Origin of the sequence: Streptomyces sp. NPDC047841, assembly GCF_040704085.1 — a bacterium.
In the GTDB taxonomy this organism is placed as follows: Bacteria; Actinomycetota; Actinomycetes; order Streptomycetales; family Streptomycetaceae; genus Streptomyces; species Streptomyces argyrophylli.
The window spans coordinates 232,811-289,575 of record NZ_JBEYRP010000006.1 but is presented as its reverse complement, the minus strand read 5'-3'; the positions used below and the strand labels follow the sequence as shown (position 1 = coordinate 289,575).

Here is a 56,765-nt window from a genome sequence, read left to right as displayed (position 1 = left end):
CGCGGCGACCCGCACATTGCTGCGTACGGCGAGCCACATGCCGATATAGCCGGTGGCTGCCGAGAACGCCGCTCCGATCAGGAAGAACACCGAGCGACCGGCCCGCTGATTCCAGTCGTCCGCGGGCAGCAGCATGAGCAGGAAGAAGACGACGACGGCGAATACGCCGAGCGTGCGCAACTGCCGGGCGAGATACGCCTTGGCGCCTTCCTGGACCGCCTCGGCGATCTTCTGCATGCTGTCGGTGCCCTCGCCGGCCGCCAGCACCTGGCGGACCAGGATTCCCGCGACCACCAGCGCAGCCAGGGCGACCGCCGCGATGACGGCCACGATGATCCGGTTGTCGTCGGTCAGGACCGCGGCCGCGAGGGACGTGGGGTGACCCGACTGAGGAATGGAAAGCCCCGCCATTCGTCCTCCTTGACGCTTGGGCTGAGCTCAAGATGTGGACGGATTGTAGGTACCGCCGTGTGATCTAAACAGGTGACGGTGACGGTAAACGGAATTGGCCTGCGTGTACATACAGCGGACCAGAACGATGTAATGCCCCAAAGCCATTGTCGGCCACCCGAGCACTTGATCAAATTACCACGGTTTTGATCGTGAATTCGTTCACGAATTCCATAGTGCCAGGAAAACGCGGCAGGGGCCCTGCTCGGCAGGGCCCCTGTGCGCTTGTCGGGTGGTTGTGGCGGCTACGGCCAGTCGGGTGAGACGGGTCAGGTGTGACCGGTCGGCCGACCAGGCGGGTGCAATCCGGCGCCCGACATCAGGCCGGCGGGATCAGGCGAGCGGGTCGGGCGGGCGGAGGTTCAGGCGAGCGCGGCGGCCGGCGGCGCGGTCGGCCAGGTCATGCGGATCAGGCCCCCGTTCTGCCCGGTGCTGACCTCCACGTCGTCGACGAGACCGCTGATGACCGCGAGGCCCATCTCGTCCTCTTCGACCTCCGCCTCGGCCTCCTGCCCGGCGCCGGGCGTGTCGCCGCCCGGGGCGGCATGCGGCGCCTCGTCGCCGACCTCGATGGAGAACTGTTTCTCCTCTTCGATCAGCGCCACCTTCACCGGTGCCGTGACGCCGCTGTTCTGGTGGAGTCCGACAGCGCGGGAGCAGGCCTCGCCCACGGCGAGCCGCACCTCGTCCAGGACGGCCTCGTCCACTCCGGCCCTGCGCGCCACCGCTGCCGCCACCAGCCGGGCGGTCCTGACGTGCTCGGGCAGCGCGCTGAAGCGGAGTTCGACGGTGGCCATGCATCCCCCTCGCGACTACGGGCGTGCGGTCGGGGGCGGGGCCGCCGAGCGCCCACACCCCCCGGTGTACATACATCTGTGTCCCGGGCCGCCGCGTCGGCAGCTGCCCAGGACGGGACCGGCCGGCGACCGGGCCCCGGCAGGAGCCCGGTGCCGGCGAGCGGTCCGGGATCGGTCAGTCGCCGATCAGTCGGTGGCCGCCACCGCTTCCTCGACCGTGGTGTGAATCGGGAACACCTTGGTGAGGCCGGTGATGCGGAAGATCTTCAGAATGCGCTCCTGGTTGCAGACCAGACGCAGCGAGCCCTCGTGGGCACGAACCCTCTTCAGGCCGCCGACCAGCACGCCGAGCCCGGTGGAGTCGAGGAAGTCCACGCCTTCCATGTCGACGACGAGGTGGAAATTCCCGTCGTTCACCAACTCGACCAGCTGCTCGCGCAGCTTGGGCGCGGTATATACGTCGATTTCGCCACCGACCTCGACGACCGTACGATCGCCGACGGTACGGGTCGACAGGGACAGGTCCACGGATCCTCCAGCACCTTGCTATCGAGCGGTCGCCCCTTGGGCACCTCGCTTGCGGCCCCCGGGACGTTTCGCCAGCCGCGATGGCATTCGATCACTTACCGGCAGGCGTGCACGACGCCTTGGCTCCATTGTCCGTCACGCCAGTGACACACTCGGTGCCGATGGCCAAGAATCACCGATCCGATCGAACCCAGGCCCGCCCGGCCTCCCGCCCGTCTCCGGGCGCGGTCCTGGACCGGCTCGCCTCCGGGCCGAGCCGGGCTGCGCGCATCACTCATACGGAGCACTTGCCCCCGCGTGCGGGCCGCCATGCCGTCTGGCCTGACCGGATTCGGCCCGAGGTGATCGCGGCCGTCCAGGAGTGCGGCATCGAGCACCCCTGGGCGCACCAGGCGCTGGCCGCCGAGCACGCCCTGGACGGCGACTCGGTGGTCGTCGCCACCGGCACCGCCTCCGGCAAGTCCCTCGCCTACCTCGTGCCCGTCCTGTCCACCCTCCTGGACGGCGCGGAGGCCCCGAACGGCCGTGGTGCCACCGCTCTGTACCTGTCCCCCACCAAGGCGCTCGCGGCGGACCAGTGCCGGTCGGTGAAGGAACTTTCACAACCCCTCGGCACCGCGGTACGGCCGGCCGTGTACGACGGCGACACCCCGTTCGAGGAACGGGAGTGGATCCGCCAGTACGCCAACTACGTCCTCACCAACCCGGACATGCTGCACCGCGGGATACTCCCCTCCCACCCGCGCTGGTCCTCCTTCCTGAAGTCGCTCAGGTACGTCGTCATCGACGAGTGCCACACCTACCGGGGTGTCTTCGGCTCGCACGTCGCCCAGGTGCTGCGCCGGCTGCGCCGCCTGTGCGCCCGCTACGGCTCCTCCCCCGTGTTCCTGCTGGCCTCGGCGACCGCCGCCGAACCCGCGGTCGCCGCCCGGCGGCTGACCGGCCTGCCGGTCGTCGAGGTCGCCGACGACGCCTCCCCGCGCGGAGAGCTGGTGTTCGCCCTCTGGGAGCCGCCGCTCACCGAACTGAGGGGCGAGAGAGGCGCACCCGTTCGGCGCACCGCCACCGCCGAGACCGCCGACCTGCTCACCGACCTCACCGTGCAGGGCGTGCGCTCGGTCGCCTTCGTGCGCTCCCGGCGCGGCGCCGAGCTGATCTCGGTGATCGCCCAGGAGAGGCTCGCCGAGGTCGACCGCTCCCTGGCCCGGCGTGTCGCGGCCTACCGCGGCGGCTACCTCCCCGAGGAGCGCCGCGCCCTGGAACGCGCCCTGCACTCCGGGGAACTCCTCGGCCTCGCCGCCACGACCGCCCTGGAGCTGGGCGTGGACGTCTCCGGTCTGGACGCCGTGGTGATCTCCGGCTACCCGGGCACCCGTGCCTCCCTGTGGCAGCAGGCCGGCCGCGCGGGCCGCTCCGGCCAGGGCGCCCTCGCGGTCCTCGTCGCCCGCGACGACCCGCTGGACACCTTCCTCGTCCATCACCCCGAGGCCCTGTTCGACCAGCCGGTGGAATCGACGGTCCTCGATCCCGACAACCCCTACGTCCTCGCCCCGCACCTGTGCGCCGCCGCCGCGGAGCTGCCGCTGACCGAGGAGGACCTGGACCTCTTCGGCCCGGCCTGCGCGGACGTGCTGCCGCAGCTGGAGGCCGCCAAGCTGCTGCGCCGGCGCACCAAGGCCTGGCACTGGACCCGCCGGGAGCGGGCCGCCGACCTCACCGACATCCGCGGTGCCGGCGGCCGTCCGGTGCAGGTCGTCGAGGCCACCACGGGCCGTCTGCTCGGCACGGTCGACGCGAGCGCCGCGCACTCCACGGTCCACGAAGGCGCCGTCCACCTGCACCAGGGCCGCACCTACCTGGTGCGCTCCCTGGACCTGGAGGACTCCGTCGCCCTGGTCGAGCAGGCGGACCCGCCGTACTCGACGGTCGCCCGCGACACCACGTCCATCTCCATCCTGGAGACGGACACCGAGATCCCGTGGGGCGCCGGCCGCCTGTGCTACGGCTCGGTGGAGGTCACCAACCAGGTGGTCTCCTACCTGCGCCGGCGCCTCATCACCGGCGAAGTGCTGGGCGAGACGAAACTCGACCTCCCTCCTCGTACGCTGCGCACACGCGCGGTGTGGTGGACGGTCACCGAGGACCAGCTGGACGAGGCCCGGATCACCCCGGAGATCCTCGGCGGCTCCCTGCACGCCGCCGAGCACGCCTCCATCGGCATGCTGCCCCTCTTCGCGACCTGCGACCGCTGGGACATCGGCGGCGTGTCCGTGCCCCTGCACCCCGACACCCTCCTGCCCACGGTCTTCGTCTACGACGGCCACCCCGGCGGCGCCGGATTCGCCGAGCGCGCCTTCCACACCGCCCGTGCCTGGCTCACCGCCACCCGCGAGGCCATCGCCTCCTGCGAGTGCGAGGCCGGCTGCCCGTCCTGCATCCAGTCCCCCAAGTGCGGCAACGGCAACGACCCCCTGCACAAGAGGGGCGCGGTACGCCTGCTCACGGCGCTGCTGCGGGGGGCGCCGGAGGAGGCGGGTGCGGGTGCGGCGGAACCGCGGGGAGAGTAGGCGAAGGGGCCGGCTGGACGCCGGAAACCGAGGACCCGTCCGGCACCCCGGGCGGTACCGGGCCCGCCGGTCCCGCTCTCGCCCCGACCTCCGCCGTGAACGGCCCCCTTCCCGCGGCCGCCGTCACCTCGGACGTGTCGCCCACGATCGCGCACCGCACCAGCCGTACTCCCTGCGCCGCCGCCAGCCGCCCGGCCCGCGCGCAGGCCGTCGGGCCGCCCTCCGCCCAGTGGTTCGCCGCCGCGAGCGCGGCCAGGTCGGCGCCACCGGCCGCCCGGTGCCGTACGACGACGGCCTGCCCGAGAGCCAGCACGGCGCCGAACACCACGCACAGCACGGCGATCGCCCCCAGGCTCCAGACGGTGGCCGATCCGCGGTCGGAACCGGACAGCCGATCCGGCTGAGCGGGCCCACCGCACCGCGCCTCCCGCCGTCCGTAGGACCGCGCCTCCCGTCGTCCGTCGGTGCGCTCGGTACGCGCTCGTCCGTCGGTCGGCCCACGCCGGCGCCTCATGGCCCCGCCTCCCTCGGTCCCACCGTGTCCTCGGCGAGGGCCACGGCCTCCTCCCGGACCTCGAACGGCAGACCGCTCAGCACCGGCGGCTTGGCCGCCACCGTCACCCGGACATGGTCGCCCTCCCGGGCGACGGTCACCCGCGCTCCCCTCGGCGCCGCGTCCCTGGTCACCGTCACCACCGCCTCGGCCGGATCCTGCCGGGCGGCGGCCCGGGCGCCCGCGCGGGCCGCGTCCACGCACTCGATCTGCGCCGCCACCACGAGCAGCCCCCAGACCAGCGCCATCGTGAACGCCACCAGCACGGACAGCACCACGGCCGCCTCCGCGGTCACGAACCCACGGTCCCCACCTCGCTCACATCCGCGCACTGAGGGCCTTCTTCACGATGGCCTGCAGCTCCGCCTGGACCTGGCCGCTGGTGACGACCTTGTAGAGCAGCAACGCGAAACCGACGGCCGCGATGATCCCCATGGCGTACTCGGACGTCACCATTCCGCCGTCCTGACGGCAGGCCCCGCGCACCCGGACCGCCGCTTTCCTGATCTTCTCGAACATTTCAACCCCCGTGAGATTCCTGGTCTTGTGGCTCGTGGTCGTCTGTCGTCGTGCGTGTCTGTCGTCGTGCGTGTCTGTCGCCGCTCGTCCTCTGTCGCCGCTCGTCCTCTGTCACCGTGCCTCGCGCTCACCCGACGTCTGCGTGCAGGTCCGCTCTCATTGCGCTCGTCGCCTCACCTCCCTCCCATCACCCCGCCCGCCAGCCCGATCACGACCGGCAGCACACCGACCGCGATGAACGCGGGCAGGAAGCACAGGCCGACCGGCGCGGAGATCAGTACGCCCGCCCGGCGTGCCCGGGCCGTCGCCGCCCGCGCCCACTCCGCACGCGCGTCCGACGCGAGCCGGGCGACCGGGCCGGCCGCGGGCAACCCGGACTCGTCGGCCCGCTCCAGCAGCCGCGCCAGCGCACCGGCACCGGGCAGCGCCGCCAAGCTCCGCCAGGCGTCCGCCGGTCCGCCACCGAGCCGGACCTCCGCCGCGCCCCGCGCCAGGGCCTGCCCGACGGGTCCGCCAAGGGCCTCCCCCACCGCCTGGGCGGCGATCACCGGGCCGGCACCGGCCGCGATACAGGCGGCCAGCAGATCGGCGGCGAGCGGAAGCTGGCGCGCGGCCCCGGCCGTATCGACCGCCTCCTGCCGCACCGCCGCCGTCTGACGACCCCGCCACCGCCACAGCACCGCGCCCACACCCAGCCCCAGTGCCACACCGGTGATCCCGCCGACCAGCACCCACACACCGCACGCCGCACCGGCCGTCGACACCCACCGCCGCCGAACGATGTCCGAAATCGTCAGCCGACCTGTCCGCTCGGGGACATCGAAGCCCAGCAGTTCGGCCACCCGGCGCCGCGCCCGGTGCCGCCGCCGCGCCAGTTCCAGCCACCGGACACCCCAGCCGAGGACCAGCGCAACGACCACCGCCGTCCCCAGCCTGTGGATGGTTTCCCCACTCACCCCGCACGCCCCTTCCCCGCCACTCGGCCACTCGGCCATTCGGCAATCACTCACTCGGTCACCCGATCACTCGGCCACTCGGCCACTCGGCCACCGGTCCCCCGGCCACCCGCACGGTTCGCCAAACACGCACGGCGCACCTCACACGGCCTCCGCCCCCCGCACGATCCGCATCGCCCACCACAGCCCGGCCGTCTCGAACACCGCGCCTGCCGTCAGGCAGCCGAGGCCCGCGCCGCTGTGCAGCAGCACCCGCAGGGGATCGGCGCCCATGGCCGTGCCGAGGAGCAGCCCGAGGGCGGGCAGTGCGGCGAGCAACACCGCGGTGGCCCGGGCGCCCGCCAACTGGGCGTTCACGTCGGATCGCTGGTCCCGCTCCGCGCGCAGGGCCGCGTCCAGCCGGTCCAGGCCGGTGGCGAGCCCGGCGCCCTGGTCCACGGCCACCCGCCAGCACGCGGCGAGCCCGAGCAGGCCCTCCGCCCCCGGCTGCCGAGCCGCCACGGCGAGCGCGCCGGGCACATCCCCGCCGAACCGTGCCGCGGCCACCACGGCGGCCTGTGCCTCGCCCAGCCCTCCGGAGTCCCGCGCGGCCCGCAAGAGCGCCTCCCCCGGCTGCCGTCCCGCCCGTACCTCCCCGGCGAGCCCACCGCACAGGTCGATCACCGCGTCGGCCCGCCGCTCCCGGGTACGCCGGGCCTGCCGGGCCTGCCTCGTCCGGCGCACCACGGGGACACCGGCGGCCCCCGCGACCACCGGGATCACCGAGGCACCCAGCAGGGCGATCCCCAGACCGGCGACCAGCACCCACCACTCGGCGCCCCATCGGCCGCGCCGCCGCCGCAGTTCCGCGCGGAACTCCTCCCAGACCGGCGGTCCCGTCGTCACCACCCCGGCGTCGGCCAGCAGCAGCCGCGCCCGCCGCGTCCCGTAGTGCCGCCCGCCCAGCAGCCACACCAACGCGCCGAGACAGACCAGAGCGGCCACCATGGAGGTCTCACCCATCACTTCCGTCACCCCTCTCCTCACCCCTCTCCTCACCGTCGGCCTGGGCCCACCCGCCGAACCTCACCGACGCGCCACTGGCCGCCGAAGGCATCGATCGGCCGTACCGCGCTGATCCGCCACCGACCACCACACGCACCGAGCCGCCGAACCTCACCGGCTGACCACCGCTGGTCCGCCGAACGAGCCGGCCCGGCGCGACCCCGCGCCCCCGCTCACTCACCCTCCAGCTCCCCCGCGTCCCCCACGAGTTGCCGCAACCGCCCCCACCCCCGCTCCCGCACGAACGCCCGCTCGCCCCAGCGCAGGGCCGGTACCGTCCGGACCAGCCCCGTGGTGTCCCGTTCCAGCACGTGCACCTCGGCGATCCGGCGCCGCCCGGACCGGTCCCGTACGAGGTGCACGACCACGGAGAGGGCCGCCGCCAACTGGCTGTGGAGGGCGGCACGGTCCAGCCCGGCGGCCGTGGCCAGCGCCTCCAGCCGGGCCGGTACATCCGCCGCCGCGTTGGCGTGAACGGTGCAACAGCCGCCTTCGTGCCCGGTGTTGAGGGCCGCGAGCAGATGCACCACCTCGGGGCCGCGTACCTCGCCGACGACCAGCCGGTCCGGCCGCATCCGCAGCGCCTGCCGTACCAGGTCCTCCAGGGTGACCAGGCCGGCGCCCTCCTGGTTGGCGGGCCGGGTCTCCAGCCGGACGACGTGCGGGTGGTCCGGCCTCAGCTCGGCCGAGTCCTCGGCGAGCACGATCCGCTCGCCGGGTCCGACGAGCCCGAGCAGGGCGCTGAGCAGGGTCGTCTTGCCGGACCCGGTGCCCCCGCTGACGAGGAAGGACAGCCGGGCCTCGAGCAGCGCCCGCAGGATCCGGTCACCGCCCGGTGGCACGGTGCCGGCCGCGACGAGCTCGCCGAGGGTGAAGGCCCGCGGCCGTACCACCCGCAGGGCGAGGCAGGTGCAGCCGACGGCGACCGGGGGAAGCACCGCGTGCAGCCGGGTGCCGTCCGGCAGCCGGGCGTCCGCCCAGGGCCGGGCGTCATCCAGCCGGCGTCCGGCCACGGCGGCCAGCCGCTGCGCGAGACGCCGTACGGCCGCCGCGTCGGGGAAGGTCACCGGGGTCAGCTCCAGGCCGCCGCCGCGGTCGACCCAGACCCGGTCCGGGGCGGAGACCAGGACGTCGGTGACGTCCGGGTCGGCGAGCAGGGGTTCCAGGGGGCCGGTGCCGACGAGTTCGGACCGCAGGTGCGCGGCCGCGCCGAGGACTTCCGCGTCGCCGAGCACCCGGCCCTGTTCGCGCAGGGCCTGGGCCACACGCGCGGGGGTGGGTTCGGCGCCGCTCTCGGCGAGCCGGCGGCGGACGCCGTCGAGCAGGGCCGCGCCGTCGGCCCGGTCGAGTCCGGGCAGCGTCATCGGACACCTCCCGTCTCGACCAGCGCGCGCTCCCAGAAGTGCGCGCAGAAACGGGCGAGCGGTCCGCGCCCGGTGGCGCCCGGCGGTTTCGTGCCGCCCCGCGGGCGCTGCAACGCCGGTTCGACGGGTACCTCGCCGGCCAGGGGCAGGCCGAGCAGCCGGGCCACCTCCTGGTCGTCGAGGCCGGGCGCGTACGGCCCGCGGACCGCGACCCGCAGGTCCCGCACGACCATGCCGACGGCGGAGGCGACGCGGCCGGCGGCGGCGACGGCCCGCAGCTCGGCCGGGACGACGAGCAGGGCCATGTCGAGCTGGGCGAGGGCCTCCGCGACCCCGTCGTCGAGGCGCCGGGGCAGGTCCACGACGACCGTGCCGCCGCGCCGCCGGGCGGCTGCCAGCACCGCGCGGACCGCGGGAGGCGGGACGGCGACGCAGTCGCCGCGGTCCCAGCTGAGCACGCGCAGGGAGTGCAGCTCGGGCAGCGACTCCTCCAGGGCGCCGCCGCCGACCCGGCCCCGGGAGGCGGCGAAGGCGGGCCAGCGCAGCCCTTCGGCGCTCTCGCCGCCGAGGAGTACGTCGAGTCCGCCGCCCAGCGGATCGGCGTCCACGAGGAGGGTGCGCAGTCCCTCACGCGCGGAGGTGACGGCGAGCGCGCAGGCGAGCGTGGACGCGCCGGCCCCGCCGCGACCGCCGATCACCCCGACGGTGAGGGCCGGGCGGCCGATGCCCTCGGCCACGTCGGCGATGCGGTCGACCAGCCACGGTTCGCCGTCGGGGAGCATCAGGACGTGGTCGGCGCCGATCTGGACGGCTCGTTTCCACACCCCCGGGTCGTCCTGGTCGCGGCCCACCAGCACCACCCCCGGCCGGCGCGCCACGCCGCGCATCCGGTGGGCGGCGTCGTCGCCGACGAGTACCAGCGGGGCGGCCGCCCAGCCGTCGCCGGATTCCGGTACGCCGTGGTGGACCTCGGGTGTGGCTCCCGCCGCCGCGCACAGGCGCAGCAGATCGTCCAGGAGGACGGCGTCCTCGGTGACGATGAGCGGCCGTCCGGGCCGCTCCGCGGGGCCGGGCGGCGGGTCGTGGGTGACGGTTCCGGTCACGGGTGTTCCCCCTTCGCTGGGCGGGCCGCGCAGCCCCTGCGACCACGCGATTCCCGAAGATGTGAAGAACCGGCAAGCGGCCTCCATATGAACGGCCGATAGGAACCGGCCATACGCGCTCCGGCAATGGGACCCGGCCATGAACTCGCCTCGGCCGGAGTGCGCTGGAATCACGGTGCAGTGATCCGCGAAATAATGTGGATCTTGGTCGATAACTGTGGACAACCCGGGCCCTGTGAATAACTCGGTCACCCATACCGGTGACCCCCGTGCCAGCGCGTGTGTGATATCCACAGTGCAGCCCGACGATTACCGTCGGTAACCGATCATGGGCATGGCAACGCCGCGGTCACGGCGGCGGACTGCCGGCCGTACGGCCGCGTGGGGGAAGGAGCGGAGGGAGAAAACCCATCCGGACATGCGACGACCCCCGCCGGGGGGGAGAGCGGGGGTCGTCCCCACGGCCGACTCGGGGGGGGAGGAGTCGGACCGGGTTAGCACGGTCGCGAACGATCCGTGACTTCCATGGTGTACCCGAGAGCCCTCTCAGGCAAACCCACGCGCCCCACCTTACGCCGAATGGTGGGCGCCTATGCTCAGGGACGTGGAAAACCACTCCTTGCCCCGCGCGGCGGCCTTCTTTGACCTGGACAAGACGGTCATTGCGAAGTCCAGCACCCTCACCTTCAGCAAGTCCTTCTACCAAGGCGGGCTGATCAACCGCAGGGCCGCGCTGCGTACCGCATATGCCCAGTTCGTCTTCCTGGCCGGCGGTCTGGACCACGACCAGATGGAGCGCATGCGCGAGTATCTCTCCGCGCTGTGCCGCGGCTGGAACGTCCGGCAGGTGCGGGAGATCGTCGCCGAGACCCTGCACGAGCTGATCGACCCGATCATCTACGACGAGGCCGCCTCGCTCATCGAGGAGCACCACGCGGCCGGCCGGGACGTGGTGATCGTGTCCACCTCGGGCGCCGAGGTGGTCGAGCCGGTCGGGGAACTGCTGGGCGCGGACCGGGTGGTGGCCACCCGGATGGTCGTCGGCGAGGACGGCTGCTTCACGGGAGAGGTGGAGTACTACGCCTACGGCCCGACGAAGGCCGAGGCCATCAGGGAGCTGGCCGCGTCCGAGGGCTACGACCTCGACCGCTGCTACGCCTACAGCGACTCGGCGACCGACCTGCCGATGCTCCAGGCCGTCGGGCACCCGCACGCGGTGAACCCGGACCGCGCACTGCGCCGCGAGGCATGCGCGCGCGGCTGGCCGATCCTGGAGTTCCGGCACCCGGTCCGCCTGAAGAAACGGCTGCCCGCGTTCTCCGTGCCGGCCCGCCCGACGCTGGTCGCCGCGGCGGCCATAGGCGCGGCAGCGGCGACCGCCGGCCTCGTCTGGTACACGAACCGGCGCCGTGGCACCGCCTGAACCGGCGCCCGTTTCACCCTGTTTGAACCTGAAAGTAAAGAAGTGCAGGCCGGGGTTCCGCTTCCCCCCGGCGCGCGGTACAAAGAACGTAGGCCCGCGAGACCAAAGGACATCCGCGAGGATCCCCTACCACTACGCATTGGCCCCACGGACCCAGCATGAACACCGGGCACCCACGCGACGTCGACCCGTCGATTACGGGCCAGCCGCACCAGGTGACGGGCAAAGATCCCGGCCTGATGGGCGACATATCGAGGACGCCTGGTAACCCGGTGATCATGCCAGCGGCGGTACGAGCACTCGTACCGCCGCACCCTTTTCGTCTTCTCAGGCCGCGCCGCGCTGGAGCGCCTCGCACACCGCCGTCGACTCGCGTACGCCAAGCTCCACCGCCCGGCCGCAGTGGGCGATCCAGGCAGCCATGCCCTCGGGGGTGCCGGAGACGTACCCGTCCAGAGCGGCCAGGTAGGAGGCGCGCCCCAGTTCGGCGTGGCCCACCTCGGCCGGGCAGACCGCCTTCGGGTCCAGTCCGCTGCCGATCAGCACGATCCGCTCGGCCGCGCGCGCGACCAGGCCGTTGTGGGAGGTGAAGGGGCGCAGCGCGAGCAGCTCGCCGTGCACCACGGCGGCCGTGACCAGCGCGGGCGCGGAGGTCCCGGCGATGATCAGGTCGGCCAGCCCCTCCAGCCGGCCCGAGACCTCCCCGGCGTCCGGCAGCGGCAGCTCGACCAGCGGCTCGTCGACCGGCTCGCCGGCCAGCCGCGGCCTGCCGACCTGGTCCTCACCGCTCGCCGCGGCCACCAGGTGCAGCCGGGCCAGCACCCGCAGGGGCGACTGGCGCCAGATGGACAGCAGCTGCCCCGCCTCGGCGGTGAGCCGCAGGGCCGCGCCCATGACCCGGGCCTCGGTGTCGACGCCGAAGTCGGTGCGCCGGCGCACCTCCTCCAGGGCCCAGTCCGCGCCGGACAGCGCCGCCGAGCCCCGGGCGCCGCGCAGGGCCGCCTCGGAGGTGATCTCGTTGCTGCGACGTCGCATGATCCGGTGGCCGTAGACCCGGTCCACGGCCTTGCGCACGGACTCAACGGACTCGGCCACACCGGGCAGCGAGCCCAGGGCCGCGAGCGGATCGGCGGTCGCGCCTGTCGTACTCATGAGTACGACACTACGCACCCCGTCGGCCCGCCCCACGAAGGAGTGGTCTTCTTCACTGCCGCGTGACACGCACAGCTATGACCCGACTACCCTTGGTGAACATGAAAATTGCTTTCGTCGGGAAGGGCGGCAGCGGCAAGACCACGCTCTCCTCCCTCCTCATCCGCCATCTCGTCGCCTCCGGCGCCCCGGTGGTCGCCATCGACGCGGACATCAACCAGCACCTCGGCCCCGCGCTCGGCCTCGGCGAGGAGGAGGCTGCGGCGCTGCCCGCCATGGGCGGACAGCTCTCGCTGATCAAGGACTACCTGCGCGGCACCAACCCGCGCATCGCCTCGGCCGCGACGATGATCAAGACGACCCCGCCCGGCGAGGGCTCGCGGCTGGTCGGGGTGCGCGAGCCCAACCCGGTCTACGACGCCTGCGCGCGCCCGGTGGAACTCGACGGCGGCGCCGCCCGTTTGATGGTCACGGGCCCCTTCACCGACGCCGACCTGGGGGTCGCCTGCTACCACTCCAAGACGGGAGCGGTGGAGCTGTTCCTGAACCACCTCGTCGACGGCCCCGGCGAGTACGTCGTGGTCGACATGACGGCCGGTTCGGACTCCTTCGCCTCCGGCATGTTCACCCGCTTCGACATGACGTTCCTCGTCGCCGAGCCGACCCGGAAGGGGGTCTCCGTCTACCGCCAGTACAAGGAGTACGCCCGCGACTTCGGCGTGGCCCTCAAGGTCGTCGGCAACAAGATCCAGGACCCGGACGACCTCGACTTCCTGCGCGAGGAGGTCGGGGACGACCTGCTCGTGACGGTCGGGCGGTCGGACTGGGTGCGCGCCATGGAGAAGGGCCGGCCGCCCCGGTTCGCCCTCCTGGAGGAGGCCAACGCCCACGCCCTCGACCTGCTCAGGGCCACCGTCGACGCCACCTACGAGCAGCGCGACTGGGAGCGCTACACCCGCCAGATGGTGCACTTCCACCTGAAGAACGCCGAGTCCTGGGGCAACGAGCGCACCGGGGCCGACCTGGCGGCGCAGGTCGACCCCCACTTCGTGCTCGGCGAGAGCGTGGCGGCGCCGGCCTGACGTCTACGGCTCCTGCGCCGGCGCCCCGGGCACGCCCTTGGGCGCGGGAGCCGGGTGGCCGGACAGGAAGGACGCCCAGCCCTGCCGTGGGGCCTGGCCCACCTTCAGGGTGCGCAGCTTCGCCAGGGTCGCCGGGTCCTGGGCGTCCAGCCAGTCGGCCAGCTGGTGGAAGGAGACACAGCGCACCTCGGGCTTGGTGCACACCGCCTTGACCACGTCCTCCACGGCGCGCATGTAGGTGCCGCCGTTCCAGGACTCGAAGTGGTTGCCGATGATCAGGGGCGCGCGGTTGCCGTCGTAGGCGCGGTAGAAACCCTGGATGAGTCCGTCGCGCATCTGGCCGCCCCAGTAGTCGAACTTGTCGGGGTCGCCCTGGGTCTTGGTGCCGGACTGGTTGACCATGAAGTTGTAGTCCATGGTCAGCTGCTCATAGCTGTGGCCGGGAAAGGGCACCAGCTGCATCGACAGGTCCCACAGGCCCTCCTTCTTCTTGGGCCAGACCTGGTTGTCGACTCCGCTGGAGTCGTAGCGGAAGCCCAGCTGGCGGGCGGCCTTGACGAAGTTCTTCCGGCCTTCCAGGCAAGGGGTGCGGGCGCCGATCAGCTCCTTGTCGTAGTCGAAGGGCAGCGGGGCCGTCCGCTTCATGCCCGTGTTGGTCCGCCATGACTTCACGAAGTTCTTGGCCTGGGCGATCTCGCTCTTCCACTCCTCCACCGACCAGGTGCCGACCCCGCCGTCGGGCCCGCAGAAGTGGCCGTTGAAGTGGGTGCCGATCTCGTTGCCCTCCAGCCAGGCCAGCCGTACCTGCTTGAGGGTGTCGGTGATGCCCTGCTCGTCGTTGAAGCCGATGTCGGAGCGGCCCGGCGAGTGCTGCGGGGGCTTGTACAGCTCGCGCTTCTCCTCCGGCAGGAGGTACACGCCGCTGAGGAAGTACGTCATGGTCGCGTTGTTCTCCTTGGCGACCTCACGGAAGTGCGAGAACAGCTTCTGGCTGTCCTCGCCCGCGCCGTCCCAGGAGAACACCACGAACTGAGGGGGCTTCTGACCGGGGCTCAGCCGCTCGGGCCGGGGCAGGTGCGGCTGGGATCCGGTGTAGGCGGTGGAACCGTCGCCGATCAGCCGGAGCACGCTGCCGGGCGCCGGCGCACCCTGCACCGGGCCGGGCGCCCCTTCCTTGGTGCCGCTGGGGCCGGTCGCGCAACCGGCCAACGACGCCGCACAGGCCGCGGCGACCATGGCGCCGACGGCGATCCTCTGGGTGGCGGCCATGTTCCGCCCACCTTCTTCCTTCTTCCAGGCACACGCTGACGAGGGCCGTTTTCGAGTGATGCGCCGGGTTCGCACCGGCAGCGCCGCCAAGGTCGCACGCGACCGAGAAGGAATTAGTACGACAAGCCGATCAAATGCTCACTTCACTCAAGCGGGCGATTGTTCACCCCATTTGCGCCAAAAGGTTATGCTTTGGCTTTACTCTGCATTACAGTTCTTTTACCGAGCGTTGATCCATCCCGCCGCTGCACGCCGTGACCCACGGCCGCGACCGAGCCCGCCCATCGCCGCGGCTCCCACCCAGTCCGCGACCGCGCCGCCCCGGAGGAGACGGGAACATGTCCGCCTGCGCACCCCCTCACACCCAGCAGCCCCACCCCCCGCACGACCCCGCACCGACCCGCCGCCGCTTCCCGGTCGCGGGCGCCGATCTGTCCGCGGCCGTCGCGGTCTTCCTGATCGCCCTGCCGCTCTCCCTCGGCATCGCCCTGGCCACCGGCGCCCCGCTCCAGGCCGGACTCGTCGCCGCCGCGGTCGGCGGGATCGTCGTCGGTCGGCTGGGCGGCTGCCCCCTCCAGGTCAGCGGGCCCGCCGCCGGACTCACCGTGGTCACCGCCGACCTGATCCACCGTTACGGCTGGCGGGCCACCTGCGGCATCACCGTGCTCGCGGGCCTCGCCCAACTAGGCCTCGGCTGCCTGCGGGTGGCGCGCGGCGCGCTCGCGGTCAGCCCGGCCGTGGTGCACGGCATGCTGGCCGGCATCGGCATCACCATCGCCGTCGCCCAGCTGCACATCGTCCTGGGCGGCAACCCGGACAGCTCCGTCCTCGCCAACGTGCGGCAGCTGCCCGCCCAGTTGGCCGGTCTGCACCCGGCCGCCGTGTCGATGAGCGCGCTGACCCTGGCCCTGCTGCTGGCGTGGCCCCGCCTGCCCGGCCGCGCCGGCCGGCTGCTGCGCAGGGTGCCGGCCGCCCTCGTCGCCGTCACCGGAGCCGCCGCGACCGCCGCCCTCACGGGACTGAGCCTCCCCCGCGTCGAGCTGCCGTCCTGGCACAGCCACGCCCTGGCCGGACTGCCCGAGGGCCCCGTGCTCGGCCTGGTGGCCGCGGTGCTCACCACCACCCTGGTGTGCAGCGTGCAGTCGCTGCTCGGCGCGGTGGCCGTGGACAAGCTGGTCGCCGCCCGCACCGGACCGCAGTCCCGCATCGGCCGCTCCGACCTGGACCGGGAGCTGCTCGGCCAGGGCGCCGCCAACATCGTCTCCGGGGCCCTCGGCGGACTGCCGATCGCGGGCGTGGCGGTGCGCAGTACCGCGAATGTGAAATCAGGTGCGGTCAGCCGGAACTCCACGATGACGCACGGCGTTCTCGTAGTAGTCGCCGCGCTGCTGATGGTCCCGGTCCTCGAGGAGATCCCGCTCGCCTCCCTCGCCGCCCTGGTGATGGCCGTCGGCATCCAGATGGTGTCCCTGCACCACATCCGCACGGTGACGCGCCACCGCGAAGTGCCGGTCTACGCCGTGACCACGCTCGGCGTGGTGGTCCTCGGCGTCCTCCAGGGCGTGTTCCTCGGAGTCGCCGTGGCGGTCGCCGTCGCCCTGCACCGCCTCGCCCGCACCCGCATCACCCACCACGAGAAGGAAGGGGTCCATCACGTACGCGTCCGGGGTCAGCTGACCTTCCTCGCGGTGCCCCGGCTCAGCAGAACCCTGCACCTCGTGCCCCAGGGCGCCCGTGCCGTCGTGGAGTTGGACGGTTCGTTCATGGACCACGCGGCGTACGAGTCGCTGCAGGACTGGCGCAGCTCCCACACCGCGCGGGGAGGCACGGCCGAGCTGTCGGGCCGGCGCGACGGAGTCCGGACCGCCGGGCAGGCCCCTGCCACCGAGTGCCGGTGCCGCCCCTGGACCCCCTGGCGCAACCACCAGGCCTGTTTCGCCGCGGCCGCCGCCCCGGCGGGCCAGGGGCCCGGCCGGGAACTGGCCCGTGGCATCAGCTCGTTCCAGCGGAACACCGCGCCGCTGGTGCGGGAGGAGCTGGCGCGGCTCGCCCGGGAGGGCCAGCGGCCCTCCCAGCTCTTCCTGACCTGCGCCGATTCCCGGCTCGTCACGTCGATGATCACCGCCAGTGGTCCCGGCGACCTGTTCGTCGTCCGCAACGTCGGCAACCTGGTGCCGCCACCGGGCGAGGAGCACGGCGACGACTCGGTGGCCGCCGCCATCGAGTACGCGGTGGACGCGCTCGGGGTGCGCTCGATCACGGTGTGCGGGCACTCCGGGTGTGGGGCGATGCAGGCACTGCTGGCCTCGGGGGCCGGCCAGGGGGACGGCACCCCGCTCCAGCGGTGGCTGCGGCACGGGTTGCCGAGCCTGGCGCGGACGGCCGGTGACCAGCCCGGACGGCCCCGGCTGGCCGGGCGGGAGCCCACGGACGCGGTGGAGCTGCTGTGCCTGACCAACGTGATCCAGCAACTGGCGCATCTGCGGGCGCACGGACCGGTGGCCCGGGCGCTGGCCGAGGGGGCGCTGGAGCTGCACGGCATGTATTTCCACGTGGGCGAGGCACAGGCGTACCTGCTCGCGGGGACGGAGGAGGAAGCGGTGTTCGAGGACGTCGCGGGAGGCATCGGTGGAGGTGAGGGGGCACACGAAGCGGTGCGGGCCACGAGCGGCCGACAGGTCTAAACCAATTTTCCGGTCGACCCTTGTCATCGGACCCCGGGTCTGATGAGCTGTGGCCTGGGACACAACGGACACCCTTCGAAAGGGAGATGTCGTGAGCAACGAGAGCCTGGCCAACCTGCTCAAGGAAGAACGCAGGTTCGCGCCGCCCGCCGACCTGGCAGCGCACGCCAACGTCACCGCGGAGGCGTATGAACAGGCCAAGGCTGACAGGCTCGGCTTCTGGGCCGAGCAGGCTCGCCGCCTGACCTGGGCCAAGGAACCGATCGAGACGCTGGACTGGTCGAACCCGCCGTTCGCGAAGTGGTTCAAGGACGGCGAGCTGAACGTCGCCTACAACTGTGTGGACCGGCACGTGGAGGCCGGGCACGGGGACCGCGTCGCCATCCACTTCGAGGGTGAGCCCGGCGACAGCCGTGCGATCACCTACGCGGAGCTGAAGGACGAGGTCTCCAGGGCCGCGAACGCCCTGCTGGAGCTGGGCGTGCGCAAGGGCGACCGCGTCGCCATCTACATGCCGATGATCCCGGAGACCGCGATCGTGATGCTGGCCTCGGCCCGGATCGGCGCCGCGCACTCGGTCGTCTTCGGCGGTTTCTCGGCGGACGCGCTCGCGACCCGGATCAAGGACGCGGACGCCAAGGTGATCATCACCGCCGACGGCGGCTACCGCCGCGGCAAGCCGTCCGCGCTCAAGCCCGCCGTGGACGAGGCGATCGGCAAGGTGGACAACGTCGAGCACGTCCTCGTGGTCCGCCGCACCGGCCAGGAGGTGGCCTGGACCGAGGGCCGGGACCTGTGGTGGGACGACGTCGTCGCCCGCCAGTCGGCCGAGCACACCCCGGAGGCGTTCGACGCGGAGCACCCGCTGTTCATCCTCTACACCTCCGGCACGACGGGGAAGCCGAAGGGCATCCTGCACACCTCCGGCGGCTACCTCACCCAGACGGCCTACACCCACTGGGCGGTCTTCGACCTGAAGCCGGAGACGGACGTGTACTGGTGCACGGCCGACGTCGGCTGGGTGACCGGGCACTCGTACATCGTGTACGGCCCGCTGGCCAACGGCGCGACGCAGGTGATGTACGAGGGCACGCCGGACACCCCGCACCAGGGCCGCTTCTGGGAGATCGTGCAGAAGTACAAGGTCACGATCCTCTACACGGCGCCGACCGCGATCCGGACGTTCATGAAGTGGGGCGACGACATCCCCGCCAAGTTCGACCTGTCCTCCCTGCGGGTCCTCGGTTCGGTGGGCGAGCCCATCAACCCCGAGGCCTGGGTCTGGTACCGCAAGCACATCGGCGCCGACAGGACGCCGGTCGTGGACACCTGGTGGCAGACCGAGACCGGCGCCATGATGATCTCGCCGCTGCCCGGGGTCACCGAGGCCAAGCCCGGTTCGGCGCAGCGTCCGCTGCCCGGCATCAGCGCGACTGTCGTCGACGACGAGGCGAACGAGGTGCCCGACGGCGGCGGCGGCTACCTGGTGCTGACCGAGCCGTGGCCGTCGATGCTGCGCACCATCTGGGGCGACGACCAGCGGTTCATCGACACCTACTGGTCGCGCTTCGAGGGCAAGTACTTCGCCGGTGACGGCGCGAAGAAGGACGACGACGGCGACATCTGGCTGCTGGGCCGGGTGGACGACGTGATGCTCGTGTCCGGGCACAACATCTCCACCACCGAGGTGGAGTCGGCGCTCGTCTCGCACCCGTCGGTCGCCGAGGCCGCCGTCGTGGGCGCCACGGACGAGACCACCGGCCAGGCCATCGTCGCCTTCGTCATCCTGCGCGGCACGGCCTCGGAGAACGAGGCGCTCCTCGTGGAGCTGCGCGACCACGTCGGCGCCACGCTCGGCCCGATCGCCAAGCCCAAGCGGATCCTGCCGGTGGCGGAGCTGCCGAAGACCCGCTCCGGCAAGATCATGCGCCGTCTGCTGCGGGACGTCGCCGAGAACCGCCAGCTCGGTGACGTGACCACGCTGACGGACTCCACCGTCATGGACCTCATCCAGGCCAAGCTGCCCGCGTCGCCCAGCGAGGACTGAGCGGACCAGGTCCGAGCGGTACGGGAGGAGTGAGCGGCACCCCGAGGGGCACCCGGGCGGCGAACGCGCCGGGTGCCCCTCGGGCGTCCACGGTGAAGATCAGCGGATCGCCTGGCCCGGGCGTGCGGCACTATGGGTAGGGTCAGCAAAGCGCCGCGCGGAGCGGCACTCCAGGTGCGCCGGGAAGTCTGGTCGGCATGTGAGTCCCGCCTGCCCCGGAGGTTCCCCCGTGACCGCGCCCCCCACCCGCCCCCGCACCGCCTCCCGCAAGGTCCTCGGCCGCCTGTCGCTGCCCGAGCGCTCCTTCGTCGCGGACGCCCTGCGCACCGAGACCGTCGGCGGTGTGCTGCTGCTCCTCGCCGCCGTGGCCGCGCTGGTCTGGGCGAACGTCCCCGGCATCCGCCACGGCTACCAGACGGCCGGCGACTTCCACGTCGGCCCCGGAGCCCTCGGCCTGCACCTCTCCGTCGCCCACTGGGCCGCCGACGGCCTGCTCGCCGTGTTCTTCTTCGTCGCCGGCATCGAGCTCAAGCGCGAGCTGGTCGCCGGTGACCTGCGCGACTCCCGGGCGGCCGTGCTGCCCGTGGTGGCGGCGCTGTGCGGGATGGCCGTACCGGCACTGGTGTACACCCTCACCAACGTCTTCGGGCACGGCTCCACGCAGGGCTGGGCGGTGCCCACCGCCACCGACATCGCTTTCGCGCTCGCCGTCCTCGCGGTCATCGGCACCTCACTGCCCAGCGCCCTGCGCGCCTTCCTGCTCACCCTCGCGGTGGTCGACGACCTCTTCGCCATCCTGATCATCGCGGTCTTCTTCACCGACCGGCTGGACTTCGCCGCCCTCGGCGGGGCCGCCGCCGGCCTCGCGCTCTTCTGGCTGCTGCTGCGCAAGGGCGTACGCGGCTGGTACGTGTACGTGCCGCTCGGGGTCGTCGTCTGGGCGCTGATGTACAACAGCGGCGTGCACGCCACCATCGCCGGCGTGGCGATGGGCCTGATGCTGCGCTGCACCACCCGCGAGGATGAGGAGGGCTCACCGGCCGAGCGCGTCGAGCATCTGGTGCGCCCCCTGTCCGCCGGGCTCGCCGTACCGCTGTTCGCGCTGTTCAGCGCCGGGGTGTCGATATCCGGCGGGGCGCTCGGGGACGTGTTCACGCGGCCCGAGACGCTCGGCGTGGTGCTCGGCCTGGTCGTGGGCAAGACGGTCGGCATCTTCGGCGGCACCTGGCTGACCGCCCGCTTCACCCGCGCGCAGCTCAGCGAAGACCTGGCGTGGGCCGACGTCTTCGCGGTGGCGACGCTCGCCGGGATCGGGTTCACGGTCTCGCTGCTCATCGGCGAGCTGGCCTTCGAGGGCGACGCCGTACTGACCGACGAGGTGAAGGCGGCCGTCCTCACCGGGTCGCTGATCGCGGCGTCGTGCGCGACGGTGCTGCTGAAGCTGCGCAACGCCAAGTACCGCGGGATGTGCGAGGAGGAGGAGCGCGATGAGGACCTCGACGGCATCCCGGACGTCTACGAGCAGGACGACCCGGCGTACCACCTCCGGATGGCCGAGATCCACGAGCGCAAGGCCGCCGAACACCGCCGGCTGGCCGCCGAAGCGCGCCACGGGCTTCAGGAAGTGCCGGGCGGGGCAGGCGAGGAGGACGGCCGTCCGGCATGATCTGACGAGACGGTACAAATCAAGACGGTACGCAAGACCCACGAGAGACCTCTGAGGGAGAACGCGATGAGCGCACCCGACGGCAGCCCGGTCGGCGCCGAACGCAGCATCGGCCAGCTGTTCGCCTCGGCGACGACCGAATTGTCGGCGCTGGTGCACGACGAGATCGCGCTGGCCAAGGCCCAGCTCAAGCAGGACGTGAAGCGCGGCGCGGTCAGCGGCGGCGCCTTCTCGATGGCGGGCGCGGTCCTGGTGTTCTCCCTGCCGATGCTCAACTTCGCCCTGGCCTACGGCATCCGCACCTGGAGCCACTGGAACCTGGCGATCTGCTTCGTGCTCTCCTTCGCGGCCAACGTGCTGGTCGCCGGCCTCCTCGCGCTCATCGGCACGGTGTTCGCGAAGAAGGCCAAGAAGGGCCAGGGCCCGCAGAAGGTGGCGGCCTCGATGAAGCAGTCGGCGGGCGTCCTGCAGAACGCCAAGCCGCACCCGCGTCCGGAGCTGCCCGAGGACCGGGCTCCCGCGGCCATCGAGGCTGTGGCACGCTCGTCGTCATGACGGACCCCGCCGCTCCCTCGGCCGTACGGATCGAAGGTCCCTGGAGCCACAGGGACGTCGCCGCGAACGGCGCGCGCTTCCACATCGCCGAACTCGGCGACGGCCCGCTGGTCCTGCTCCTGCACGGCTTCCCGCAGTTCTGGTGGACGTGGCGGCACCAGCTGACCGCGCTCGCGGAGGCGGGCTACCGGGCGGTGGCGATGGACCTGCGGGGCGTCGGCGGCAGCGACCGCACGCCCCGCGGTTACGACCCCGCCAACCTCGCGCTGGACGTCACGGGGGTCATCCGGTCCCTCGGCGAGCCGGACGCCGCGCTGGTCGGCCACGACCTCGGCGGCTACCTGGCGTGGACGGCGGCGGCCATGCGGCCCAAGCTCGTACGGCGCCTGGCGGTGGCGTCCATGCCGCATCCGCGGCGCTGGCGCGCGGCGATGCTGCGGGACGCCCGGCAGACGGCCGCCAACTCCTACATCTGGGGCTTCCAGCGGCCCTGGATCCCCGAGCGCCAACTGACCGCCGACGGGGGCGCGCTGGCGGGCCGGCTGATCCGGGACTGGTCCGGGCCGCGGCCGCCGGAGGACGCGGCCGTGGAGACGTACCGGCGGGCCATGTGCATCCCGTCCACCGCGCACTGCGCGATCGAGCCGTACCGCTGGCTGGTGCGTTCGCTGGCCCGGCCGGACGGCGTTCAGTTCTACCGCCGGATGAAGCGGCCCGTACGGGTGCCGACGCTGCACCTGCACGGCTCGCTGGACCCGGTCACCCGGACGCGCAGCGCGGCCGGTTCGGGCGAGTACGTCGAAGCGCCGTACCGCTGGCGGCTGTTCGACGGGCTCGGGCACTTCCCGCACGAGGAGGACCCGGCGGCGTTCTCCACCGAACTGATCAACTGGCTCAAGGATCCCGAGCCCGACCGATGAGGCGTCAGGCGCCCGACCGGTGACCGTGCGGTGAAGGTTCGATGCGCGGAGTATCCGATTTCCTGAACAGTTGTCCCCCGAACGGCCACATGCCCGCCGCATAGGCCAATTGGGGGGCGCACACGCGGTTATCGACCTTGGGGCGGGGGCACACGTCGGGGTATGGGCTGGACGCACGACTACAGTGACGCACCCCGCAACCGCCGCTCGGCCACGGGCCTGAGCACGCCTCAGCGAGGCACCCCGCAACTCGCGGAAGCGGACCTGCGGGTGGGAATCCCGCGCATCCTGCGCCGCCGGGCACGCTGGGTCTCGGTGCGCCTGCGTCACCCGCGGGGCTGAACGCGCCGCGTCGCTCTACAGGGCGCAGCTGTCCGTGCCCACCTGTTCGTTCGCCGTACGCCCCCGCTCGACGTCGGCCCGGATCTCGTCCGCCGTCAGGGCGTAGCCGGTGTCCGCGTCGTCGAGGGACTTGGCGAACACCACGCCGTACACCTTGCCGTCCGGGGTGAGCAGGGGGCCGCCGGAGTTGCCCTGGCGGACGGTGGCGTAGAGGGAGTAGACGTCGCGGCGGACCGTACCGCGGTGGTAGATGTCGGGGCCGTTGGCCGTGATGCGCCCGCGCACGCGCGCGGCGCGCACGTCGTACGAGCCGTTCTCCGGGAAGCCCGCGACGATCGCGCCGTCACCCCAGGTCGCGTCCCGCGAGGTGAACCGCAGGGCGGTCGCCCTCAGGTCCGGTACGTCGAGTACCGCGATGTCGCGCTTCCAGTCGTACAGGACGACCTTCGCGTCGTACCTGCGGCCCTCCCCGCCTATCTGCACGCGCGGCGCGTCGACCCCGCCGACGACGTGCGCGTTGGTCATCACGCGGCGGTCGGCGAAGACGAACCCGCTGCCCTCCAGGACCTTGCCGCAGCTCTGCGCGGTGCCGGTGACCTTGACGATGGAGCGCTGGGCGTGGAAGGCGACCGGGCTGCTCTCCAGGGCCGGGTCGGGCGGCTGCACGTCCTTGATCGGCTCGCTGGCGAACGGGCTGAAGACCTGCGGGAAGCCGTTCTGCGCGAGCACGGAGGAGAAGTCCGCGAACCAGGTGTCGGCCTGCGCGGGCAGCGCGCGGGAGACCCCGAGGAGCACCTTGGAGCCGCGCACCTCCCTGCCGAGCGTCGGCAGCGTCGTGCCGGCCAGGGCCGAGCCGATCAGCCAGGCGACCAGGAGCATCGCGACGACGTTGACGAGGGCGCCGCCGGTGGCGTCCAGGGCGCGCGCCGGGGACCAGGTGATGTGCCGGCGCAGCTTGTTGCCCAGGTGGGTGGTCAGGGCCTGGCCAACGGAGGCGCAGACGATCACGACGACCACGGCGACGACGGCGGCGGTGGTGCCGACCTCCGCCTTGCCGGTCACGGCGTCCCAGATGACGGGCAGCGTGTACACGGCGACCAGGCCGCCGCCCAGGAACCCGATCACCGACAGGATGCCGACGACGAAGCCCTGGCGGTAGCCCACCACCGCGAACCACACGGCCGCGACCAGCAGCAGGATGTCCAGCACGTTCACGGGGATCACCCTGTCATGCGTGCCAGTCGAGCGGGACCTGCTTGCCGCGGTCCCAGGGGCGCTCCCAGCCCGCGAAGTGCAGCAGGCGGTCGATCACGCCGGCCGTGAAGCCCCACACCAGGGCCGATTCGACCAGGAATGCCGGGCCGCTGTGGCCACGGGGATGGACGGCGGTGGCGCGGTGGGCGGGGTCCGTGAGATCCGCCACGGGGACGGTGAAGACCCGCGCGGTCTCGTTCGGGTCGACGACGCCGACCGGGCTGGGCTCGCGCCACCAGCCCAGCACGGGGGTGACGACGAAGCCGCTGACCGGGATGTACAGCCTCGGCAGCACGCCGAAGAGCTGCACGCCGGACGGATCGAGCCCGGTCTCCTCCTCGGCCTCGCGCAGCGCGGCCCGCAGCGGCCCGTCGCCCTGCGGATCGCCGTCCTCCGGATCGAGCGCGCCGCCCGGGAACGACGGCTGCCCTGCGTGGGAGCGCAGCGAGCCCGCGCGCTCCATGAGCAGCAGCTCCGGGCCGCGCTCCCCCTCGCCGAACAGGATGAGCACGGCCGACTGCCGCCCCGAGCCGTTCTCCGGCGGCAGGAAGCGGCTCAGCTGGAGCGGCTGGACCGTCTCGGCGGCGCGCACCACGGGCTCCAGCCAGTCCGGCAGCCCTTCCCTGCTGAGCGTCACCCGATCGCCCTGTGCCTCACTGGCCCACGTCATCGCCACCCCCGTCGCTCCGTCCTCTCCAACGCCGAAGGCCCCGGGATCGTTCCGTCACGCGGCCCCCAGCGGCGGCGCCGGCCGGCCGCCCGCGTCGAGGTAGGCCTGCGGGGGCTTCAGCCGCTGCCCCGGGAAGCCGCCCTTCTCGTACTTCAGCAGCTTCTTCGCCTTCTCCGGGTCGGTCTCGCCCTCGCCGTAGGCCGGGCAGAGCGGGGCGATCGGGCAGGCGCCGCAGGCGGGCTTGCGGGCGTGGCAGATACGGCGGCCGTGCCAGATCACGTGGTGGGACAGGTCGGTCCAGTCGCTCTTCGGGAAGAGCGCGCCGACGGCGGCCTCGATCTTGTCGGGGTCGGTCTCGTCGGTCCACCGCCAGCGCCGGACCAGCCGCTGGAAGTGGGTGTCCACGGTGATCCCGGGCCGGCCGAAGGCGTTGCCGAGGACGACGAAGGCGGTCTTGCGGCCCACGCCGGGCAGGGTGACCAGCTCCTCCAGCTTGCCGGGCACCTCGCCGCCGAAGGTCTCGACGAGCGCCTTGGAGAGCCCTATGACCGACTTGGTCTTGGCGCGGAAGAAGCCGCAGGGGCGCAGGATCTCCTCGACCTCCTCCGGGTTGGCGGCGGCGAGGTCCTCGGGGGTGGGGTACTTGGCGAACAGCGCCGGGGTGGTCTGGTTGACGCGCAGGTCGGTGGTCTGGGCCGACAGCACGGTGGCGACCAGCAGCTGGAAGGGGTTCTCGAAGTCCAGTTCCGGGTGGGCGTAGGGGTACACCTCGGCCAGCTCGCGGTTGATCCGGCGGGCGCGGCGGACCAGGGCGGTGGGGGACTCGCCGGACGGGGGCGCGACGGCGGTCTTCCTGACGGGGGCGGCCTTCCCGGCGGGCTTCCCGACGGACGCGGCCTCCTTCACGACGGCGGCCTTCTTCAGCGCCGGGGTCTTCTTGCCGGCGGCGGTCTTCTTCGCGGCGGCGGTCTTCTTCGCCGCAGGGGCCTTCTTCGCCGCAGCCTTCTTCGCGGCAGGGGCCTTCTCGACGGCCGCGGTCTCCTTGTCGGCCGCGGTCTTCGCGGCGGCCGGTGCCTTCTTGGCGGCGGGTGTCTTCCCGGCTGCCGACGCCTTCTCAGCCGCCGATGTCTCCGTCACGGCAGCGGCAGCCTTTTTAGCCGATTTGCCTGTTTTACTACTTCCACCGGAATCCTGTTCGCCCACAGCGGAATCATGACGTGCAACCACCCGCCCAGCCCCCTTGCCCTGTGCTCTCACCGGCGATTTGGACACCCGGCCAGCCTAAAGCCCGGCACCGACATCCGCGCCGGGCCCCGCTGAGCGGCCCCCGATCGGACCCCTGACGCTTACCCCGGGACCCCTGTGCGGCATCCTTGTGACAGATCACACTGTTTGGACCGTCCGGCAAAATGGGGAACACGGACCCCTGGCACACAGGGGAGCAAGATCCCCTGAGCAGGTCGACAAGGAGAGAACTCGTGGACGACGTTCTGCGGCGCAACCCGCTCTTCGCGGCTCTCGACGACGAGCAGGCCGCGGAGCTTCGCGCCTCCATGAGTGAGGTGACCCTCGCACGCGGCGACTCCCTGTTCCACGAGGGTGACCCGGGAGACCGGCTGTACGTCGTCACCGAGGGCAAGGTCAAGCTGCACCGGACCTCCCCCGACGGCCGCGAGAACATGCTCGCCGTCGTCGGCCCCGGCGAGCTGATCGGCGAGCTGTCGCTGTTCGACCCGGGCCCCCGCACGGCCACCGCGACCGCGCTGACCGAGGTCAAGCTGCTCGGTCTCGGCCACGGCGACCTCCAGCCCTGGCTGAACGCCCGGCCCGAGGTCGCCGGCGCCCTGCTGCGCGCCGTCGCCCGCCGCCTGCGCAAGACCAACGACGCCATGTCCGACCTGGTCTTCTCGGACGTCCCCGGCCGCGTGGCGCGCGCCCTGCTGGACCTCTCCCGCCGCTTCGGCGTGCAGTCCGAGGAGGGCATCCACGTCGTCCACGACCTCACCCAGGAGGAGCTGGCCCAGCTGGTCGGCGCCTCCCGCGAGACCGTGAACAAGGCGCTGGCGGACTTTGCCCAGCGCGGCTGGCTCCGCCTGGAGGCGCGGGCCGTGATCCTGCTGGACGTGGAGAGGCTGGCGAAGCGGTCGCGCTGACGCGGGTCCCGGCCGCCGGAAAACCCGGCTGCCCCTGCGCGTGGGCGGACGGCACAGTAGGTCCATGACCGTGCTCCCCGCCCCCGGTGGCGTCGACGCCCAGGGCCGTTTCGTCCGCGAAGGCTCCCTCGCGCGCGTGCGGCCCGCCTTCCGCCCGGTCGTGGCCGCCGTCCGCGACCGGCTGCCGGCCGCCCTCGGCACCCGCCTGCACAGCGCCTACCTCTTCGGGTCGGTCCCGCGCGGCACCGCGCGCGTGGGGCGCAGCGACCTGGACCTCCTGGTCGCGCTGCGCGAGGAGCCGACCGACGCCGACCGGGACGCCCTGCGCCTCCTCGGCGAGGCGGTCGACCGGGAGTTCCCGCAGATCGACGGCGTCGGCACACTGCTCTACGGCCGGGAGCGGCTGCTGAGCGACCTGGAACGCCATGACATGGGGTGGTTCGTCGCCTGCCTGTGCACCCCGCTGCTCGGTGACGACCTCGCCGCGCACCTGCCCCGCTACCGCCCCGACTCGCTGCTGGCCCGCGAGACCAACGGCGACCTCGCCCGGCTCCTGCCGCGCTGGCGGGAGCGGATCGCGGGGGCGCAGGACACCGAGGAGGCCCGCCGGCCGCTCGTGCGCTTCATGTCCCGGCATCTCGTCCGCACCGCCTTCACGCTCGTCATGCCCCGCTGGCAGGGCTGGACCAGCGATCTGCGCGAGATGGCCGCGGTGTTCGGCGCGTACTACCCGGGGCGGGCCGCACAGGTGCGTGCGGCGGCCGAGTACGGCTGCGAACCGGCCGGCGACCCGGACGTCCTGCGGTCGTACGTCGACGACCTGGGCCCCTGGCTCGCGGCGGAGTACACGCGCGTGCACGGCGAGAAGGCCCCGCGACCCTAGGGCAGGTCGTTCCCGGCCTGGATCAGCCCGTGTTCGCTGAGGTAGTCCAGCTGGGCCCGGACCGACAGTTCCGCCGCCGGCCACAGCGAGCGGTCGACGTCGGCGTACACGTGGGCGACGACCTGGGCCGGGGTGCGGTAGCCGTTCTCGACCGCCGTCTCCACCTGGGCGAGCCGGTGGGCGCGGTGGGCGAGGTAGAACTCGACGGCGCCCTGGGCGTCGTCGAGGACCGGCCCGTGGCCCGGCAGGACGGTGCGCACGCCGTCGTCCACCGTCAGGGACCGCAGGCGGCGCAGGGAGTCGAGATAGTCGCCGAGCCGGCCGTCGGGGTGCGCCACGACCGTCGTGCCGCGCCCGAGGACGGTGTCGCCGGTCAGCACCGCCCGGTCGGCCGGGAGGTGGAAGGACAGCGAGTCCGCGGTGTGCCCGGGAGTCGGTACGACCCTCAGCTCCAGGCCGCCGACGGTGATGACGTCTCCGGCGGCCAGACCCTCGTCGCCCAGCCGCAGGCCCGGATCGAGGGCACGCACGCGCGTGGCGGTCAGTTCGGCGAAGCGGGCGGCGCCCTCGGCGTGGTCGGGATGGCCGTGGGTGAGCAGGGTCAGGGCTATGCGCTTGCCGGCCTTCTCGGCGGTGTCCACGACGTTGCGCAGATGGCCGTCGTCCAGCGGCCCGGGGTCGATCACCACGGCCAGGTCGGAGCCGGGCTCGGCGACGATCCAGGTGTTGGTGCCGTCCAGGGTCATCGCCGAGGGGTTGGGCGCCAGCACGTTGACGGCCCGTTCGGTGGCCGGGCCCGAGAGCGCTCCGCCCCGGGGCTGGCCCGGCAGGGCTGCTGCGTCGGTCATGCGGGGCCTCCACCGGTCGTGTCAGCGGGCGCCGGTACGGCCGTCTCGGCCGAGGCCGGCACGGGTGTCCCGGCGGGCGTCGGGGCGGTCGGGACGTGCTTGGTGAACTCGTCGTGCCCGGGCCAGGACAGGACGATCCCGCCGTCCTGGAGGCGGGCCCGGGCGAGCACCGGGGTCATGTCGCGCGCGGGGGCGGCGGCCAGCGCCTCGGCGGCGGTGCGGTACGGGAGCAGCTGGCGCAGCGTGGCGACGGTGGGCGGCATCATCAGCAGCTCGCCCTTGTCGTACCCGGCGGCGGCCTCCTCGGGGCGGATCCACACCGTGCGGTCGGCCTCTGTGGAGGCGTTCCGGGTGCGCTGCCCCTCGGGGAGGGCGGCCACGAAGAACCAGGTGTCGTAGCGGCGTGCCTCGAACTCCGGGGTGATCCACCGCGTCCAGGCGCCCAGCAGGTCCGAGCGCAGCACCAGGCCGCGCCGTTCGAGGAACTCGGCGAAGGACAGCTCGCGCGCGACCAGGGCGGCGCGGTCGGCCTCCCAGTCGTCGCCGGTGGTGTCGCCGACGACCGACCGCGGGCCGGGGCCGGCCAGCAGCACGCCGGCCTCCTCGTAGGTCTCCCGCACGGCCGCGCAGACGATCGCCTGGGCGCCCGCCGCGTCGACGCCGAGCCGTTCGGCCCACCACGCGCGCGTGGGGCCCGCCCAGCGGATCTGCCGGTCGTCGTCCCGCGGGTCGACACCGCCCCCGGGGTACGCGTACGCGCCTCCGGCGAAGGCCATGGAGGCGCGTCTGCGCAGCATGTGGACGACCGGCCCGTCCGGGGTGTCCTTCAGGAGCAGCACCGTGGCCGCGCGCCTCGGGGTCACCGGGGTGAGGGTGCCGTCCGCGAGCGCGCGGATGCGGTCGGGCCACTCCGGGGGGTACCACTGACCGTTCGCCATGGCCGGAGGCTATCCCGTGTAGGGCGAATGTTCGAGAGGTGCCCGAGGTCAGCGGGCCTGCCGGGGGTCTACCGGTCCAGCTCGACCTGGATCTCCACCTCGACGGGCGCGTCCAGCGGCAGCACCGCGACGCCGACCGCGCTGCGGGCGTGCACGCCCTTCTCCCCGAGCACCTCACCGAGCAGTTCGCTGGCGCCGTTGACGACACCGGGCTGACCGGTGAAGTCGGCCGCCGAGGCGACGAAGCCGACGACCTTCACCACGCGCGCGATGCGGTCCAGGTCGCCGACGACGGACTTCACGGCGGCGAGCGCGTTCAGCGCGCAGGTGCGGGCCAGCTCCTTGGCCTCCTCCGCCGTGACCTCGGCGCCCACCTTGCCGGTGACCGGCAGCTTGCCCTCCACCATCGGCAGCTGGCCGGCGGTGTAGACGTACACCCCCGACCGCACGGCCGGCTGGTACGCGGCCAGCGGCGGTACGACGTCCGGCAGGGTCAGGCCCAGTTCGGCCAGCTTGGCCTCGACCGCGCTCACGCGTCCGCCTCCGGCTTCTCCCGCTTCAGGTACGCCACCAGCGACTCCGGGTTGGGCCCGGGCACGACCTGGACGAGTTCGTAGCCCTGGTCGCCCCAGCTGTCCAGGATCTGCTTCGTGGCGTGGATCAGCAGCGGCACGGTCTGGTATTCCCACTTCTTGGTCATGGGGGCGACTGTAGCCGCTGTGACCGGGGGGTCCGGCGGCCCACCACGGCCCCCGTCGTCCACAGCCTCCCGCGTGAGTTTCGCCCGGACTGGTTAGTCTCGAAGATGTGAGCAGGCTCCAGGTCGTCAGCGGCAAGGGCGGGACCGGAAAGACGACGGTCGCCGCCGCACTCGCGCTGGCCCTCGCCACCGAGGGGAAGCGCACGCTCCTCGTGGAGGTCGAGGGCCGGCAGGGCATCGCGCAGCTCTTCGAGACGGAGGCACTTCCGTACGAGGAGCGGAAGATCGCGGTCGCTCCGGGCGGCGGGGAGGTGTATGCCCTCGCCATCGATCCGGAACTGGCCCTTTTGGACTATCTCCAGATGTTCTACAAGCTCGGCGGCGCGGGCCGGGCGCTGAAGAAGCTGGGCGCGATCGATTTCGCCACCACCATCGCGCCCGGTCTCAGGGACGTCCTGCTGACCGGCAAGGCGTGCGAGGCGGTGCGCCGCAAGGACAGGTCGGGGAGGTTCGCCTACGACTACGTCGTCATGGACGCCCCGCCGACCGGCCGCATCACCCGCTTCCTGAACGTCAACGACGAGGTGGCGGGCCTCGCGAAGATCGGCCCGATACACAATCAGGCGCAGGCCGTCATGCGGGTGCTGAAGTCACCGGAGACGGCCGTGCACCTGGTGACCCTGCTGGAGGAGATGCCGGTCCAGGAGACCGCCGACGGCATCGTCGAGCTCCGCGCGGCACGGCTGCCGGTGGGCCGGGTCATCGTGAACATGGTCCGGCCGGAGGTGTTGGACGCGGCCGATCTGGAACTCGTACGGACCGTGGAGCGTTCATCGGTCGCACAGGCGCTCTCGGCGGCCGGTCTGGGCGGGGCCCGGCGCGGCGGGAACGCCGAGAAGCTGGTGGACCCGCTGCTGGAGCAGGCCGCGGAGTACGCCGAGCGGTACGCGCTGGAGCAGGAGCAGCGCGCGGTCCTCGGCGAGCTGGACCTGCCGCTGCACGAACTGCCGCTGCTCGCCGAGGGCATGGACCTCGCGGGCCTGTACGAACTCGCCACCGAGCTGCGGAAGCAGGGGTTGTCATGAGTGCGGACCCGGCCGGCGCGCAGGACGCCGCCCCCCACCAGGACGCGGCACGCCCGCGGCTCTCCCCCGCGCGCGTGCTGGACGTCGATCCGCTGCTCGACGACCCGCGGACGCGGATCGTGGTGTGCTGCGGCGCGGGCGGGGTCGGCAAGACGACGACCGCGGCCGCCCTCGGGCTCCGCGCGGCCGAGCGGGGCCGCAAGGTGGTCGTGCTGACCATCGACCCGGCCAAGCGACTGGCCCAGTCGATGGGCATCGACTCCCTCGACAACGTGCCGCGCAGGGTGAAGGGCACGGAGGGCGACGGCGAGCTGCACGCCATGATGCTCGACATGAAGCGCACCTTCGACGAGGTCGTGGAGGCGCACGCGGACCGGGAGCGGGCCGCCGCGATCCTGGCGAACCCCTTCTACCAGTCGCTCTCGGCGGGCTTCGCGGGCACGCAGGAGTACATGGCGATGGAGAAGCTGGGCCAGCTGCGGGCGAAGGACGAGTGGGACCTGATCGTGGTCGACACCCCGCCCTCCCGCTCGGCGCTGGACTTCCTGGACGCGCCCAAGCGGCTGGGCTCCTTCCTGGACGGCCGGCTCATCCGGCTGCTGACCGCCCCGGCCAAGCTGGGCGGCCGCGCGGGGATGGCCTTCCTCAACGTCGGCATGTCGATGATGACCGGCACGCTGGGCAAGCTGCTGGGCGGTCAGCTGCTGAAGGACGTGCAGACGTTCGTGGCCGCGATGGACACCACCTTCGGAGGCTTCCGCACACGCGCGGACGCCACCTACAAGCTGCTCCAGGCGCCCGGCACGGCGTTCCTGGTGGTGGCGGCGCCGGAGCGGGACGCCCTGCGCGAGGCCGCGTACTTCGTGCAGCGGCTGGCCGCGGAGGACATGCCTCTGATGGGCCTGGTGCTCAACCGGGTCCACGGCAGCGGCGCCGGGGGACTGTCGGCCGAGCGGGCGCTCGCCGCCGCGGAAAATCTTGAGGACCCCCGCATTGTCGATCAGGGGGACGGGAAAGCTGGACTTCGTAACTCTCCCGACACATACGGCAGTTCACGAACTCCCGATGCCGCCGCTTCCGAGGAAGGCTCCCCCGCCGACACGGAGCGCTCTGTCGACCGGCTCACGGCGGGACTGCTGAGGCTGCACGCCGACCGCATGCAGCTGCTCTCGCGCGAGCAGCGCACGCGTGACCGCTTCACCGCCCGTCACCCCGAGGTGGCGGTGGCGGAGGTACCGGCGCTGCCCGGTGACGTCCACGACCTCGTGGGCCTGCGCGACATCGGTGACCGCCTGGCGGCGGGGCGGCCGGACCACACGTAAGCCGAACGCACGCGAACCAGGGGGCAGGTGGCCGGACCACAGGACGCGGTAGACCAGGCGCGGCAGACCAGCACGCGGTGGACCAGGCGCGGCAGACAGGAGGCCGCTCACCACCGGATGCCGCCCATCACAGGGCGCGGCGGACCACAGGAACGGCAGTCACGCGCCGTCACACGCGCCAGGCTCCGCGCACGCGCGCGGAAGACGCGGGCGGACGGCTGCCGAAGCGGTACCGGGCCAGGTGCCCGTCACCGGACCAGGTGCCCGTGATGTGCTCAAGGAGCGCGCCCCGGAGGGTGCCCTCAGCTCACCGCCGCGTAGTTCTCGTACACCTCGTCGTTCTCGAGGGGCACGATGCCCGCGCCCCGCTCGTACTCCGAGCGGGCGGTCTCCAGCAGTCTCCGCCAGGAGGTCACGGTGGGCCGCCGGCGCAGCAGTGCGCGGCGCTCGCGCTCCGTCATGCCTCCCCACACGCCGAACTCGACGCGGTTGTCCAGCGCGTCCGCCAGGCACTCCGTGCGTACCGGGCATCCGGTGCACACCGCCTTGGCCCTGTTCTGCGCTGCTCCCTGAACGAACAGTTCATCCGGATCGGTAGTGCGGCAGGCAGCCTGCGCACTCCAGTCGGTTACCCAGCCCATACCGGCGCCGTCCTCTCCCGAATCGAGGCTCCCCCACGGCGGCAGCGGCATATTCACCGCCGCCAGTTGAGGACGTTACGGAAGGTGGGGACAGCGCAACACCCCCTGCGGGCCCAATCTTGAATGGTCCGAACGGACTATGGGTAAGCGGCAGATCACCCGCGGGAGTGAGCTGGCGACATGCGTGACCATCCCGGCAAAGCGGGACAGTGGTGGTGCGTCACATCGGGCGCCAGGTGACACACGAGGCGGAATCGGGCTCGCCCTCCTCAGGGAACGAGCCGTCCCTGGGAAGTCCGGGCCCCGTCCGTAACGATTCGGGTTCGCCGGACGTATAGCCGCATGACCGCTCAGCTGTGACAGTTGAGAGCAGCTTAGGCCAAGGCCTGGGCATGTGTCCGGCGAATGAGAACGCCGGCCCCCTCCGCTTTGCCGTGCCGTGACGCGGTCGCTCCTTAGGAACGCTCAACAGTACGGATTAGGCTGCCCCCATGCCAAAGAAGCGCCCGGGCGGCGGTCTGTCGCCCATGCAGCAGGCCGCCAAGTTCCTCGGTGTCAGTGTGCTCGCCGGAGCCGTGATGGCGGGCATCGCGCTGCCCGCTGCCGGCGCGCTCGGCCTCGCGGCCAAGGGCTCGGTCCAGGGCTTCGACGAGATCCCGGCCAATCTGAAGAGCCCCCAGCTGAGCCAGCGCACGACGATCCTGGACAACCAGGGCAAACAGATCGCGACCGTCTACTCCCGCGACCGTACGGTGGTCGACCTCAAGGACATCTCGCCGTACATGCAGAAGGCGATCGTCGCGATCGAGGACTCGCGCTTCTACCAGCACGGCGCCGTAGACCTCAAGGGCGTGCTGCGTGCCCTGAACAAGAACGCGCAGGAGGGCGGGGTCGCCCAGGGCGCCTCCACGCTCACCCAGCAGCTGGTGAAGAACTACTTCATCGAGGAGGCCGGCGACGACCCGACGAAGGTCGCCGAGGCCACCCAGCAGACCCTGGGCCGCAAGATCCGCGAGCTGAAGTACGCGATCCAGATCGAGGACAAGCTCGGCAAGAAGAAGATCCTCGAGAACTACCTGAACATCACCTTCTTCGGCGAGCAGGCCTACGGCGTCGAGGCCGCCTCCCAGCGCTACTTCTCCAAGCACGCCAAGGACCTCAACCTCCAGGAGTCGGCCCTGCTGGCCGGCATCGTGCAGTCCCCGAGCCGCTACGACCCGGTGAACGACGAGGCGGAGGCCACCAAGCGGCGCAACACCGTCCTCCAGCGCATGGCGGAGCTCGGCGACATCTCCCAGAAGGAGGCCGACCAGGCCAAGGAGAAGCCGCTCGGCCTGCACACCAGCCGCCCCAAGAACGGCTGCATCACCGCGGTGAAGGGCGCCGGCTTCTTCTGTGACTACGTCCGCCAGGTCGTCCTCACCGACCCGGTCTTCGGCAAGAGCAAGGAGGCCCGGGCCAAGCTCTGGAACCGGGGCGGCCTGACGATCCGTACGACGCTCGACCCGCAGGCCCAGCAGTCCGCGCAGGCCTCCATCAAGGACCACGTCTACAAGAGCGACGCCGTGGCGACCGCCGCGACCATCGTCGAGCCCGGCACCGGCAAGATCCTCGCCATGGGCCAGTCCCGCCCGTACGGCGTCAACGTCAAGAACGACGAGACGACGATCAACCTGTCCGTCAACGGGGGCATGGGCGGCGGCGCCGGCTACCAGCCCGGCTCCACGTTCAAGCCGATCGTCGCCGCGGCGGCCATCGAGGGCGGCAAGCCTCCGACGCAGGAGTACTCGTCGCCGTACGAGATGACGTACCCGAGCCCGGTCTCCGCGTGCGACGGCAAGACCTGGCACGACGACCCGAACAAGCCCACCAAGCTGACCAACGAGAACGAGTCCGAGCACGGCCCGTACGGCATGAAGGAGGCGACCGCCAAGTCGGTCAACACCTACTACGTGCAGCTGATCAGCGACATCGGCATCTGCCCGGTCATCGACATGGCCAAGAAGATGGGCGTGCAGCGCGCCGACGGCCGCAACATCCAGCAGGCCCCCTCCATCGCGCTCGGCACCCAGGAGATGTCCCCGCTGACGATGGCGAACGCGTACGCCACCTTCGCCTCGCGCGGGATGTACTGCACCCCGATCGCCATCGAGTCGGTCACCAAGAAGGCCGGCAGCGAGCGGAAGTCCCTGCCGGTGCCGAAGTCGACCTGCTCGCGAGCGATGTCGGAGCAGACCGCCGACACGGTCAGCACCCTGCTGAAGGGCGTGGTCGAGGACGGCACGGGTCAGGAGGCCGGTCTCGGCAGCCGCCCGAGCGCGGGCAAGACCGGTACGACGGACGAGCGCTTCGCGGCCTGGTTCGTCGGCTACACCCCGAACATGGCGGGCGCGGTCTGGGTCGGCGACCCCCAGCACAGGCGGAAGATGACCAACATCACCATCGGCGGCGTCCCGCACGACAAGGTCTACGGCGGTGAGGTCCCGGGCCCGATCTGGCGCGACATGATGAGCGGCGCGCTGGAGAACAAGCCCGTCGAGGACTTCCACCTGGTCGACATCCCCGACGACACCCACGAGGGTGATGATCCGGGAAAAGGCGACGGGGGGACGGAGGACGGCAACAACGGGGACACGACGGGACGGCTGACCGGCGGACCGACCGGCGGCCCGACGGACGGGGGAGCGACGGACGGCACCACGGGTGACGCGACCGGCGGCACCCTCGGCGGCACGTTCCCGACCCCGACCATCTCCCTCCCCGGCAACTTCATCCAGGGCCAGGTGAACGGCGGGAACAACGGCCACGGGCACGGGGGCGGGGGCGGGGGCGGGCGGAGGTAACCGCCGTCGCCTCACGTCAGCGGGGCCGCACCCGTCACCCGGGTGCGGCCCCGCTGACGTACGCCGTGCTGCCCTGACGTACGAGGTGGTCGCTCAGCCCTGAAGGAGCTTCTTCACCGCGGCGGCGACCCGGCCGCCCTCGGCCTGGCCGGCCACCTTCGGGTTCACGATCTTCATGACGGCGCCCATGGCCCGCGGCCCCTCGGCACCGGCCGCCTTCGCCTCCTCGACGGCCTCGGCGACGATCGCGTCCAGCTCCTCGTCGGACAGCTGCTTGGGCAGGTACCCGGCGAGCACCTCGCCCTCCGCCTTCTCCCGCTCGGCCTGCTCCGGACGGCCGCCCTGCGCGAAGGCCTCGGCGGCCTCACGGCGCTTCTTGGCCTCGCGGGTGATCACCTTCAGCACCTCGTCGTCGGAGAGCTCACGCTTCTCCTTCCCCGCGACCTCCTCCTTGGTGATCGCGGAGAGCGTCAGCCGGAGGGTCGAGGAGCGGAGCTCGTCGCGCTCCTTGATCGCGGCGTTGAGGTCGTCGTGCAGCTTCGACTTGAGCGTGGTGGTCATGGCCCGATTGTCGCAGGTGCACCGCCCGGCACGCCCGCCGATTTACCGGGCGGCGGGTCTCACCACCGCCAACGCGTCTGACACGATGGGCACATGCGCGCGCGATACGGAATCCCCCTGGGAATCGTGGCGGCCGGCGCCGCCGGCCTGGTCTATGCGGCGGGCTTCGAGGCCCGTTCCTTCCGCCTCCGACGGGTCACCGTCCCCGTCCTGCCCCCGGGCATGCGCCCGCTGCGCGTACTGCAGGTCTCCGACATCCACATGGTGAGCGGGCAGCGCAAGAAGCAGCGCTGGCTGCAGTCGCTGGCCGGGCTGCGGCCCGACTTCGTGATCAACACGGGCGACAACCTGTCGGACCCCGAGGGCGTCCCCGAGGTCATGGACGCCCTGGGCCCGCTGATGGAGTTCCCGGGCGCGTACGTCTTCGGCTCCAACGACTACTACGGCCCCAGGCCCCGCAACCCCGCCCGCTACCTGCTGGAGAAGACCAGCGGCCGGCACGGCCTGAACGGCAACCCGCCGGTGGTCGGCGCGATCCACAACCCGTGGCAGGACCTGCGGGACGGCTTCGACGAGGCGGGCTGGCTGAACCTGACGAACACGCGAGGCGTCCTGAAGGTCGAGGGCGTCTCGATCGAGCTGACGGGCCTGGACGACCCGCACATCAAGCGCGACCGCTACGCCCAGGTGGCCGGCGGCCCCTCCGGCTCGTACGACTTCTCGCTCGGCGTGGTCCACGCGCCCTACCTGCGGGTCCTGGACGCGTTCACGGCGGACGCCTACCCCCTGATCCTGGCCGGCCACACCCACGGCGGCCAGCTGTGCATCCCCTTCTACGGCGCCCTGGTCACCAACTGCGACCTGGACACGGACCGTGTGAAGGGCCTCTCCACGCACACGGCGGAGGGCCACACCTCCTACCTCCACGTCTCGGCGGGCTGCGGCACCAGCCGCTACACCCCGGTCCGCTTCGCCTGCCCACCGGAGGCGACGCTGCTGACGTTGGTGGGGAGGGAGTAAGGGAGGTGGGGGCTGGGGCGTGTGATGGGCGGGGACTGATGGGCGGGGAGGAGTGAGTAAGAGGGAGGGATAAGGCCGCGGGGGCACCGAGCGACAGAGGCCCGAGCCTGCCGGCGCCCACGCGAAGGGGTCCCTCGCCCGGCCCAGCCTCTCCCCACTCTCCCCCGTACCTTCCCCGCCCTCCCCCATACGGACGAGTCCACATGGCCGCCCCCCTCCCCCGCTCCTAGCGTGAGGGCATGACCGCCCCGATACCCAGGGAGATCCCGGACCTGCCCGCGGTCCCGGCCCCGCCCGTGCTGCTGCCCGCCCCGGTCCCGGCCACGGCGGTGGTGGCCCCGGTCCGCCGCCCCCGGGCCGCGGTGTTCCGCCTGGTGACCGCCGTGGCGGCGGCCGCCGGCGTCGCGCTGGAACTGCTGCTGGGCCCCCCGGCCGACATCCTGAGCTACTTCAGCGTCCAGGCCGGCATCCTGCTGACCGTGGTGATGCTCCTGTCCGCGTCGAGGGCCTGGAGAGCCCGCCGCCCGCTCCCGTCGGCCGTGACAGGCGCCACGCTCCTCTACGTCGTGACCTCGGCCCTGGTCTACCACCTGCTCCTGGCCCACACGACGCCCCCGTTCTCCATGACCGGGGCGACGGCACCCCCGGAGCGCTGGCACGCCCAGTGGGCAGCGCTCCAGGTCCTCCACCTCGTGGTCCCGGTGGCGGCCCTGCTGGACTGGCTCCTCCTGACCCCCGCGGGCCGCCTGCACCTGCGCCAGGCCGCGGCCTGGCTCCTCTACCCCCTGGCCTATCTGGTCTTCTCCCTCACGAGGCCCGCGTTCCTGCCACCGGCCGACCCGTCCCGGTACCTCTATCCCTTCCTGGACGTGGCGACCCACGGCTACCGCAGCACCCTGGCCAACGCCCTCCTCATCGGCCTCGCGATCTACGCCCTGGCCGTCCTCCTGGTGGCCCTCGACCACGCCCGCCCGACCCCGGTCCGCCACCCCGCCTGAAACCGGATTTCGTCTACAGCCACCGGTGGGCTAAAGTAAACGACGTCGCCGCGGGAAGCAGCGACACCGGGGTGTAGCGCAGCTTGGCAGCGCGCTTCGTTCGGGACGAAGAGGTCGTGGGTTCAAATCCCGCCACCCCGACGCCGTAGTACCAGGTCAGGGGCTCGATCCGCTTAGTGGGTGGGGCCCCTGACCCGTTTGCGTGACTATCTGCGCGACCCCCGATGAGCACGAGCGTCACGCTTCGACGTCGAGGAGCGCCGAGCGCCCGACTGAACGAGCCTCAGCGCACCGCGTGCTCGATCGATTCCGACTCACCAGTGCCGCGTGATCGCTACGCCTCCGACCGGTAGAGCAGAGTTGACGGATCTGCCCACGCGGCACCGCAAGACATGCTGAAGTAGATGCTCGGCACAAGAGGCCAAAGCTCAGCTGGCCATCACTGTCGCCTTGGCAGCGAATTCACACAGTCAACGCACGGGGGGTGGGGTGACTCCAGGTCGGGAGAAATTTATAGAGTGGACGCTCTTCGGCCTATCAGCGGCTGGAGCCGTCGGGGCGTTCATTACTGGCACACTTGCCGGAGACGCCCACGGCTCATGGAAATGGCGGCTCATTGCAATCGGCGTTCTGTCGACTGCTATCCCCGTTATGAACGCTAGGTATGAGAGCAGAAAGACCGAGTTGGTGCAAAGACGAACACTCGAACTGACTCGCGAGGTTGGGCGCAGCCAAGAGCAACTCCTCTCAGGCATCACTCTAAGCGTTCGACATGTGGCCAGAATCAGCGGCCTATCGGGCGGGGCAAGTCCTACAGAAATTGCGGCCGCACGAGGACGATTAGATCAATCCATCGTCTTCGCCACATCGGAGATACATTCGGGCGCGCACGCAGCCTTCTATCGTTGGGATGCTTCCACCGGAGACTTCATCCTTACAGCGGAAAGACCTCTAGGGGCCGCAGAAAAAATATCTCCTGGAGATCACGGGCACAGTGCCTTCCGAGCTGTCGTTAACAGCGGAAGCGTCTTCCATCGAGCAGCCACGAGAAGTCCCTTGCGTCGCCCCACTCCCACCGACCCAGACCAGGCACTTGTTCTAGTACGCGTGGTGGCCGACTCAACTGCGCTAGGGGTGCTTGCCGTTGACGCAAGTCATGACACGTGGAACTCTGGGGATAAGGACTTTTCTCAGCGTGAAGTTCGACAAGTGCTGCTGTATGCAGACACGCTGGCCGCCGGCTTGATCTGAGATCTAAGGAGGTAGGGGCGATGGCCGCCGCGCGAAGGCGTAGCCCTATCCGGCCCGACGATGATCCCGGTGACCCCGACTTCCGGACTCCTGGGCGTCGAAATGAAGACTCATACGACGAAGAATCCGTACAGCAGAGCCTGACTCCTGCGAGTACGTACTACATCGCTAGCGCCGAGGCCGAAAGAGTGACCGACGAATACCTGACCAACCAGGTACAGAGAATTCAACAGGAAACGCCCGGGACACGCGGTGCATTAGTGGTCAGTGTGCTGGCAACCGCCGCTATGGGAGTAATCCTCACTGTTTCCCAAAACCTATGGGCCATTCTCCCCGCGACTCTATCAGTAGCGACAGGGGTAACTGGTTTCCTGCTGAGATACAGGGCATCATCTCGGTAACCCCTGACTGGAGATGAACACAACAGGTCGCGGCCGGGGCAGAACGTGGCCCCGACCACGATCGATTCACCTGCCCGCCCCGAAATATCTCGTTCATTGCGGTCGCCCCGGTCTGGATCACGGGCCGGATCTGCTTCCGGTAGGCATCCTCGGTCACAGCCGTCCCGGAGTGCCCGACGAGCCGAGAGATCTCCTCCAGGGGGACGCCCCGGTCGGAGAGCAGCGAGACGAAGCTGTGCCGCAGTTCCCAAGGTGTCGCCGTCAGCCGGGTGCGACCGGACGGCTGGAACACCGTGGTCACCCGGCCCTGCTCCCCAGCCAGGGAGCGCACCGCCGCGAGGTCCGCGCGGACCTCGTCGGGGTGGTGGGCGAACGAGTCGTGCACCCGGACCCCGGCCGCCTAGAAGGCAGGCGTCACGCGCCGCACCCCGCCGTCGAAGTACCGCAGTTCCTCCCCCGCCGCCGCAGTCCCGGCCCGGGGGTGTGCAGGGTGGTGATCGCGGCAGCCGCATTCAGAAGCTGGTGCACGTTCTCGGTGCGCAGCGCGAGGTCGTACTCCACACCGCCCGACCCGACGAGGACCGCGCTGCTGCGCCCACTCCCAGTGGAGACGTTGGTCAGCCGCCAGTCCGCGGACGGCGATACGCCTAAGGTCACGACCCGCGGTCCGTCCTCCGCCGTGACCATCCGGGCGGCGAGTTCCCGCCCGCCCGACGAGTCGACGCCGAGCACCAGCGTGCCGCCTCCGCGCAGGCCAAGCGCGAGGCAGTCCTCGAAGGCGTCGACGACATCCTTCTCCCCGGCGTAGTTCTCCGGGTGGTCGTGCGCGATGTTCGTGACGACGCCACATTCATGCCCACCCGACGTGCGAACGGTCCGACTCATCCACCTCCGCGACGAAGTAGTCACCGCGCCCGGTGTGACCGCCGCTGCCCAGCACGTCGAGGTCCGCACCGATTCCTGCCCGGCGCGGGCCAGCACGAAGGCCAGCGTCCCCGCGGTGCTCGACCTGCCGTGTGTCCCCATGACGGCGATCGACCTGTTCTTCTCTGCCATCAGCGCGTTCAGGACCGCCGATCGGTGCACGACCGGCACGTTCAGGGCTCGCGCCGCCGGGATCTCCGGGTCGTCCGGACCGATGGCGTGGGTGAAGACGACGGCGGTCGCGTCCGTCGGCACATTCCCGGCCGCATGCCTGGTATGCACCCGCACGTCCAGGCGCGCCAGCGCCTTCAGTGCCTCCGACGCCCGCACGTCGCTGCCGGACACGGTGAACCCCCGCCCGGCGCACACCGGAGCCACCGGGGGCATGCCGCCCCGCCGGCGCCGACGCAGTGCAGTCGGCTCAGATCGACCGGCCGGCCTCCGTCGGCCCACAGGTCCGGCGTGACACTGGGAACTGCCGTTTCCTCATGGAACAGCCTCCTTCGAGGCGGCCCTTGCCGCCTCAACCAGGAACCCCTGCACCCCGGTTGCGGGGCGCACGGCAACCGTCCCTTCTGGCGCCGCAAACCGTCTACGACCTGCACTGTTGCGGACACGTTCGCAACACGACCACACGGCTCACCCGTGGCACACCGGCTGGGAGGGCGCCCGGTGAAGTCCCCCGACCACGCCCTCGCGCTCGCCCTTGCCGAGGCGAGGGGGAACAACAGCGAGACGGCGCGGCAGATCAACAACCTGGCCGGAGAGCGCGGGCACCAGGCATCGTCGCAGACCGGTCGAGGGTCAGCCGGTGGATACGTCACGGGGAAAGGCCGCGGTCGCCTGTGCCCGTACTTCTCGCCGACCTTCTGTCAGTTCTCGCGGGCCGGACTGCGCCCGGGCGCGCGGTGTTTCCGCCCCTCGGGCCTGGGCAGGGCCGCCAGCGCGGTGTCTGCGACGTTCCGCACCGTCTCCGGGTCAAGGCCGGCCTTGCCCACCGCCTCGATACCGCGGACCACCGTCAGCAGCAGTGCCGCCAACCGCTCCGGGTCCGCGGCGCTGTCGATGTCGCCGTGGCGCTGGGCGGCGCTGATCTCCGTCCGCAGCAGGCCCAGCAGTGCCGTCATGGTCTCGGCCGACCGTCCGGCGACCGTCGGATCGTGCTGGGCCAGTTCCGCCGCGCCCTTGGCCAACAGGCACCCGCGGCGCTCGGTGTCGGCGGCGGTGTTCTCCGCCATCAGGTGCACGTATTCCGACAGCCGGGCCAGGGCCTCCGCGTCCGGGCCGCCTGCCAGTCGCCCTTCGGCCACATCGACGACCGCGGTGCACCAGTCGCCGAACACACGGTGGAACAGCTTGCTCTTGTCGCCGAACGCGCCGTACAGGCTGCCCTTGCCCAGGCCGGTCGCCTGGGCGATGTCGTCCATCCGGGTTCCCGCGTAGCCGGTCGCCCAGAACTGTTCCCGGGCCCGATCCAGGACTTGGCGTTCGTCGAATGCGCGTGGTCTCGGCATGGTCTCAGCATATCCATTCTTGACTCGATCGTCCATTACTGCCTACGTTATGGACGATCCGTTCCACAACCGAAGGGGTTCGACATGCCAGGCGTGCTGCAGGAGAAGGTGGCCGTGATCACCGGAGGGACCAGCGGGATCGGGCTGGCCATCGCCCACCGCTTCGTCCGGGAAGGCGCACGGGTCTTCGTGACCGGCCGGGACACCGACCGCCTCGACGCGGCAGTCAAGGAGCTAGGCCCCGCGGCCACCGGCGTACGATCCGACGTCTCGGTCCTGGCAGACCTGGACGCGCTCTACACGCGCGTCCGCGAGGAGGCCGGCCGCATCGACGTGCTGGTGGCCAACGCGGGAATCGCCGCGGACGCCGCACTCGGCGCCCACACCGAGGCGAACGTCGACCTGACGCTCGCCGTCAACGTCAAGGGCCCCCTGTTCACCGTTCAGAAGGCGCTTCCGCTGCTGGCGGAGAACGCCTCCGTCCTGGTCGTCGGCTCCAGCAACAGCGTGCGGCCCAACGAGCAACTCGAGGTCTACAGCGCCTCGAAGGCAGCGGTGAGCAACCTCGTGCACAACTGGGCCCGGCAGTCGCGAGAGCGCCGGTTCCGGGTGAACGTGCTCAGCCCGGGACCCACGCGGACCCCTGCCCTGCTCGGCGCCGCGGGGCCGGACGTCGACCGGTTCGCCGAGGCCGTCGTGCCACTGGGACGGCTGGCCGACCCCGAGGAAATCGCCGAGGCCGCCCTCTTCCTGGCTTCGGACGCCTCGTCGTTCATCACCGGCGCCGAACTCTTCGCCGACGGCGGCTACACCCGGGCATGAACGACGGCCGGTGGCGCGCATCAGGTTCACGAGAAGCGGTGGGGCGCGCTCCCGGCCGTCGTGTGCGTCGTACGAGGCCCAGTGCGCCCGAACAACGAGATCGTGGCCGTGGCCTCCTCTGTGGATGACATCGGCCGCCGCCCCGTCTGCCGCTCCGGCGGCGCCGACCTCCGCCGGATGCTCATCCAGCACCGGGGGAAGCGAGGGGAGCGGACACTCACGGTGGCGGAGAAGAGCTGGTTGATCTGTGCGCACGGGCGGTGCAGCCGCAGGGAGACGTGCACCCGGCCGGCCCGCCGGGACGCCCCGAGGGGAGACGTCCAGGCCCTTGGCGTCGCAGGAGTTGACCGTGGTCAGGTCGGTGTCGATGACGGTGACGCCGTCGCCGCAGGATCCGCTCCCTTGGGTCCTCAGGAGAGCATCCAAAGACTCACCGTCTGCGCACGAATCGTCGGGCTGCCCGGCTCAGTCGCCCCGTGCGTGCTGATTCTGCCTGGGGAAAGGCCGTCCCCGGCGGACCGGTGATCAGGCAACGGGTGGGCGGGCGGGACGGCCGAGCAGCTTGCCGCCCGCACGACGGTTGAACGCCGCGCCGTCTGCCACGGCCGGAGTAGGCTGATGTGTACCGAGAGCTATTCGGCCGCGCGACCACGGCGGAGCCGTTCCCGGCGAGTGACAGACGCGGGCAGCCGCAGGCCGCCCGGGACGGGGCGCACGATGGACGCCGTCAGCAGCGCCGCCGATGCTACGTCACCACGTGACGCGCATGGCTTCCGAACGCCCTTGCCCCGGCTGAGCGTTACGCCGGATGGCGACCACGGTTCACTGAACGGCCCATGGTGGCCGCGCTGCGAGGCGCTGGAACTGGAACTGCCCGCGCTGGTCGGCCTTGTGAACCCGGCTGTCGGCACCTTCACCCACGTCACCGGGGGGAACACGTCCTCGCCCGATGCCCCGTGCTCGGTGCCGGCGCCCGGCAGCCGGGTGGCCGCTCCGGCCGGCTCGTCGGGTGGGATCGCCGGCAGCCCCCGGCGACCCACCGTGCCGCACTCCGCGGTGATGGCGTGCGCCTCGGCGGCGAGGGTCCGGACCACTTCGATCATGGCGTCGGGCCCATGTGACCGGCGGCGGCCGCCCCCGTCGTCGGCCTCCCCCGGTGCAGCGATGGCACGGGCCATCTCTTCGTCGTCCCGCCCCGCCACAACGGATACACGCGGGTTACTGCGGGTGAGCGGATGACACCCGAACGGCGCGCGGACCGCTCCGAGAGCTTCGGGGAAGCGTTGCTGGGAGCGGTTCTCGATCGCGCGCACGAGCTTCCTCCCCATCTCATCGGACCGCTGGTCGCCGACGTGATGGAGCGGTTGGGGGGCCGTCGTCCGCAGGTGCTGCTACAGGACTACGGTCAGTTGCTGCTCGTACCGCTGGCCGCCGAGGGCCTCACCGGCGGGGAACCGCAGGTGATCGACGACTCCGAGGCGGGCCGCTGCTTTCTCGACGCGGTCCTCGTCGAGCTGCCGGAGGAGGACGGCCTCCGGGTTCATCTCCCGCTGCTGGACGGCGGCGACCAGGTGGGGGTCATGGCAGTGACCCTGGACAGGGCCGATGACGACGCCCGCCGCCTGTTGTCGAGGATCTCCGGCCTGGTGGCCGACCTGCTGGTGACCAAGCACGGCTATTCCGACCTGTTCTTCCGTGTCCGACGCGGTGAGGCGATGAGCGTCGCCGCGGAGATCCAGTGGTCCCTGCTGCCGCCGCTGGCGATGATCATGCCTCGGGTCGCCGTGGCCGGGATCCTGGAACCGGCCTATGACGTGGCCGGAGACAGCTTCGACTACGCACTCAACGGGGAGGTCCTCCACCTGATCATGATCGACGCGATGGGGCACGGGCTGAACGCGGCCACGATGGCCACCGTGGCCATCGGCGCCTACCGCCACGCCCGCCGCCTCGGCGTCGGACTGTCGGCGATCTACGACTTCATGGACCACGCCGTGGCCGAGCAGTTCGGTCCCGAACACTTCGTCACCGCCCAGATGATGCAGTTGGACACGGAGACGGGACGGGTCCAGTGGGTCAACGCGGGGCACCCGGCGCCGATCCTCGTCCGTGACCACCGGGTCGCGGGCCGCCTGGCCGCCCCGACGACCCTCCCGGTCGGCCTCGGCGGTCCGCAGCCGCGGATCAGCGAGCTGGGGCTTCAGCACGGGGACCGCGTTCTCTGCTTCACCGACGGACTGATCGAGGAGCACCAGACCGGCGGGGAGGAGTTCGGGGAGGACCAGCTGATCGACTGCGTGAACCGTCTGGAGAAAACCGGCCGCGGCATCCGGGCGGTGACGCGCTCCCTGTCCCACACGCTCAAGCGGGCGCGGGGCGGACACACCACGGATGACGCGACACTGCTCATGGTCGAGTGGCGCGGCTGACCTCACCGGGCTCGGTCGATGTGCGGCGCATCAGTCATACGGCTCCCGGGTCATACGGCTCCCGCCCACCGGGAAGGAGTCGATGCGCACCACCCGTCCGGCGACGACGACCCGCGTGGCGAGCCCAGCCCAGGCCGCGGTGTCCGGCCCCGACGCGGGTCACGGGACCCGGATGTGCGATGAGGGCGCCAGCCGGAGGAGCGCACATCCCGGCCGACCGCCTCGTGAACGCCGCTCGGCAGATGCCGGGAATCAGGGGGTGCATCAGAGCCGGTCACGAGGACCCCCCGCCTTCGGGAGCCGGTGCGAACGCGCGACTCGCCCCGGCCCTCCCACGTGCTCCCGGGGGATGTGACCTTTATTGCGGCATGGGAGTTCCGGGCGCGTTCGCCGTCGTGCCGTCCGCTGGCGACGGTGGCCGCGGCACATGGCCCGTCGAGCGAGGTCACAGGGTTGCGGACGGAAGTGCACGACAGGAAGGCCGTGCCCGTGGAGAGCAATATCTGTGCTCGTGAAATGAGAAATTGGCGCGAGGTACGGCGAGTATTCCTCGACCGCCAGGCGGAGCGCAATTATCGACCGTGCAAGGCCGATCGCAGCGTGCTACTGTCGTCATCAGTTGCAGGTGTGGTTGCCAGAAGGTTTTTTCCGACGGCTGATCATCACGGCGACACGGAACGCGCACAAGGCGTATTCCTGACACCGTCTCCGAAGGAGAAAAAACATGGCTACTGGCACTGTGAAGTGGTTCAACGCGGAAAAGGGCTTCGGCTTCATCGAGCAGGACGGCGGCGGCGCCGACGTCTTCGCCCACTACTCGAACATCGCCGCCCAGGGCTTCCGCGAGCTGCTGGAAGGCCAGAAGGTGTCGTTCGACATCGCGCAGGGCCAGAAGGGCCCGACGGCCGAGAACATCGTTCCCGCCTGACGCACCGGCACTGACGCATACTTCGCAGCTGGGGCCCGCACCTTGGGGTGCGGGCCCCAGCTCGCGTCATTCTCAGGGTGTTTCGACCCTGTCATTTTCGGCCCGTTCTCGCGATTCTCTGCGCCGCTCATTCTGCTGCGGAAATTCCTTGATCGTGCCCGCATCGAGGAAGGTTCCGCATGAACCGCACGCGTACCACTCGCGCACGCACCGATCGCACATACGACCGCTTCGGAGGAAGCACCGCCGCGGGCCGCTCCGGCGGTTACGGAAACCGACAGCCGGCGCGCGGCGAGTTCGCTCTGCCGAAGACGGTCACGCCCGCGTTGCCCGCGGTCGAGTCGTTCGCCGATCTCGCCATGCCGGCGCCGTTGCTGGCCACGCTCGGCCACGCAGGCGTGACCGTGCCGTTCCCCATCCAGGCGGCGACCCTGCCGAACGCCCTGGCCGGCCGTGACGTACTCGGTCGCGGCCGCACCGGGTCGGGCAAGACCCTCGCCTTCGGCCTGGCGGTCCTCGCCCGTACGGCGGGCCAGCGCGCCGAGCCGCGCCGGCCACTGGCCCTGATCCTCGTCCCCACCCGCGAGCTGGCCCAGCAGGTCACGGACGCGCTCGCTCCCTACGCCCGCTCCGTGAGCCTGCGGCTCGCCACCGTCGTCGGCGGGATGTCCCTCGGCAGGCAGGCCCAGGCGCTGCGCGCCGGCGCGGAGGTGGTCGTGGCGACGCCCGGCCGGCTCAAGGACCTCATCGACCGGGGCGACTGCCGGCTCGACGCCGTCGGCACCACCGTCCTCGACGAGGCCGACCAGATGACCGACATGGGCTTCATGCCCCAGGTCACCGCCCTGCTCGACCAGGTGCGTCCCGAGGGTCAGCGACTGCTGTTCTCGGCCACCCTGGACCGCAACGTCGACCTGCTGGTCCGCCGCTACCTGGCCGACCCGGTGGTGCACTCCGTCGACCCGTCGGCCGGTGCCGTCAGCACGATGGAGCACCACGTGCTCCACGTGCACGACGCTGACAAGCACCGCACGACCACCGAGATCGCGGCCCGCGACGGCCGGGTCATCATGTTCCTGGACACCAAGCACGCCGTGGACCGGCTGACGAAGCACCTGCTGAACAGCGGTGTCCGCGCCGCGGCCCTGCACGGGGGCCGGTCCCAGCCGCAGCGCACCCGGACCCTGGCGCAGTTCAAGGACGGTCACGTCACCGTCCTGGTGGCCACCAACGTCGCGGCCCGCGGCATCCACGTCGACAGCCTCGACCTGGTCGTCAACGTGGATCCGCCCAGCGACCACAAGGACTATCTGCACCGTGGCGGCCGTACGGCCCGCGCCGGGGAGTCCGGCAGCGTCGTCACGCTCGTGACGCCCGGACAGCGCCGCGGCATGACCCGGCTGATGGCTTCGGCCGGCATCACCCCGCACATCACCTCCGTCCGCTCGGGCGAGGCGGAGCTGAGCCGCATCACGGGTGCCCAGACGCCCTCCGGTGTGCCGGTGGTCATCAGCGCGCCCGTCGCCGAACGCCCCCGCCGCGGGTCTTCGCCGTCCCGCAGCCGCCGGGGCCGCACCGGGCAGGGCCGACCCGTCGGCGAGGGGGCGCGCCGGCGGGCACAGCGGCTGCCCGGGCAGGACTCGGCGGCTTAGGCCGGCGCAGTCCCCGGCGCCCCCGGCCTCCCGAAAGCCACCGTGGCCTCCCTGGGCCGCAGGGGCCGCAGGGGCCGCAGGGGCCGCAGGGGCCGCAGGACAGCCAAGCCGACCATCCCCGACCGAAGGAGACACCCGTGACGCCAGCGCGGACGCAGCACCGTACGCCGGACCCCGCTTCCGTGACCGCGGTCGAGGACACCGAAGGGCACGGCCCTCGGGTATGTGACGACATGACCGTCGAGGTGGCTCTGGCCGTCATGGCGGGTGCCCGGGTCGAGCACCTGACCGTGTGCGACGGGGACGACGAGAGCACGGGCCTGGTCACCCGGGGCGGACTCGCCGTTGTCCGGAACAGTTCCGCGTACACGGACCGGATCCGTCTGCGGGACGTTCTCGACGTACCACTGCCCTCGCCCGGCGTCGGCGAGTACGGCCGGGTATCGGGCGTACCCGCCCTCTCGCGCTGATCCGTCACGCCCCGGGCGGCCCGTTCTCCTTCTCCCCGCGACTTCTCTCCTGTGAGGCATCATGCGCTGTGTCATCGCCCGGTACCCGTTCGACCTGACCAGGACCGGGGTACTGGCCTCCATGAAGGACGTCAGGCCCGAGATCGTCACGGGTGCGTCCGTGACCATCGGCCGCCGCCGCTACCCGGTCAAGCAGGTGGGCCAGGTCATCACACGACAGGACCCCCGTGACTTCACCGCCGGTGAAGTCGTGCGGGCCATGACGCGTCTCGGCTTCACCTGCCACGACCGCCCCGAGGGCGCGCCCGTGGCCGTGGGTGGACCCACCGGTGTCCGAACCGCGTCCGCACTGCTCGGCGGCACCGGCCCCGTGGCCGTGTGAGGACGGGCGGGAGACCGCCCTCAGGATCCCGGTGGGGGCCCTGCCGACACATGTCGGCAGGGCCCCCACCGCTGTGTCGCCGCCCCGCTCGGAAACCGCCGGCCGGGCCACGGGGCGGAGTCAGCGTCTCACCGGTCGAAGTGGATGAGATCACCTACGGTCCATGCGCTGACGTCCTCGATCGCCACTCGGTACATGCCGCCCGTCTCCGGGATCCCGAGGCTGCCCTGCACTATCCGGGCGAGATGGAAGTGCAGATGCGTGGGCGCCTCGCCGCGGCCGGGAGGGTTCTCTCGCGGAGCGCGGGCGAAGACGTCCGAGAACGGGCCGAGGCGGTCCGAGTCCTTCAGGACCTCCGCCACCCGCTCCCTCCACACGGCCTCGGGTGCCAGCCGGCCGGTGATGACGGCTCCGCCGACGATCACGGTCAGCGACATCTGATTGCTTCGCTCGGACTCCACCGCGGCGGAAATGGCGACGAGCAGCTCATCAGGGTTCGACATGACAGCAGAGTTTATGCGGTCCACCGTGCCCGTACCGCCCGCGGGACTGAGGAGCTTGCGCTCGGCAGGGGGCGGTTTCGCCAACCCGTGAGGACCGAGGGCAGCAAGGTTCCTTCTCCTCCGGGGGAGTGAAATCTCCTCTTGTCGGAGTAGATTTTCGGTGCCGGTATGGGTACGCTTCTTCTCGTTGACAAGGTCGAACGAGACCCGCCAGACACGAACCGGCGGGTGACTGAATACGAAACACGCAGGTCAGTGCGGCTCTCGTGGCTCGAAGCCGGAGTGTTCCCAGAACGGGTGACGGGGCTGGGAGCCGCACTGGGCGGCTCGCACGTCCAGGAGCTGCCAACAGCAGTACAGGTTCACTCAGCGGTGGGAGCGAGAGGAACGGAGGAGCAGACACCACCAGGATCGCCCGGCCCGAGAGACTCGGCCGGGTACCGCAAGGCCCCGGATTGGATGGTGGTCCTCGGTCACGCAGCTGCGATCCCCCGCTCCGCCCTGCCGGGCCGGGTAGCGGACATAGAAGGTCGGCACAGCAATAGGGCCGACAGATGGTGTTCAATTTCCTTCGGGGCCCTGGTGCCGTACGGCACCAGGGCCCCTCGACGCGTTACAGAGCGAGGTGACATGACATCGGACAACCCTCTGAATGATCGACTGGACGACGACGACTACCCGGCGTACACGATGGGCCGGGCGGCCGAGATGCTCGGCACCACCCCGGCCTTCCTCCGGGCCATCGGTGAGGCTCGTCTGATCACTCCGCTCCGCTCGGAGGGAGGACATCGCCGGTACTCCCGCTACCAACTGCGGATCGCCGCGCGCGCCCGCGAGCTCGTCGACAAGGGGACCCCGATCGAGGCCGCGTGCCGCATCGTCATCCTCGAGGACCAGCTCGAGGAAGCGCAGCGCATCAACGCCGAGTACCGCCGCGCGGCCGGCCAATCGGCGGGCGGTTCCGGCGCCGGCTCCGCCTGAACACGCGGGCGCGTGCCGTATCCGGAACGCCGTCTCGCGGCCGAAGGAGAGCACGGCCCGGAAAGTCGCCGGTCCGCTGCTGCCGAATCGACGCCGCCCTCACCCCGGGAGGCGGTTCCTGCCGGAAGGGTTGTGCACTCGCCAAGGGTTCCCGGGACCGGTCTTGGGCTGGCGGCGACGATCCCGGTCACCCCCTCAGCTCGCGTCCCCCCACACGGCGTGCAGGTCCTCGCAGCGCACGGTGATCGACGCGTCGGTGAGCGCGATCTCGTGCACGCAGCCGCCGTCCTCGTCGGGGAGGATCTCGTCGAGGAGCACGGTGTCGACCAGCATCCAGTCGATGGCATGCGCATAATCGATGGAGAAGTGCGTCACCCCCGAGTAGCTGACGCGCAGGCCGCAGTCGTGCTTGAACCTGTTGGGCGCGAAGTCCAGTTCCAGCCGCCCGCTCTTGTCGGTCGCCGGACGGACGGCGGCCAATTCCAAGTCCTTGACGCACCGGTCGGCGCGGGAAATGTCGTAATGCCCCGGGTCGGAGGCGAACGCCCAGGCGCCCGGCGGGAGTACGCCGCGCAGGCGAGGAAGCTCGGCCACGTAGGCGGACGGGTCCAGGAAGAATCCCGAGCCGTCCCAGTGGGTCTCGACGAATCTCAAGCCGCGTTCCTCCCCCGCCTCACCGTGCCGTCACACCGGGGGGCACGTCCAGACCGACGCTGCCTGTCGGCGGTCTACCTTGCGGGGCACCTTGCCGTCGCCCATCGATGAACCCCCCTTCGCCATCGCGGTATCCGACCATAGGGCACACGGGTGCGAACCGTTTCCCGAGGGCGGTACGTACGACGGGCAGATGGCCGGCTGAACCCCGCCAGGCGCTCCGCAGTCACGCGTTGCGGAGCGCTTCCGGGGTCGCCCGGCGCGAGGAGCGGGAAGCCGAGGAGAAGGAAGCCGGGGAGGAGAAGCGCAGGGTCCGCGGGACCAGGCGAGCGCTTCGCTGGGTCAGCCGGCGCAGTTCGGGATGGGGATGTCGCTGCCGGCGCAGTTGGTGGGCTGGTTGCCCCTGACCCGGGAGGAGGTCAGGACGACGCTGCCGCCGGCGTTGAGGACGCCGCCTCCGGAGGCGCCGGCCGTGTTGTCGATGACGCGGCTGTTGGAGATGGTCATGTTTCCGTCGTTGGCGACGCCGCCGCCGTTCACGTTGGCGCTGTTGCCCATGATGGAGGTTCCCACGATGTGGGTGGTGGTCCCGAATCCGGCGCCGATGCCGCCGGAGAAGTTGCCGTGGTTGTTGCGGATGGCGCTGTTCGTCACGGTCAGCTGACCGCGGTTCGCGATGCCGCCGCCGAAGTCCGGCGCGTCACCGTTGGTGATCGTGGCGTCCATGAGCATCAGGTTGCCGCTGGGACCCACGGACAGAATGCTGAAGCGGGCCGTGGACACACGGGTGATGGTGTGTGCCGGGCGTCCATGATGATCGGGGTGTCGATCTCCGGCAACGGTGCGGACAGCCCGTAGGTGCAGCCCGGCGCCAGCACCAGGGTTCCGCCCCCTGCGGTGTTGGCGTCGGCGACAGCGGTGGACAGGGCGTTCGGACTGCACGGGACGATCGTCTGCGCCGATGCGGGAGTGGCGGTGGCGACGACCGTAGCGAGGGCTCCGACACACATCGCCTGCGCGACGAGTGCCGAGGACTTACGGGTGAACATGAATGAGTGACTCCCTGGGAAGTCCCGGGTCCGCAGGTTACCCCCGGCACCGAAGGCGCGGCGCCGTGTCTCGCGGGACGGTGTTGGGTTGCCCTCGTCGACGCATGGCAGTTCCGGGTCGATACGGGATGCCGCCCGGACGGTGCAGCCGTTTCCGTCCGACGGCCGACAGCGGGCATCCGGGACTCAGCCGGACCGCCCAGCCCGGCGCCCCGGCCCCCGTGACCCGCGCCCACGGGCGAACTACCCGGGTGCCGACGTGTACGGGTGCCTGCGGCCGTCGCGGCAGGTCCCGGCTCTGGCCTCTCCCGCGACAGCGGTGGGTGGCTAGTCTGCACGCGTGACCACCGAGTTGGCTCTGCTGTCCGAAGTCGCCTGTCGTGGGCGGGAGATCACGGCTCCCCGGCTGCGTGGGCTGGTGGCGTTGCTCGCCGGGGATCTGCGGGCCGGGTGCAGTACCGGGCGGCTGGTGGAGGGGCTGTGGCCGGACGGGCTGCCGGAGCGGCCCGGCAAGGCCGTGCAGGTGCTGGTGTCGCGGCTCAGGGCGCAGGTGGGCGGGGAGCTGGTCGTCAGCACGCCGGCGGGGTACCGGCTCGCGCTGGACGAGGCGCAGGTCGACAGTTCCGCGCTGCTGCTGTACGAGGCGGCGAGCGCCGCGCGGGCGCGGGCCGGGGATCACGCGGGTGCCCTGGCGCAGGCCGAGGCGGGCTTGGCCCTGTGGGACGGGAGCGTGGGGGCCGGGGCGGGCGAGGACCTGCACGATCCGGTGGTGGCGCTCCGTACCGACCGGCTCCGGGCGCACCGCTCGCTCGTGCGTTCCCGTGCGCTCGCGCTCGCCCGGCTGGGGCGGCGGGAGGAGGCCGCGGCGCCGCTGGCCGAGCTGGCCCGGGAGCTGCCGCGGGACGAGGAGGTGCTGGCGGAGCTGCTGCGGTGCGAGGCGGACACCGTGGGCCGGGCCGCCGCGCTGACCCGGTACGACGCCTACCGGCGGGGGTTGCGCGAGGAGCTGGGTACCGATCCGGGTCCCGGGCTCAGGGCCCTCTGCCAGGAGCTGTTGAACGCGGACGCGCCCCGGGTCCGGCAGGGAGTGCCGCACGAGCCGAATCCGCTGCTGGGGCGGGGCGCCGACATCTCCACCGTGGCGGAGATGCTGCGCGTGGCCCGGGTGGTCACCGTCGTGGGCCCCGGCGGGCTGGGCAAGACCCGGCTGTCCCATGCGGTGAGCCGGGCTGCCGAGCAGCCCGTGGTGCACTTCGTCCCCCTGGCCGGTGTCACCGCCGACGACGACGTGGCCGCCGAGGTGGCCGCGGCGGTGGGCGCGGGCGAGGGCCGGCAGTTCACCGGGGGCGGCGACACGGTGAGCGGCATCGTCGGCGCGCTGGGCACGGGGCCCACGCTGCTGGTGCTGGACAACTGCGAGCAGGTGATCGCCGGCGTGGCCGACCTCGTCCGGGCGCTGGTGTCGCGGTCGCGTGAGCTGCGGGTCCTCGCGACCAGCCGGGCCCCGCTGGGGCTGACCTCGGAGTCCGTGTACGCCCTGCCGGAGCTGTCCCTCGCCACCTCGGTCGAGCTGTTCGAGCAGCGGGCGCGGGCGGCCCGGCCCGGCGTGGACCTGCCCGCCGGCCTGGTCGCCGAGATCTGCCGCCACCTGGACGGGCTGCCGCTCGCCGTGGAGCTGGCCGCGGCCCGGGTGCGGGTGCTCTCCGTGGCCGACATCGCGCGCCGTCTGCGGGACCGTTTCGCGCTGCTGCGCGGCGGCGCCCGTGACGCGCCCGAGCGGCACCGCACGCTGCAGGCCGTGGTCGAGTGGAGCTGGAACCTGCTGGAGCCCGACGGCCGGGCGGCGCTGCGCGCGCTGTCGGTGTTCCCGGGCGGCTTCGCCGAGGACGCGGCGGAGTACCTGCTCGGCGGGACGGGGGACACGCTGTTCCTGCTGGAGCAACTGGCCGGGCAGTCCCTGATCAGGGTGGACGACAGCCCGTCCGGGATACGTTTCCGCATGCTGGAGACCCTGCGCGAGTTCGGTGCCGCCCGGCGGGCCGAGGCCGGCGAGGAGGAGGCGGTGACCGACCGGTTCCTGCGCTGGGCCCGGGACTTCGGCCGCGAGCACCACGGCGTGCTGTTCAGCAGCGACCCGGCGTCCTCCTGGATCCGCATACGGGCCGAGCAGGACAACCTCGTCCTCGCGCTGCGGCACGCGCTGGCCCGGTCCGACGGGCCCGCCACCGCCGCCCTCACCGCCGTACTGGCCTCCCTGTGGGCCACCGACTCCCACTTCACCCGGCTCTCCGCGCTCATCTCCGACACCGGCGGGCCGCTGTCCCGCTTCCGTCCCGGCCCCGAGGACGTCGAGCCGGCCCGCACCGCGGCGGCCGTCTGCACGGCCAGCCTCTTCATGGCCCACGGCCCGCACGCCGTACGGCAGTTGGTGACGCTGCGTCGGCTGCCGCCCGCGCGGCCGGACACACTGCCGGGGGCGCTGGCCGTCGTGCTATGCGCCGTTCCGGACATCCACCCGCCGCAGTACGCGCTGCTGCGGGAGCTGTGCGACGCGGAGGAACCCCTGCTGGCGGGTGTGGCGGCGTGCTTCGCCAGTTACGTGTGGGACGCGGCGCACGACACGGAGCGCGCGCTGGAGTACGCCCGCCGGATGCTCGACGCGCTGGAGCCGTTCGCCAACCCCACCATGCAACTGCTCTGTCACGGGCGGATCAGCGAGCTGTGCCTCCAGTCCGAGCGGGGCGCGGAGGCGTACGGCCATCTGCGCGCCGCGCTCGGTGCGCTCGACCGGTTCGGCGAGTGGTCGGACTCGGTGGGTGTGCGCTGGGGGCTGGTGCTGGCCTGCCTGCAGCGCGGGGAGGTGGACGAGGCGGAGTACTGGCTGGGGCTGGCGGCCCTGGAGCAGCCGCCCGAGTCGCCGCAGACCTACACCCCCGACCTGCTGGCCCGGGCGGAGATCGCGCTGGCGCGGGGGCTGACGGAGGTCGGGCTCGGTCTGTGGCGCCGGGCGGTGGAGCGGGTACGGGAGGACAGCGTGCTGTATGCCGGTGATCCGTTCGTGCATCCGTGGTCGCTCCAGGTGCAGTCGGTCGCGCTGGCGGCGCACGCGCAGCACGGCCGGCTGGAGCCGGTGGCCGGGCTGGCCGGGCAACTGCGGGAGCGGCTTCTGGGGATGCTGTCCGGCGCGTCCGGCGCGTCCGGCGCATCCGGCTCCCCCGGCACCTCCAGCCCCTCGGGCTCGCCAAGCCCCTCGACCCCCACCGACTCTCCCGTCGAACTGCCGGTCTACGGCACGGCGTTGCTCGCACTCGGGCTCGCCGGGCTGGCCAGGGGCGAGACGGCGGCCGTGCGGCTGGTGGCGCTGGCGGAACGGATGCCGGTGGTGCGGGACTTCCCGACCCTGTCCTCGGCCCGGTCCCGGCGGGCCGCGGAGGACGCCGACAGGGCGGCGTACGCCGACGCGAGGTCGAGGTACGCCGCCCTGGGGCGGGAGGAGCTGCGGGCGGCGGCACTGCGGGAGCTGAGCGCCGGGTGAGCCCCGGGGGGCCGAGCGCCGGCTGAGCCCCGCCGGCCTCAACGCCGCGGCTCCCGGTGGAACTGCGCCTTGGACCACCAGTAGCCCAGCACGGTCAGCCCCACGCACCAGGCGACGGCGAGCACGGCGTTCCTCGTGCCGATCCCGCTGCCGAGCAGCAGTCCGCGCAGGGTCTCGATGGCGGGCGAGAACGGCTGGTACTCGGCGAACCAGCGGAACCAGCCCGGCATGGCGTCCACCGGCACGAACGCGCTGGACAGGAACGGCAGCATCACCAGGGGCGTCCCGGTGTTGCTGGCCCCCTCCGGGTTGGGGCTCGCCAGGCCGATGCCG

52 protein-coding genes, 1 tRNA gene and 1 pseudogene (2 of these 54 running past the window's edge) are annotated in these 56,765 nt (G+C 71.7%); 26 read left to right on the top strand and 28 right to left on the bottom strand.

All coding sequences use genetic code 11. From position 1 onward, the window contains the following. The 3 genes from AB0947_RS11980 to bldG all read right to left on the bottom strand — a co-directional run. Positions 1-411: the start of a sodium-translocating pyrophosphatase gene (locus tag AB0947_RS11980; RefSeq protein WP_366750216.1), read on the bottom strand. It extends 1,992 nt beyond the left edge of the window; 411 of the gene's 2,403 nt are visible here — the first part of the coding sequence; the start codon lies at positions 409-411; its stop codon lies beyond the left edge, outside the window. Between the two features lie 401 nt (positions 412-812). Continuing rightward, entirely contained in the window at positions 813-1,247 is a 435-nt protein-coding gene (locus tag AB0947_RS11975; RefSeq protein WP_366750215.1) for an ATP-binding protein, read from the bottom strand. A 186-nt stretch (positions 1,248-1,433) separates the two neighbouring features. Continuing rightward, entirely contained in the window at positions 1,434-1,775 is a 342-nt protein-coding gene (gene bldG, locus AB0947_RS11970; protein WP_014674042.1) for an anti-sigma factor antagonist BldG, read from the bottom strand. Between the two features lie 80 nt (positions 1,776-1,855). Between bldG and AB0947_RS11965 the strand changes: the two genes are divergently transcribed. Then, entirely contained in the window at positions 1,856-4,342 is a 2,487-nt protein-coding gene (locus AB0947_RS11965; RefSeq protein WP_366750214.1) for a DEAD/DEAH box helicase, read from the top strand. Here the strand turns inward: AB0947_RS11965 and AB0947_RS11960 are convergent. From AB0947_RS11960 to ssd, 7 genes are all read right to left on the bottom strand, one after another. Then, positions 4,275-4,733: an Rv3654c family TadE-like protein gene (locus AB0947_RS11960; protein WP_366750308.1), complete on the bottom strand. Its 459-nt coding sequence runs from the start codon at positions 4,731-4,733 to the stop codon at positions 4,275-4,277. The two genes, AB0947_RS11965 and AB0947_RS11960, sit on opposite strands and share 68 nt — an antisense overlap. Positions 4,734-4,852: 119 nt before the next feature. Continuing rightward, on the bottom strand, positions 4,853-5,191 hold the full coding sequence (locus AB0947_RS11955; protein WP_366750213.1) for a TadE family type IV pilus minor pilin: 339 nt from the start codon (positions 5,189-5,191) through the stop codon (positions 4,853-4,855). A gap of 22 nt (positions 5,192-5,213) precedes the next feature. Beyond that, complete coding sequence (locus AB0947_RS11950; RefSeq protein WP_078611786.1) at positions 5,214-5,414, bottom strand: DUF4244 domain-containing protein; 201 nt, start codon at positions 5,412-5,414, stop codon at positions 5,214-5,216. A gap of 173 nt (positions 5,415-5,587) precedes the next feature. Continuing rightward, positions 5,588-6,370, bottom strand: coding sequence for a type II secretion system F family protein (locus AB0947_RS11945; RefSeq protein ID WP_366750212.1), 783 nt, complete (start codon positions 6,368-6,370; stop codon positions 5,588-5,590). Between the two features lie 141 nt (positions 6,371-6,511). After that, positions 6,512-7,372 carry a type II secretion system F family protein gene (locus tag AB0947_RS11940; protein WP_366750307.1) on the bottom strand — a complete coding sequence of 287 codons (861 nt, stop codon included), beginning with the start codon at positions 7,370-7,372 and terminating at the stop codon, positions 6,512-6,514. Between the two features lie 215 nt (positions 7,373-7,587). Continuing rightward, the gene (locus AB0947_RS11935; RefSeq protein ID WP_366750211.1) at positions 7,588-8,778 is read right to left on the bottom strand and encodes a TadA family conjugal transfer-associated ATPase; all 1,191 of its coding nucleotides are present in this window, start codon (positions 8,776-8,778) and stop codon (positions 7,588-7,590) included. Then, complete coding sequence (gene ssd / locus AB0947_RS11930; RefSeq protein WP_366750210.1) at positions 8,775-9,881, bottom strand: septum site-determining protein Ssd; 1,107 nt, start codon at positions 9,879-9,881, stop codon at positions 8,775-8,777. The genes AB0947_RS11935 and ssd overlap by 4 nt, the downstream gene beginning before the upstream one ends. Before the next feature lie 592 nt (positions 9,882-10,473). Between ssd and AB0947_RS11925 the strand changes: the two genes are divergently transcribed. Then, positions 10,474-11,304 carry an HAD-IB family hydrolase gene (locus AB0947_RS11925; protein WP_366750209.1) on the top strand — a complete coding sequence of 277 codons (831 nt, stop codon included), beginning with the start codon at positions 10,474-10,476 and terminating at the stop codon, positions 11,302-11,304. Between the two features lie 327 nt (positions 11,305-11,631). On the opposite strand, the gene AB0947_RS11920 is transcribed toward AB0947_RS11925, so the two are convergent. After that, the gene (locus AB0947_RS11920; protein ID WP_366750208.1) at positions 11,632-12,456 is read right to left on the bottom strand and encodes an oxidoreductase; all 825 of its coding nucleotides are present in this window, start codon (positions 12,454-12,456) and stop codon (positions 11,632-11,634) included. A 101-nt stretch (positions 12,457-12,557) separates the two neighbouring features. On the opposite strand from AB0947_RS11920, the gene AB0947_RS11915 reads away from it, so the two are divergent. Next, positions 12,558-13,538, top strand: a complete 981-nt coding sequence (locus AB0947_RS11915) for an ATP-binding protein (RefSeq protein WP_366750207.1) — start codon at positions 12,558-12,560, stop codon at positions 13,536-13,538. Between the two features lie 3 nt (positions 13,539-13,541). Here the strand turns inward: AB0947_RS11915 and AB0947_RS11910 are convergent, their stop codons facing one another. Further along, complete coding sequence (locus tag AB0947_RS11910; protein WP_366750206.1) at positions 13,542-14,807, bottom strand: hypothetical protein; 1,266 nt, start codon at positions 14,805-14,807, stop codon at positions 13,542-13,544. A gap of 338 nt (positions 14,808-15,145) precedes the next feature. Here AB0947_RS11910 and AB0947_RS11905 point away from each other — a divergent pair, with 338 nt between their 5' ends. The 6 genes from AB0947_RS11905 (at position 15,146) to AB0947_RS11880 (ending at position 23,021) form a co-directional block, all read left to right on the top strand. Next, entirely contained in the window at positions 15,146-17,491 is a 2,346-nt protein-coding gene (locus AB0947_RS11905) for a SulP family inorganic anion transporter (RefSeq protein WP_366750205.1), read from the top strand. A gap of 91 nt (positions 17,492-17,582) precedes the next feature. Next, positions 17,583-19,538: an acetate--CoA ligase gene (acs, locus tag AB0947_RS11900; RefSeq protein ID WP_366750204.1), complete on the top strand. Its 1,956-nt coding sequence runs from the start codon at positions 17,583-17,585 to the stop codon at positions 19,536-19,538. 229 nt (positions 19,539-19,767) lie between these two features. Then, complete coding sequence (gene nhaA / locus AB0947_RS11895; RefSeq protein WP_366750202.1) at positions 19,768-21,204, top strand: Na+/H+ antiporter NhaA; 1,437 nt, start codon at positions 19,768-19,770, stop codon at positions 21,202-21,204. A gap of 66 nt (positions 21,205-21,270) precedes the next feature. Then, entirely contained in the window at positions 21,271-21,759 is a 489-nt protein-coding gene (locus AB0947_RS11890; protein ID WP_171154160.1) for a phage holin family protein, read from the top strand. Further along, positions 21,756-22,679 (top strand): alpha/beta hydrolase, encoded by a 924-nt coding sequence (locus tag AB0947_RS11885; protein WP_366750201.1) that lies wholly within the window; start codon positions 21,756-21,758, stop codon positions 22,677-22,679. Before AB0947_RS11890 ends, AB0947_RS11885 begins: the two co-directional genes overlap by 4 nt. A gap of 162 nt (positions 22,680-22,841) precedes the next feature. Beyond that, positions 22,842-23,021, top strand: coding sequence for a hypothetical protein (locus AB0947_RS11880; protein ID WP_078629584.1), 180 nt, complete (start codon positions 22,842-22,844; stop codon positions 23,019-23,021). A 15-nt stretch (positions 23,022-23,036) separates the two neighbouring features. Here AB0947_RS11880 and AB0947_RS11875 read toward each other — a convergent pair whose 3' ends face one another. From AB0947_RS11875 to nth, 3 genes are read right to left on the bottom strand one after another with little or no spacing between them, the layout of a single operon-like run. Continuing rightward, positions 23,037-24,236 carry a MarP family serine protease gene (locus AB0947_RS11875; protein ID WP_366750200.1) on the bottom strand — a complete coding sequence of 400 codons (1,200 nt, stop codon included), beginning with the start codon at positions 24,234-24,236 and terminating at the stop codon, positions 23,037-23,039. Between the two features lie 13 nt (positions 24,237-24,249). Further along, entirely contained in the window at positions 24,250-24,945 is a 696-nt protein-coding gene (locus AB0947_RS11870) for a CoA pyrophosphatase (RefSeq protein ID WP_366750199.1), read from the bottom strand. Between the two features lie 54 nt (positions 24,946-24,999). After that, a complete protein-coding gene (gene nth / locus AB0947_RS11865) occupies positions 25,000-26,082 on the bottom strand; it encodes an endonuclease III (protein WP_366750198.1) in 1,083 nt (360 codons plus the stop codon). Positions 26,083-26,423: 341 nt separating this feature from the next. Here nth and AB0947_RS11860 point away from each other — a divergent pair, with 341 nt between their 5' ends. Together AB0947_RS11860 and AB0947_RS11855 are read left to right on the top strand one after the other, a co-directional pair. Continuing rightward, on the top strand, positions 26,424-27,098 hold the full coding sequence (locus AB0947_RS11860; RefSeq protein WP_014674022.1) for a Crp/Fnr family transcriptional regulator: 675 nt from the start codon (positions 26,424-26,426) through the stop codon (positions 27,096-27,098). Between the two features lie 64 nt (positions 27,099-27,162). After that, positions 27,163-27,981, top strand: coding sequence for a nucleotidyltransferase domain-containing protein (locus AB0947_RS11855; protein ID WP_366750197.1), 819 nt, complete (start codon positions 27,163-27,165; stop codon positions 27,979-27,981). Here the strand turns inward: AB0947_RS11855 and AB0947_RS11850 are convergent. The 4 genes from AB0947_RS11850 to AB0947_RS11835 form a co-directional block, all read right to left on the bottom strand. Beyond that, entirely contained in the window at positions 27,978-28,829 is an 852-nt protein-coding gene (locus AB0947_RS11850) for an MBL fold metallo-hydrolase (RefSeq protein WP_366750196.1), read from the bottom strand. The two genes, AB0947_RS11855 and AB0947_RS11850, sit on opposite strands and share 4 nt — an antisense overlap. Continuing rightward, the gene (locus tag AB0947_RS11845) at positions 28,826-29,767 is read right to left on the bottom strand and encodes an NUDIX hydrolase (protein WP_366750195.1); all 942 of its coding nucleotides are present in this window, start codon (positions 29,765-29,767) and stop codon (positions 28,826-28,828) included. Before AB0947_RS11845 ends, AB0947_RS11850 begins: the two co-directional genes overlap by 4 nt. A 68-nt stretch (positions 29,768-29,835) precedes the next feature. Next, on the bottom strand, positions 29,836-30,300 hold the full coding sequence (locus tag AB0947_RS11840) for a RidA family protein (protein WP_014674018.1): 465 nt from the start codon (positions 30,298-30,300) through the stop codon (positions 29,836-29,838). Next, complete coding sequence (locus tag AB0947_RS11835; protein WP_014674017.1) at positions 30,297-30,467, bottom strand: hypothetical protein; 171 nt, start codon at positions 30,465-30,467, stop codon at positions 30,297-30,299. Before AB0947_RS11835 ends, AB0947_RS11840 begins: the two co-directional genes overlap by 4 nt. Before the next feature lie 107 nt (positions 30,468-30,574). Here AB0947_RS11835 and AB0947_RS11830 point away from each other — a divergent pair, with 107 nt between their 5' ends. Next, positions 30,575-31,552 (top strand): ArsA-related P-loop ATPase, encoded by a 978-nt coding sequence (locus AB0947_RS11830; RefSeq protein ID WP_366750193.1) that lies wholly within the window; start codon positions 30,575-30,577, stop codon positions 31,550-31,552. Continuing rightward, entirely contained in the window at positions 31,549-32,874 is a 1,326-nt protein-coding gene (locus AB0947_RS11825) for an ArsA family ATPase (RefSeq protein ID WP_366750191.1), read from the top strand. Before AB0947_RS11830 ends, AB0947_RS11825 begins: the two co-directional genes overlap by 4 nt. A 302-nt stretch (positions 32,875-33,176) precedes the next feature. Here AB0947_RS11825 and wblA read toward each other — a convergent pair whose 3' ends face one another. After that, positions 33,177-33,515: a transcriptional regulator WblA gene (gene wblA, locus AB0947_RS11820; RefSeq protein ID WP_366750190.1), complete on the bottom strand. Its 339-nt coding sequence runs from the start codon at positions 33,513-33,515 to the stop codon at positions 33,177-33,179. 491 nt (positions 33,516-34,006) lie between these two features. On the opposite strand from wblA, the gene AB0947_RS11815 reads away from it, so the two are divergent. Beyond that, the gene (locus tag AB0947_RS11815; RefSeq protein WP_366750189.1) at positions 34,007-36,358 is read left to right on the top strand and encodes a transglycosylase domain-containing protein; all 2,352 of its coding nucleotides are present in this window, start codon (positions 34,007-34,009) and stop codon (positions 36,356-36,358) included. Positions 36,359-36,451: 93 nt separating this feature from the next. On the opposite strand, the gene AB0947_RS11810 is transcribed toward AB0947_RS11815, so the two are convergent. After that, the gene (locus AB0947_RS11810) at positions 36,452-36,919 is read right to left on the bottom strand and encodes a GatB/YqeY domain-containing protein (protein WP_366750188.1); all 468 of its coding nucleotides are present in this window, start codon (positions 36,917-36,919) and stop codon (positions 36,452-36,454) included. 93 nt (positions 36,920-37,012) lie between these two features. Here AB0947_RS11810 and AB0947_RS11805 point away from each other — a divergent pair, with 93 nt between their 5' ends. The 3 genes from AB0947_RS11805 (at position 37,013) to AB0947_RS11795 (ending at position 39,078) form a co-directional block, all read left to right on the top strand. Next, positions 37,013-37,939, top strand: a complete 927-nt coding sequence (locus AB0947_RS11805) for a metallophosphoesterase (protein WP_366750187.1) — start codon at positions 37,013-37,015, stop codon at positions 37,937-37,939. Between the two features lie 239 nt (positions 37,940-38,178). Next, positions 38,179-38,937, top strand: coding sequence for a Pr6Pr family membrane protein (locus tag AB0947_RS11800; protein ID WP_366750186.1), 759 nt, complete (start codon positions 38,179-38,181; stop codon positions 38,935-38,937). A gap of 67 nt (positions 38,938-39,004) precedes the next feature. Continuing rightward, positions 39,005-39,078 (top strand) — tRNA-Pro (locus tag AB0947_RS11795). 1,593 nt (positions 39,079-40,671) lie between these two features. On the opposite strand, the pseudogene AB0947_RS11790 reads toward AB0947_RS11795, so the two are convergent. The 3 genes and pseudogenes from AB0947_RS11790 to AB0947_RS11780 form a co-directional block, all read right to left on the bottom strand. Continuing rightward, positions 40,672-40,845: pseudogene (locus tag AB0947_RS11790) on the bottom strand (site-specific integrase); the annotation flags it as partial. Between the two features lie 158 nt (positions 40,846-41,003). Further along, entirely contained in the window at positions 41,004-41,900 is an 897-nt protein-coding gene (locus AB0947_RS11785) for a Mur ligase domain-containing protein (RefSeq protein WP_366750185.1), read from the bottom strand. A 485-nt stretch (positions 41,901-42,385) separates the two neighbouring features. Further along, positions 42,386-43,027: a TetR/AcrR family transcriptional regulator gene (locus tag AB0947_RS11780; RefSeq protein WP_366750184.1), complete on the bottom strand. Its 642-nt coding sequence runs from the start codon at positions 43,025-43,027 to the stop codon at positions 42,386-42,388. Positions 43,028-43,111: 84 nt separating this feature from the next. On the opposite strand from AB0947_RS11780, the gene AB0947_RS11775 reads away from it, so the two are divergent. From AB0947_RS11775 to AB0947_RS11745, 7 genes are all read left to right on the top strand, one after another. Beyond that, entirely contained in the window at positions 43,112-43,849 is a 738-nt protein-coding gene (locus AB0947_RS11775) for an SDR family oxidoreductase (RefSeq protein ID WP_366750182.1), read from the top strand. 618 nt (positions 43,850-44,467) lie between these two features. Further along, on the top strand, positions 44,468-45,088 hold the full coding sequence (locus AB0947_RS11770) for a DUF5994 family protein (RefSeq protein WP_366750180.1): 621 nt from the start codon (positions 44,468-44,470) through the stop codon (positions 45,086-45,088). Continuing rightward, positions 45,085-46,278, top strand: a complete 1,194-nt coding sequence (locus AB0947_RS11765; protein WP_366750178.1) for a GAF domain-containing SpoIIE family protein phosphatase — start codon at positions 45,085-45,087, stop codon at positions 46,276-46,278. Before AB0947_RS11770 ends, AB0947_RS11765 begins: the two co-directional genes overlap by 4 nt. A 724-nt stretch (positions 46,279-47,002) precedes the next feature. After that, positions 47,003-47,206: a cold-shock protein gene (locus tag AB0947_RS11760; protein WP_004986771.1), complete on the top strand. Its 204-nt coding sequence runs from the start codon at positions 47,003-47,005 to the stop codon at positions 47,204-47,206. A gap of 179 nt (positions 47,207-47,385) precedes the next feature. Further along, positions 47,386-48,858, top strand: coding sequence for a DEAD/DEAH box helicase (locus AB0947_RS11755; RefSeq protein WP_366750177.1), 1,473 nt, complete (start codon positions 47,386-47,388; stop codon positions 48,856-48,858). A 233-nt stretch (positions 48,859-49,091) separates the two neighbouring features. Further along, positions 49,092-49,328: a CBS domain-containing protein gene (locus tag AB0947_RS11750; protein WP_366750306.1), complete on the top strand. Its 237-nt coding sequence runs from the start codon at positions 49,092-49,094 to the stop codon at positions 49,326-49,328. 61 nt (positions 49,329-49,389) lie between these two features. After that, positions 49,390-49,710, top strand: coding sequence for an SCO5918 family protein (locus AB0947_RS11745; RefSeq protein WP_366750176.1), 321 nt, complete (start codon positions 49,390-49,392; stop codon positions 49,708-49,710). A gap of 128 nt (positions 49,711-49,838) precedes the next feature. Here AB0947_RS11745 and AB0947_RS11740 read toward each other — a convergent pair whose 3' ends face one another. Continuing rightward, positions 49,839-50,213, bottom strand: a complete 375-nt coding sequence (locus AB0947_RS11740; protein WP_366750175.1) for a hypothetical protein — start codon at positions 50,211-50,213, stop codon at positions 49,839-49,841. A 630-nt stretch (positions 50,214-50,843) separates the two neighbouring features. Between AB0947_RS11740 and AB0947_RS11735 the strand changes: the two genes are divergently transcribed. Beyond that, positions 50,844-51,194 carry a MerR family transcriptional regulator gene (locus AB0947_RS11735; RefSeq protein WP_366750174.1) on the top strand — a complete coding sequence of 117 codons (351 nt, stop codon included), beginning with the start codon at positions 50,844-50,846 and terminating at the stop codon, positions 51,192-51,194. Positions 51,195-51,389: 195 nt separating this feature from the next. Here AB0947_RS11735 and AB0947_RS11730 read toward each other — a convergent pair whose 3' ends face one another. Together AB0947_RS11730 and AB0947_RS11725 are read right to left on the bottom strand one after the other, a co-directional pair. Next, on the bottom strand, positions 51,390-51,848 hold the full coding sequence (locus AB0947_RS11730; RefSeq protein WP_366750173.1) for a hypothetical protein: 459 nt from the start codon (positions 51,846-51,848) through the stop codon (positions 51,390-51,392). Positions 51,849-52,190: 342 nt separating this feature from the next. Next, positions 52,191-52,631, bottom strand: coding sequence for a hypothetical protein (locus tag AB0947_RS11725; protein ID WP_366750172.1), 441 nt, complete (start codon positions 52,629-52,631; stop codon positions 52,191-52,193). A gap of 606 nt (positions 52,632-53,237) precedes the next feature. Here AB0947_RS11725 and AB0947_RS11720 point away from each other — a divergent pair. Next, positions 53,238-56,432 (top strand): BTAD domain-containing putative transcriptional regulator, encoded by a 3,195-nt coding sequence (locus AB0947_RS11720; protein ID WP_366750171.1) that lies wholly within the window; start codon positions 53,238-53,240, stop codon positions 56,430-56,432. A 38-nt stretch (positions 56,433-56,470) separates the two neighbouring features. On the opposite strand, the gene AB0947_RS11715 is transcribed toward AB0947_RS11720, so the two are convergent. Beyond that, positions 56,471-56,765, bottom strand: partial view of an ABC transporter permease gene (locus AB0947_RS11715; protein WP_366750170.1) — the end only. Its footprint extends 500 nt past the window's final position; only the last 295 of its 795 coding nucleotides appear in the window; its start codon lies beyond the right edge, outside the window; the stop codon is at positions 56,471-56,473.

Excerpts from the sequence above, each read along its gene's own strand:
- AB0947_RS11975 (WP_366750215.1), bottom strand. The coding sequence starts at position 1,247 with ATGGCCACCGTCGAACTCCGCTTCAGCGCGCTGCCCGAGCACGTCAGG.
- AB0947_RS11965 (WP_366750214.1), top strand. The coding sequence starts at position 1,856 with ATGGCATTCGATCACTTACCGGCAGGCGTGCACGACGCCTTGGCTCCA.
- AB0947_RS11950 (WP_078611786.1), bottom strand. The coding sequence starts at position 5,414 with ATGTTCGAGAAGATCAGGAAAGCGGCGGTCCGGGTGCGCGGGGCCTGC.
- AB0947_RS11940 (WP_366750307.1), bottom strand. The coding sequence starts at position 7,372 with ATGGGTGAGACCTCCATGGTGGCCGCTCTGGTCTGTCTCGGCGCGTTG.
- AB0947_RS11935 (WP_366750211.1), bottom strand. The coding sequence starts at position 8,778 with ATGACGCTGCCCGGACTCGACCGGGCCGACGGCGCGGCCCTGCTCGAC.
- AB0947_RS11925 (WP_366750209.1), top strand. The coding sequence starts at position 10,474 with ATGCTCAGGGACGTGGAAAACCACTCCTTGCCCCGCGCGGCGGCCTTC.
- AB0947_RS11920 (WP_366750208.1), bottom strand. The coding sequence starts at position 12,456 with ATGAGTACGACAGGCGCGACCGCCGATCCGCTCGCGGCCCTGGGCTCG.
- AB0947_RS11915 (WP_366750207.1), top strand. The coding sequence starts at position 12,558 with ATGAAAATTGCTTTCGTCGGGAAGGGCGGCAGCGGCAAGACCACGCTC.
- AB0947_RS11910 (WP_366750206.1), bottom strand. The coding sequence starts at position 14,807 with ATGGCCGCCACCCAGAGGATCGCCGTCGGCGCCATGGTCGCCGCGGCC.
- AB0947_RS11905 (WP_366750205.1), top strand. The coding sequence starts at position 15,146 with ATGTCCGCCTGCGCACCCCCTCACACCCAGCAGCCCCACCCCCCGCAC.
- AB0947_RS11890 (WP_171154160.1), top strand. The coding sequence starts at position 21,271 with ATGAGCGCACCCGACGGCAGCCCGGTCGGCGCCGAACGCAGCATCGGC.
- AB0947_RS11885 (WP_366750201.1), top strand. The coding sequence starts at position 21,756 with ATGACGGACCCCGCCGCTCCCTCGGCCGTACGGATCGAAGGTCCCTGG.
- AB0947_RS11880 (WP_078629584.1), top strand. The coding sequence starts at position 22,842 with ATGGGCTGGACGCACGACTACAGTGACGCACCCCGCAACCGCCGCTCG.
- AB0947_RS11870 (WP_366750199.1), bottom strand. The coding sequence starts at position 24,945 with ATGACGTGGGCCAGTGAGGCACAGGGCGATCGGGTGACGCTCAGCAGG.
- AB0947_RS11855 (WP_366750197.1), top strand. The coding sequence starts at position 27,163 with ATGACCGTGCTCCCCGCCCCCGGTGGCGTCGACGCCCAGGGCCGTTTC.
- AB0947_RS11850 (WP_366750196.1), bottom strand. The coding sequence starts at position 28,829 with ATGACCGACGCAGCAGCCCTGCCGGGCCAGCCCCGGGGCGGAGCGCTC.
- AB0947_RS11845 (WP_366750195.1), bottom strand. The coding sequence starts at position 29,767 with ATGGCGAACGGTCAGTGGTACCCCCCGGAGTGGCCCGACCGCATCCGC.
- AB0947_RS11835 (WP_014674017.1), bottom strand. The coding sequence starts at position 30,467 with ATGACCAAGAAGTGGGAATACCAGACCGTGCCGCTGCTGATCCACGCC.
- AB0947_RS11825 (WP_366750191.1), top strand. The coding sequence starts at position 31,549 with ATGAGTGCGGACCCGGCCGGCGCGCAGGACGCCGCCCCCCACCAGGAC.
- wblA (WP_366750190.1), bottom strand. The coding sequence starts at position 33,515 with ATGGGCTGGGTAACCGACTGGAGTGCGCAGGCTGCCTGCCGCACTACC.
- AB0947_RS11815 (WP_366750189.1), top strand. The coding sequence starts at position 34,007 with ATGCCAAAGAAGCGCCCGGGCGGCGGTCTGTCGCCCATGCAGCAGGCC.
- AB0947_RS11810 (WP_366750188.1), bottom strand. The coding sequence starts at position 36,919 with ATGACCACCACGCTCAAGTCGAAGCTGCACGACGACCTCAACGCCGCG.
- AB0947_RS11805 (WP_366750187.1), top strand. The coding sequence starts at position 37,013 with ATGCGCGCGCGATACGGAATCCCCCTGGGAATCGTGGCGGCCGGCGCC.
- AB0947_RS11800 (WP_366750186.1), top strand. The coding sequence starts at position 38,179 with ATGACCGCCCCGATACCCAGGGAGATCCCGGACCTGCCCGCGGTCCCG.
- AB0947_RS11785 (WP_366750185.1), bottom strand. The coding sequence starts at position 41,900 with ATGCCCCCGGTGGCTCCGGTGTGCGCCGGGCGGGGGTTCACCGTGTCC.
- AB0947_RS11780 (WP_366750184.1), bottom strand. The coding sequence starts at position 43,027 with ATGCCGAGACCACGCGCATTCGACGAACGCCAAGTCCTGGATCGGGCC.
- AB0947_RS11775 (WP_366750182.1), top strand. The coding sequence starts at position 43,112 with ATGCCAGGCGTGCTGCAGGAGAAGGTGGCCGTGATCACCGGAGGGACC.
- AB0947_RS11770 (WP_366750180.1), top strand. The coding sequence starts at position 44,468 with ATGTGTACCGAGAGCTATTCGGCCGCGCGACCACGGCGGAGCCGTTCC.
- AB0947_RS11765 (WP_366750178.1), top strand. The coding sequence starts at position 45,085 with ATGACACCCGAACGGCGCGCGGACCGCTCCGAGAGCTTCGGGGAAGCG.
- AB0947_RS11760 (WP_004986771.1), top strand. The coding sequence starts at position 47,003 with ATGGCTACTGGCACTGTGAAGTGGTTCAACGCGGAAAAGGGCTTCGGC.
- AB0947_RS11755 (WP_366750177.1), top strand. The coding sequence starts at position 47,386 with ATGAACCGCACGCGTACCACTCGCGCACGCACCGATCGCACATACGAC.
- AB0947_RS11750 (WP_366750306.1), top strand. The coding sequence starts at position 49,092 with ATGACCGTCGAGGTGGCTCTGGCCGTCATGGCGGGTGCCCGGGTCGAG.
- AB0947_RS11745 (WP_366750176.1), top strand. The coding sequence starts at position 49,390 with ATGCGCTGTGTCATCGCCCGGTACCCGTTCGACCTGACCAGGACCGGG.
- AB0947_RS11740 (WP_366750175.1), bottom strand. The coding sequence starts at position 50,213 with ATGTCGAACCCTGATGAGCTGCTCGTCGCCATTTCCGCCGCGGTGGAG.
- AB0947_RS11735 (WP_366750174.1), top strand. The coding sequence starts at position 50,844 with ATGACATCGGACAACCCTCTGAATGATCGACTGGACGACGACGACTAC.